Raw genomic sequence first — 56,940 nt, 5'->3', positions numbered from 1 at the left:
ACCGACGTGAAGCGCGTCGTCGACCACCAGGCGGTAGAAACACTGGTGCAGTACCGCTACGACCGATAACGGTCAGTTGATCGAAGTGATCAATCGCAACGGTGACTCGATACGGCGCTTCAGCTACGCCGAAGGCGTCATGGTCAGCCACAGCAATGCCCTGGGCCTGAGCTGCCATTACCGCTGGGACAGCATCGACGGCCAGCCCCGCGTGGTCGAGCACTGGACCAGCGATGGTGAACACTTTCATTTTCGCTATGACGTGAAGGCACGCACCACCCGGGTCACCGACGTGCTCGGGCGCGAAGCCGAGCTTCACTACAACGGCAATCATCGCGTCACCTCAAGCCGCGACTTCGGTGGCGAGCGCTACCGCATCGCCATCGACGACAGCGGCAACATGACCGGCCTGACGCTGCCCGACGGCAACGGGCTTGAGCTCAAGTACGACGAGTACTCGCGGCTGGTCGAAGAAACCGACCCGCTGGGGCGCAAGATCAAGTACCGGCATCACCACCTGACTACCCTGGCGACCCAGGTGGACTACCCCGACGGCAGCACCTGGAAAGCCCGCTACGACGCCAAGGGCAACCTCATCGCCGAGGTCGATGCCCTTGGTCATAAGACCGAATACCTCAACGGCGACGACGGCCTGCCACACACCATCATCGACGCCAATCACACGTCCAAATACCTGTGGTGGAACAGCCACGCCCAGGTCGAACGCTTCCAGGATTGCTCGGGCAAAAACACCACCTACCGCTTCGACGAGCGCCAGCACCTGATCGCCGTCACCGACGCGCTGGGCCAGGTCACCACACTGGAACGCAAACCCGATAGCGAAGTGCTGCGCATCCAGCACCCGGACGGCAGTGCCGAGTCGTTCACCTACAACGCCCTCGGTCAGGTCCTGACGCACACCGACGGCAAAGGCCAGACCACGCGCCTGCTGCCCGCCGACAAGCTGTCGCAGGCCCACAACCCCGGCATCAATACCACTGAACGGGATCGCGCCGGCCATTCTCGATGTCGCCGCGCACCTGAAGGGCGGTTATCACCCGCTCAAGCACCTGTTCGAGGTGCAAGCCCGTCGGCTGCCCGTTGCCGACCTTTTCAATGAGCTAACCTCAATTGGAACCACCAATGTCGGTCGCGCCCCGGGTCAATGAGCGGGGGCCGTCCTGCGTCGATCCGTTGTTTCATTTTTGCGCCGTGCGCACAGAGTCAGCCGATGCCGTTTCTGATGCAAAGTCATGGGTGCAGTGGCTGGAACGGTGAAATGGCCGGGCGTATTCGTGCGTTCGACTGGACCCTCACGGAACTGGGTAGCGTCGATACCTGGTCGACGAGCCTGTGCAGTTCGGTGCAGTTGCTGCTGGCCTCGCCTGTTCCCCTGGTGATGCTCTGGGGCAAGCCCGGCTACATGATCTACAACGATGCCTATTCGGTGTTTGCCGGTGGCCGGCATCCGTACCTGCTTGGTTCTCCGGTGGAGCTCGGCTGGCCTGAAGTCGCCGAGTTCAATCGCCAGGTGCTCGACACCTGCCTGGCCGGTGGCACGCTGTCCTTCCGCAATAAAGAGCTGGAACTGTTGCGCAACGGCCAGCCCGAAGCGGTGTTCATGGACCTCTATTACAGCCCGGTGGCCGATGACGACGGGCTGCCGGCCGGGGTGCTGGCGGTGGTCGTGGAGACCACGGCCCACATGGCGTCCGAGCGGTTGCGCGAGCAAACCGAAACGGCCTACCGCGCCGATAACGAACGAGTGCGCCTGGCGCTCAACGCCGGGGCCTTGCTGGGCTCCTTTGTCTGGGACATCAAGGCCGATCTGTTGTCCGGGGACGAGCGATTTGCCCGGACGTTTTCCTATCCCGCCGATCAATCGCTGGCGTTCCTGTCTCCCGAGGCCGCGAGCGAGAGAATCCATCCCGATGACCTGATCCAGCTCAGTCAGCAGGTCGAGCAGGCCTTGAAAAACGGTGGCCCGTTCAATGCCGAGTACCGCATCCGGCGGCCTGATGGTAGCTATGGATGGGTGTTGGCCAGTGGCTGCTGTGAGTTCAACGAACAAGGCCAGCCCTTTCGCTTTCCCGGTGTGCTGATCGACATCCACGAGCGGAAAATCGCCGAAGAGTCCTTGCTCAAGTTCACTCGCAATCTGGAGCAGCGCGTCGCCGATGAAGTCGAAGGGCGGCTGGCTGCCGAAGAACAGCTGCGCCAGTCACAGAAGCTTGAGGCCATTGGCGGGCTGACGGGAGGGGTGGCCCATGACTTCAATAACCTGTTGCAGGTCATCGCCGGCAATCTGCACCTGTTGGCACGCCACGAACCGGACAACGAGAACGTGCAGCGCCGGGTGAATGCCGCGATTGCGGCGGTGGAGCGCGGCGCGATGCTGTCGTCACAACTGCTAGCGTTCGCCCGTCGGCAACCCTTGTCGCCGGCGGTCTACAGCCTGCGGCAGATTTACGAAGGGCTGGGCGAATTGCTGCAGCGGGCGCTGGGAGAAACCATACAGATCGATGTGCAATTGCCGGAAGAGTCCTGGTGCATTCACGTCGACCGCAATCAGCTGGAAAACGCCTTGTTGAACCTGGCGCTCAATGCCCGCGATGCGATGCATGGCGAGGGCACCATTGCTATCAGTGGCAAGAACGTGGAGCTCGATCAGCGGTTTTGCGCGGGCAAGGGCATCAGCACCGGGGACTACGTGCGCCTGTCGGTGGTCGACACTGGCGACGGGATGGATGCGGCGACGCTGAAACAGGCGTTCGAGCCGTTTTTCACCACCAAGGCCGATGGCCAGGGCACGGGCCTGGGGTTGAGCATGGTGTTCGGTTTCGTCAAGCAGAGCGGGGGCCATATCGATATGACCAGCGAGGTGGGGCAGGGCACGCAGGTGCACCTGTACTTCCCCCGCAGCGCGCGCGCGCAGAGCCGCGAGTCGCCCATGCGCAGTGTCCAGCACAGAGGCGGCCACGAGACTATTCTGGTGGTTGAGGACAACGAAGAAGTGCGCAGTGCGACGGTCGAATTTTTGCAACAGTCGGGCTATCAGGTGCTGGTAGCCGCCAATGGCGACGGCGCGATGCAGATGTTGCTGGACGGTGTGGAGGTTGACCTGATCTTCACCGATGTGGTCATGCCCGGGTTGATCAAGAGCTCGGACCTGGCCGCCTGGGCCAAGGTCCAGACGCCTCCGGTGGCGGTACTGTTCACTTCGGGGCACACTCGGGACATCATCTCCAACAACCATCAGCTCAGCCCGGACACCCATTTGCTGAGCAAACCCTACAGTCCGGATGCGCTGATGACCATGATCCGCAGTGTGCTGGCCGGTTGACGACGGCTCCCAGGGCACTGGGCCGATCACCATCAATCGGATCATCGTTAACCGCTGGTCTGATTGACGGTCGACAGCCACCGTCGGGCAAGGCCATTCTGACAACTGGCGAGCGCGTATCATGGTGTTCGCCATCGATCATCCAACGGAGGTGTTCCATGCCGGTGAAACATGACCTGTATCAGGACTTGAGCTGCACTAGGGAAGTCGTTCAGCAAAAGCGCGCCAATGATCCACATTTGAATGCGTTGCTGGATAAATACTCGGTTATCGACGATCTGGTACTGAAGGCGGAGGCCTCGGCCCAGGGCGATGACGATGTGAGGAAGCTCAAGGAAAAACGCCTTTCGATCAAAGACGAAATATCCAAAAACCTGAACGGTTCTGCCAGAACGTGACCCGAGCACGGGGGGCGCAAACGGCCCCCCGTGTTGCAATGCTGTTCAGCCAAGGCCAGGGTCGCTCAATACCTCTTCCTGTGGCGAGGGAGCAAGCTCCCTCGCCACGGGTGCCTCACTCTCCAGAAACTTTCTGAACTGAACGGCATTACCCTCGTGCTGCACCTAATGAGAGGATTGCAGGGCCTTGGCCAGGGGCAAGCGCACCATGTGGCTGGACTTCAGCGAGCCGAAATACAGCCATTGGCCGTACTCGCGAACAGTGGTGATGGGGGCGTAATTACCGCTGCTGGCGTCCTGCAGATTGGCAATGATGTTGCCGTCCAGGTCCACACCCAATGCAAGCGCACGCCGCTCCACCGGCTTGGGCAGCACCGTGAGTGCCCGCACGATCATCTTGCGCACGAAGGGATACGCCGCCGTGCTGTCCAGCAGGGCATTGCGCGGCGCGTACAGCGCCACCCAGAAACGCTCATGACCATTGAAGCTGAGGTTGTCCGGCAAGCCTGGCAGGTTGTCGACGAACACCTCGTGCGAGCCGGCCTTGGGGCCACTGAGCCAATAGCGGGTGATGCGGTAGGCACCGGTCTCGTTGACCAGCACGAAGGCGTCATCGGGCCCGAGCGCGACGCCATTGGCGAATTCCAGGCGGTCCAGCAGCAGCTCGGTCTTGCCCGTCTGAAAGTCGTAGCGCAACAGGCGGCCGTCACCACCGTGCTCGATGATCGCCTCGCCATCATGGCCATAACCCCACCGGCTGGACGCGTCGCTGAAGTAGGCGTAGTGCCCGGTCCTGTCGATCGTGACATCGTCGGTGAAGCCGAACCGCACGCCACCGGCTTCGGTACTCAGGGGAATCAACTGGCCCAGCGAATCGAGGGCCAACAGTCCCTTGATGCCGTCGGCAATGATCAATCGGCCATCCGGGTGACGGGCCAGGCCCAGCGGTCGGCCACCGGTGTCGGTCAACACCGTGAGTGTCTTGCCGTCCAGGCTGGTGCGGATCACGCGGCCGTCGTGCAGGCCGGTGATCAGGTAGTCGTCCTCCAGCAGCAGGGCTTCGGGGCCGTTGATGTTCGCCGCGCCGATGTGCTCCACGCCCTTGAGTATCCGGTTCTCGGCAAATACCCCCGATTGCAGGGACGGCGCGGGCTGCGGTTTCCAGGCCACCGGTTGCACCTGGGTCGGTGCCAGCAGCAGGAACAGGCCGACCAGCACCAGCAGGACGATGAGAAACCCGCTAACGCTGACTCCACGGGGTACACGATTCATCAGGCGACTGCTCCGGTGCGGGTGGGGATACTCAGTTGCGCCTGGTCACGCAAGGCCAGCATCGACGCGGCGGACTCGTGCTCGATGCGCCGTTTGAGCAGCAACTGATTGGCCAGGCGCATCAGCAGGCCACTGAAGCGGTATTCCAGGGTCCGGACGAAGCGCGTGCCAGCGCCTTCGCTGACGCATTCATAGGTCAGCAGCAGTTCCAGGCCATGATCGCCCTGGGCCCGGGCGCACCAGCGGCGTCCCGGCAGGTACTCGTTGACTTCCCAGCTCAAATGCCCGGAGCGACCGCCGGCGTGAATGTCTTCTTCAAAAAGCGCACCCGCGTGCAGTGGCCCTTGCGGGCCCTCGACCTTCAATGACGAGGGGTGCCATTGCGGCCAGAGGGTCGGGCTGCCGGCATAGGCGAGCACATCGATCGGGTCGCGTTCGATGTCGATATGGTGTTGCAGTCGGGTCATGGGGCGGCTCGTGGAGTGATGGTGGGCGTGGTCCGGTTCGGCTTCCCAATACAGTGTGCCGAACAGGTAGTCCATCAGCGGAAAAACGATATTGAAATTGCGGGCCTGCATCAGCTCGCGACGGTGATGCAGTTCATGCAGGCGGCGCATCTGGCGAATCCATGGCAGGCGGGTGACAGGGTTGCCAGGTGGCAGATGCTCGCAGGCGTGGAACACTTCGTAGGTCAGGTAGCCAAGGATCATGCAGCCTGCGAACAGGCCTGCCACATTACCATTGAGCTGTTTGAGCAGCCACCAGGCGGGCAGGGTGATCACCAGGCTGTGCAGCACGATCAGCCAGGCGGGGAACAGGATCACCCGCCAGTCGCGCGCGGTGTCGTAGGTCATGTGGCCGGGCGCGAAAAAGCTGTGATGATCGCCGGCATGGCGGGCATAGAACAGCCGCGCAAAGGCCTTCTTGTGATGCCCCAGGTGACGGTGGACCCCGTAGACCGCGAAGTTGAAAAACAGCAGGGTCAACGGTACCGCCCACCACTCAAGCGGTTGCACCTGATGGACCGTGCTCCAGAACAGACCGATCGCTGTGATCCCGAACACCAGGACGAAACCTGCGTGCAGCCACGGGTTGTAGAGCCGATGAACATCCGCCCGGTAACGGGTACGAAACGCCTGCGTGGTTTGCCTCACTGCGGTCACCTTTTATCCTTGTTATTGATAGAAGATTAGTCGTGGCCAAATTATCCGGCCAATGGATGTTTGTGATAGCTGTTCATCAAGCCGCTGAATGGGCTGGGGGAGACTCCGGCGTGGTCCCTTCAGCATCCCGAGCAGGAGGCAAGCCGATGATCGAGTGCAAACGCGCTTATGCGCCCGCCAGTGAGAGCGACGGCTACCGGGTGCTGGTCGACCGACTGTGGCCCCGCAATTGCCGCAAGCAGCAGTTGCCGCTGAATGAATGGTTGCGTGAGGTGGCGCCCTCCACGGCGTTGCGACGGGCATTCAAGGCCGGCGAGCTGGATTTTTCAGCCTTCCGGGCGGGGTATCGTCAGGAACTGGCGGCCCGGCCTGGTCATTGGTGGAAACTCCTGGAAATCGCCGAACACGGCACGCTGACGCTGATCTATGGCGCGCGTGACGAGACGCAGAACAATGCGCAGGTGTTGGCCCAGTGGCTGGAGGAGGAGCTGGACCGGCGTGCCGATGCCAGTTCACCGGTGTGTTATGCCGAGGAGTTCAAGACGCCCTGATCGCGTGCGCCGCGGGTTCAGGTCAGCGGGTCCCAGCGCTGGGACCAGTCACTGTCGCTCTTGACCAGCTCGCGTAGCAGGTCGAACGCCTGCTGCAACGCGGCCGAATCGCGATCACGGGAGTACACCAGGTAGGTCGGGTAGCTGAATTCGGGGGCCTTGGGCACGCGTTCCAGCACGCCGCTGTCGAGGTAGGACTGGACCACCCGGGTGCGGAAGTACCCGGTGCCACCGTTTTGCAGGAGATACTGCAGCGCCAGCGGGCCGAGGTTGAAGCTCAGTGCGGCCCTGGCCTTGTCCGGCAACGCCGCGTCGTGCTGGCGGCGAAAATCCTGGCCCCAGTCGATGTACACGTAGGGTTCGGGCCGCGACGGCAGTCGCACCTGAATCAACTTCTCTTCCAGGAGTTGTTCGACTTGCAGCCGTGGCCAGTATTCGGGCTGGAACACCAGCGCTGCGTCCAGTACGCCCATTTCCAGTTGCCTGAGCAGGTTGTCGCCGTCGCGGATTTCCGTGCGCAGGGCATAGGTCGGGATATGTTCACGGATCTCACGGGTCCAACTGAGCATCAGCGGGTTGCACAGGCTGACCTCGCCACCGATGTGCAGCACATTGCGGTAACCGTCCGGCAGCGGCAGGTCGCGGCGGGCGGCTTCCCAGGTCTGCACCAGTTGATTGGCGTACACCACGAAGGCCTCGCCATCGGCCGTCAGGCGGGCACCGGCACGGTTACGCACGAACAAGGTGCTGGCCAGCTGGCTTTCGAGCTTCTGCACCCGCGCGGTGATCGCGGTCTGGGTCACGTGCAGTTTGTCCGCGGCGGCGGCGAGGCTGCCGCAACGAACGATTTCCAGGAAGGTACGGGCGAGGTCGATGTCCATGGCGGGTCGCTGATGGGGAGGGTCCGGCAGTGTAGAGCAAGGCGCCGGCAAAGGCTGCTCCGGGGGTAGAAACGACGAATCCCGCCACAAGGGCGGGATTCGTGTAGGGCAAGGCAGGGCTCCCCGTGGGGAAGCCGCTGTCTCAGGCCGGGAACAGCTCGGACAGTTTCATGGCCAGCATCATGTCGCCTTCAGCGCGCAGTTTGCCGCCCATGAACGCTTGCATGCCATCGGTTTCACCGCTGACGATGCCTTCCAGGGTTTCGCCGTCCATGACCAGGGTCACTTGAGCGTCCGGGTTCACGCCTTCTTGCAGTTCGCAAGTGCTGTCCTTGACGACCAGCGAGAAGTTCTTGTCTTCGTCGATACGGAAACCGAAAACCAGGTCCAGGCCGGCAGCAGCGGCTGGGTTGAACTTGGCTTTCATTGCTTGTACGGCGTCAGCTACGGAGGTCATGGTTCGATCCTTTTAGGTGTGTTACAGCAAGGGTCACAGTAATCCGGACTCAACGAAAAGTGATGAGGTCCGGGGCCTTCAGCAGTTGCAGGTGTGCATGACTGTTGAAGGAAGCCAGTGCCACCTCGCATCCACGGAACTTCAGGTGGTTGAGCGAGGTGTTGACGATTTGCCAGTTCAGCTCGAAGGCCTGCCTGGCCGGCATTTGAGTGATCAGGTGGAGCAGGGCGGTAATGGTGCCGCCGGACGTGAACACGGCGATTTTCTGGGTGTTGTCGGCCTGTTCGAGAATGCGTTGCAAGCCGGTCTGGACGCGCTCGACGAAGTCGAGCCAGCTTTCCAGGCCCGGAGGGTCGTAGGTGCCGGCCAGCCAGCGTTCGATGATCAGGGCGAAGATCCGCTGGAATTCACCCCGGTTCTGCGTCGCGTTACGCAAAATGTGCAGCGCTTCGGGTTCTTCGGGCAGCAGGTCCGGCAACAGGGCGCGAATGACGGCATCGGCATCGAATTCATTGAAGGCCGAATCGATTTCCACAGGCGGTACCGGCAGCCCGACCGCGCCAAATTGTGCGAGGGCGCTGTTGGCGGTGTGTTGCTGGCGGCGCAGGTCGCCCGACAGGCAGCGGTCGAAGCTCAAGCCCAGTTCGGCCAGGTGGCTGCCGAGGATTTCCGCCTGGCGCACGCCGATCGACGACAGCACGTCGTAGTCGTCTGCACCGAAGGAGGCCTGGCCATGTCGAATCAGATAGATGCTGCCCACGTCCGCGTCATCCCGGTACGTTGAAGGTTTTGCGAGGTTATGAGGATGCCGGTGAGCTGTCAATGAAAAAACATACGCTTGTTTGAAATGCTCGTTGGGGGCGGTAACAGAAGGTTTCACGGCTGGTCGCAACGCAGTCGCATGGGTATGCTGCAAGCATCCGCGCCCGCGTGTTGAGCGGGGCACAGTCGTTAAGGAGTCAATGTGGAGTTTTTGTCCGAGTACGCAAGTTTTCTGGCTAAAACCGTAACCCTGGTCGTCGCCATCCTGGTGGTGCTGGTCAGCTTCGCTTCGCTGCGCAGCAAAGGTCGGCGCAAGTCCGCGGGCCAGTTGCAGGTCAGCAAGCTCAATGATTTCTACAAGGGCCTGCGCGAGCGTCTGGAGCAGGCACTGCTCGACAAGGACCAGCTCAAGGCCTTGCGCAAGTCCGAGGCCAAGGCTGAGAAAAAACACAAGAAAAAGCCCGAGGCCAAACCCCGGGTGTTCGTGCTGGATTTCGACGGCGACATCAAGGCCTCGGCCACCGAGAGCCTGCGCCACGAAATCACCGCGCTGCTGTCCCTGGCCACGCCCAAGGATGAAGTGGTGCTGCGCCTTGAGAGTGGCGGCGGCATGGTGCACAGCTACGGCCTGGCCTCCTCGCAGCTGGCGCGTATTCGCCAGGCCGGCGTGCCGTTGACCGTGTGTATCGACAAGGTCGCGGCCAGTGGCGGCTACATGATGGCCTGCATCGGCGAGAAGATCATCAGCGCCCCTTTTGCCATCCTGGGCTCGATCGGGGTGGTGGCGCAGTTGCCCAACGTCAACCGCCTGCTGAAAAAACACGACATCGACTTTGAAGTGCTGACCGCCGGCGAGTACAAGCGCACCCTGACCGTGTTTGGCGAAAACACCGAGAAGGGCCGGGAGAAGTTCCAGGAAGACCTGGACGTGACCCACGCGCTGTTCAAGAACTTCGTTGCCCGCTATCGCCCGCAACTGGCCATCGACGAAGTGGCGACCGGTGAAGTCTGGCTGGGGATTGCAGCATTGGATAAACAACTGGTCGATGAGCTGAAAACCAGCGACGAATACCTCGCCGAACGGGCCAAGGGCGCAGAACTGTTCCACCTGCACTATGCCGAACGCAAGACCCTGCAGGAGCGTGTCGGCCTGGCAGCCAGCGGTTCGGTTGATCGCCTGCTGCTGACCTGGTGGAGTCGTTTGACGCAACAACGGTTCTGGTGACCCCTCGCGGTCGATCAGCGTTCGCTTTTGGAAGGAATAGCGGCGGTCAAGCATGAACATGCCGGGCTGAGTGAGTTGTTCTTGTAATGTGGCAGGGAACCGAGGCTGTGGAGACCTTGCCCGTTCGACAGTGTCCATCTCGCCCGGTACCTGCTTGAAGCCATTGGACTCCAGGGCTTCAAGCAGATCTTCGAGGCTCCTGAAATGAACACGGTCAATCTACGGCCAGTCCTCGTGCTCAATATAGACAGCCGTGTTCTCGGTCTTGATTGGGGGTATAGGCAATGTTGCCATCGGCATCACACTACACAATGGCAATGTAATTAAGCGTATCCACTGCAGGTGCATTTTTCCGACTTGTGCCATTGGCGTTTCGTGAGGTGCTGACGAGTTTTCCTGCGATGGTCAAGTGCTGAGTCCATTTAGGCTGACGCTTCTTCAACCAGCCGCAAAGGAATTGCACAATGATCGAGTCTCAAGAGCCCGAAGCCTCAGACACACACGCTGTCCCAATCACTCCCATGCGCGATGGGTTAAAGGCAGCGGTCGAAAAGGCTTTACCCCTGTCGCCGGAGCAGTTCGCCGGCCAACTCATTCAAACGAAATGGGGAGCAGACATTGCACCCCTGACCACGCAGTTGGTCACGCTCAACTACAACTATCACGGCCATCCTGCACAAAACGGGGTTCAGCAGGGTCGGGTAGCGAACGCCCAAAGCCTGGCTCAGGCGTTACTCTGCAACTATCAAACGGTGGGTGACGGACGTTTCGGGGAAACCGCGTTCGGCTTGTACACGCCTCCCGATATCGGCCCGCAGGTACGGTTGGTCGACCATGTCGATGAGTTTGCCTATGTGGGTAATGGCAACCATGACACCTATGAAGGCATCTATCGCCACACGGCCCCGCAAACCTATGGTCCCTTGACGCAGCTAAGGCTGCGACCCGCCGACTTCAAGAAGTGGGTATGGGAACTGGAGCTCAAGGACCAATACCGTGAGTATGTGGAGCGGGCCTGGCCCTCGGATGAGGTGATCGTTGCGCCTGGCGCCTGTGCACTGAGGACGTCGGTCAAGGCGGCCTTTGTCATGGCCGCGTACCTGCAACGGCAGGAAAACACCCTTACACGGCAGGGGTTCGAACTGGCTTTGCGGGCCGCGGGTTTGGCGCCGGATCAACCGTGGCAGCAACTGGCGATCGAGCCGTTGCAGGCGCTCATGCGCGCTCCCAGTCCGGTCGAAGTCGCACGACTGGTACTTTATCGTTACACCGCCAGCGATATATGGAGTTTCCGCCACCGCTCCAGTCCCAGGATAATTCTGTACATCCCGGGCAACTCCTCACCGATCCATGACTTCGTCGATGCCAGGGCCTTGCACCGCTGGATCGTGGAGCAGGGCCAGGATGGGGAGCGAAAGCGGGCGCTGGCGGCCCACTTTGCCGAGGACGACCGTCATGACGGTACCTTTCATGCCGGTGTGTCGACCGCACTGGATGGCATGGCGCTATACCCGCGCCAACACCACCTGAAACAGGGCCACGGATTCTTCAACGACGACGGGTACTGGGACCCGGCCGAGTATGTTCATCTTGAAGTGGTGTCTCCCGGCACCGATCCTTTCGCACAGCTAGCCCTGAGCATGAAGCAGGCGGCGAATGCCAGCATTGAAACCATTCGCGATGATGCGCAAGTCAATCGGGATAACCTGAGTGCGGTGGTCGAACCCATTGTGCAATGGATCAACAGGTTCGGACCTTTGGCCCTGTTTGTGCCGGGGGGTGAGGGCTTGTTGGTGTTGGCCGGGATCATCGATGCCGGGTATGGGCTGGACCAGGCAATGAATGGCAAGCAGCCGGATGATTCATCCGTGGGCGTGACCCGCGTGGTGTTTGGTTTGCTCAATGCACTGCCGCTGTTGGGCGCGGGTGCGGCACTCAAGGGCGAGGGGGCCGTGGAGACGCTGCCAGGGCCGGTGGAGACCCCGGGAGAACCTGTCATCAGGCCCGAGATGCCCGAGGTACAGCCTGTGGAAGCCACACCGTCAGGCACCACCACGCGCCTGGAGTTGATACGCGGCATCGGCGCGCCGGTGGCGTCATTCAGCGATGAGGTACTGCACCAGATCGGCAATGTCAGCGCGGTCGACAACGATATGCTGCGGTTGATGCAGGCGGGGCGCCGTCCGCCGACGCCGCTGTTGGCTGATACCATCAGCCGTTTCAGAATCGATCAGGATCTTCAGCGCGAAACCCTGCAGGCGATCCCCGGGGAACAGGCCACCACTGCCCTGGCGATGCGCTTTCAGGCTCGATATGACAGCTTCCAGCACTCTGACAATGAATGGGTCAGGCTGTTTCAACGTCAGTACCCAGGCTTGCCTAAAGGCGCTATAGAACAACTGCTCGACCGGTCAGGCGTGGATATTCAGGCGCCGCCGACAGTGGCCGAAAGCCGGCGCCTGCTCCGGCGGCTGGATGGCAAGGCCAGCCAGTATCGGCAACACGTTCGGCTCAATCGTGCCTATGAAGGGCTTTACCTTCAATCCATACAAAACCCGGAGACTGACGCACTGGCGCTGCACTCTCTGCAAGCGTTGCCCGGATGGCCGAAGTCGCTGCGTATCGAGGTGCGCGAGGGGTCAGCGGCGGGACGCCTCCTGGATCAGGTCGGGCCGTTCGCGTCCCATGACTGCAGGTACCTGATCAAAGTGGGTCGCCGATATAGCGGGCACGATGCGCAGGGTGTCTATCGGCCGGACGCCCACGATGTCTATCAAGCTGTTCTCGACCTGCTGTCAGAGTCCGAACGTGATGCGTTGCAGCTGCAACCGCTGGATGCCGCGCGCGGCCTGAGGCGGAAAATCAGCGAGCGAACACTGCCGCGTTCCGAACTCATCACCGGGCTTTCGCGAATGGACTCCGGGCTGCTTTTCGAGGCGCCGGGGCTGCGAGGCGGAGGTTATCCGGCGACCTCGCAGGGGGCGGCGTTGACTCGGGATATCGAGATCGTTCACATCAGGTCGATTTACACCGGTTTTACCCCGGCGCAGGCCGCTGAATTTCTGCAGAACCTGGGCGCCGGGGCGATGGAGCAACTGGCGCGGCTGGAAATGCAACTGAGCCAACTCGATCTCGATTTACGCCAATGGGTCGACCAGGTCCTGCAGGAAATCGACGAGATGGCTATCGATTTTCTGGTCGAGGGTGAAGAAGAGGCTCAGGGGATGGATGCGGCCCAGATTGAGCAGGAAAACGTGGAGCGTGCCGACGAGGCGTTTGACCTTGAGCGAGAGGCGCGGATTGAGCTGGTGTCCGAGTTGATGAGCTTCTGGCAAAAACGCGGGCATGTCGACACTCATGTCTATTCGGGCGCGCAACTGCTGGGCTACAAACTGGACCTGGACTTCGAGTACTTCCATTCACTGCCCTTTCTGGCTGCAAAATTCAATGACGTCGTCGAGTTGTCCATGAAAGGTTTCCAGCTGGCGCGACCAGAGGGGCTGGAAGGTTTCCTGGGGTGCTTTCCCAATCTGCGCACCTTGAACATGGAGAGCGTCGACCTGCGACAGGTCAATCCCCACGGAGTGCTTGAGGTGCGCTTGCCGCCTGCGATTACTCGCATGCCCCACCTCACCACACTGAACCTCAAGTCGACCTGGCTGGAACTGACCGAGCAATCGGCGGGGCAGTTGTCTCAGCTGGTGGGTTTGCAGGTGCTGGACTTGAGCGATAATCCGCTGGGCGTCCCGCCGCTGGTGTTTGGCATGACGGATTTGCGCAGGTTGAACCTCGGCGGTACCGGCATTACCCATTGTCCCGTTGGTATTCCTGAACAACCCTCCATGGAATTGCTGGACCTCAGTAACAACCGGATTTCCCGGTTTCCCCCTGCCGTCCTGGTCCAGGCCGTGGCCAGGGACCGGGTCCGCCTGTGGGGCAATCCACTGACGGACGAGGACAGCCTGCGGCGCATCGTTACCCATCGAGAACACACCGGCCTGAATCTTTGGTTGAGCGCCCCCGACCTGAGTGTCACTCAACCGGCGGTGTGGTTGCAGCGCCTGCCTGAGGCCCATGTCGAGCTGATGCGTTTGCTATGGCAGCGGCTGGTCGCCAGGCCCCGGGGAGCGCGTTTTTTGCGAACGATAGAGAGCCTGAGCCGCACCGCTGATTTTCGGGTGGCCTATCCAGTGATTCAGGCGAGAGTCTGGCATTTGTTGAGTGAGGCCGATGCCTCGGAGGAGTTGTGGGGGGTGTTGAGCAGGGATGTCGCGCTGTCGACGCTGGATGCCGAGAACCCCTTCGCCAGTTTCACGCGCCTGGAGAACAAGGTCAGGTTGTACAGGGACTGGGTCCACACGGGCAGACCGATTCCGATCGAGGATCTGCTGGGGGGCTGATGAAGACAGCAAGTCTTGAACCCCGGGGCGGGGTTCAAGGCCTTGGCCCGTTAGCGGCGACGGAACAGCGGCAGCGGTTCGTCGGTGGCGGCCTGGTAGGTCACCGAGAAGTCCTTGAGGCTTTCCAGGGCTTCATACGGGTCCTTGTCGGCGCGCAACGCGTAAGCGTCGAAACCGCAGCGACGCAGGTAGAACAGCTGGTCGCGCAGCACATCGCCGATCGCCCGCAGCTCACCCTTGAAGCCATAACGGTCACGCAACAGGCGTGCGTTGGAGTAGTTTCGCCCGTCGGTGAACGCCGGGAAGTTCAAGGCAATCACCTGGAACTGATCGACGTCATCACCGATTTCCTCGGCTTCTTCTTCGGCATCCAGCCACACACCCAGACCGCCATCGCGGGCCTTGAGGGCGTGAGCATGTTCACGCCACAGGGCCAGCGGGACGATCAGGTCGTCGCAATTGGAGATGCCGTCGAGGGTCGCGTCCTTGGGCAGCAAGTGCCAGGTTTCGTCGACGACCTCGTTGTTCTTAATGATTCGCTGCATAGACGCGTTCCTTGAAGAGGTCGATGCCGATACGTTGATAGGTGTCGATGAAGCGTTCGTCTTCGGTACGTTGTTCCACGTACACGTCGATCAGCTTCGAGATCACGTCCGGCATGTCGTTCTGGGCGAACGACGGGCCGAGGATCTTGCCCAGGCTGGCGTCGCGGCTGGCGCTGCCACCCAGGGACACCTGGTAGAACTCTTCACCTTTCTTGTCCACGCCCAGGATGCCGATGTGGCCGACGTGGTGGTGACCGCAGGCGTTCATGCAACCGGAGATGTTCAGGTCCAGTTCACCGATGTCGAACAGGTAGTCCAGGTCGTCGAAACGGCGCTGGATGGCTTCGGCAATCGGAATCGACTTGGCGTTGGCCAGGGAGCAGAAGTCACCGCCGGGGCAGCAGATGATGTCGGTCAACAGGCCGATGTTCGGGGTGGCAAAGCCTTGCTCGCGCAACTCGCCCCACAGGGTGAACAGTTGGCCCTGCTCAACGTCAGCCAGAATGATGTTCTGCTCGTGGGAGGTGCGCAGCTGGCCGAAGCTGTAGCGGTCGGCCAGGTCGGCAACGCCGTCGAGCTGCTTGTCGGTCAGGTCGCCCGGAGCAACGCCGGTCGGCTTGAGCGACAGGGTCACGGCCACATAGCCCGGCTTTTTGTGGGCCAGGGTGTTGCGGGTGCGCCAGCGAGCGAAGCCCGGGTGCTGCTTGTCGAGCTCGGCAAGCTCGGCGACCTGGTTGCTCAGGGCCTTGTAGTCCGGGTCGACAAAGTGTTTGGCGACGCGATGCACTTCGGCGTCGGTCAAGGTGGTCTGGCCACCGCGCAGGTGCTCCATTTCCGCGTCGACTTTCTGGGCGAAAACCTCGGGCGTCAGGGCCTTGACCAGGATCTTGATCCGCGCCTTGTACTTGTTGTCGCGACGGCCATAGCGGTTGTACACCCGCAGGATGGCGTCCAGGTAGCTCAACAGGTCTTGCCACGGCAGGAACTCATTGATGAACGCGCCGACCACCGGGGTACGGCCCAGGCCGCCACCGACCAGTACGCGGAAGCCCAGCTCACCGGCGGCGTTGTGCACCGGTTCAAGGCCGATGTCATGGACTTCAATCGCGGCGCGGTCGGAGGTCGACCCGTTGATTGCAATCTTGAACTTGCGCGGCAGGTAGGCGAATTCCGGGTGGAAGGTGGTCCACTGGCGCACGATCTCGCACCAGGGGCGCGGGTCGATCAACTCGTCGGCGGCGACACCGGCGAACTGGTCGGTGGTGACGTTGCGCAGGCAGTTGCCGCTGGTCTGGATGGCGTGCATCTGCACGGTGGCCAGCTCAGCCAGGATGTCCGGGATGTCTTCCAGTGCCGGCCAGTTGAACTGCACGTTCTGCCGGGTACTGATGTGGGCGTAGCCCTTGTCGTAGTCGCGAGCGATCCTGGCCATCATTCGCGTCTGGCGCGAAGTCAGTTGGCCGTAAGGCACGGCAACCCGCAGCATCGGGGCGAAGCGCTGGATATAAAGGCCATTTTGCAGGCGCAGGGGGCGGAATTCTTCTTCGCTCAGTTCGCCTGCCAGATAGCGTCGGGTCTGATCACGGAACTGCTTGACGCGGTCCTCGATGATCCGCTGATCGTACTTGTCGTATACGTACATATAAGTCCTGTTCTCAGGCTTGGGCTACTCGCAATCCGCTGCGTTTCTCGCTCGCTTGACTGTGAAAACGCCTTGGCAATTCTGCGCGCACGGCCGCGCACTCCCCACGGAGCCGGGGCAAGATATCAGTTTGCGTTTATGCGCAAAAGTGATGTTTTAGTATATATAAAGAACCAAATCGACTAATGAGACTGATTGCTATACGACCCTCAAGTTGTCGTGCGGGCAATCATCGACTTAACTGTGATCGAGTCTTTATGCAATCACCGATAAAACCGACAAGAGGCGATGCAATGAGCAACCCGACCAAAGCACAGAAGAGCGACAGCAGCGTCGATGCGTGGGCAATCCTGTTCCTGATCCTCCTGGTAGTGGGCACTGCGGTGTACTGGGTCAGCCATCAATAAGTCCGTCAAACCGGGCCCTGATCCGACGGTTGTCGGACAAAACGCCAATTAATCGCGATTTGCCAGCATTTCGCTGGCTATAATGCGCGGCTGGTGACCGGGCCCGGATGTTCAATGTTCAAGTTTCTTTATGGAATGGTGCTGACGGTTTGCGCGGTCTACGGACCCGGCGCGCAAGCCGAGTCGGTGCTATTCCTTAATCCCGGTAACTCCAGCGAAGTGTTCTGGGTCAGCTATACCCGGTTCATGGAGGCCGCCGCCCGGGACCTGGGCATTGACCTTGAGGTGCAATATTCCGAGCGCGTGGCCGAGACCACGATCAAGCAGGCGCGCGAGGCCTTGTTGGGGCCGCGGCGTCCGGACTATCTGGTGTTCGTCAACGAGCAGTACGTGGCACCGGAGATCCTGCGCCTGTCCCGGGGCAGCGGGGTGAAGCTGTTTATCGTCAATAACAGCCTGACCGACGACCAACTGGCGTTGTTGGGCGATCCTCGGGAAAAGTACCCCGAGTGGCTCGGTAGCCTGGTCACCAATGACGAGGAGGGTGGCTACCTGATGCTCAAGGAGTTGATCCGCTTGCATCCCGCCGCCCCTGGCCAGCAGCTCGAGCTGCTGGTGTTTTCCGGATTGAAGATCACCCCCGCTGCGCAGTTGCGCGAGAAAGGCATGAGGCGTGCGTTGCGCGAGCATCCCGAGGTCGTGCTGCGCCAGTTGGTGTACGGTGCCTGGAGTCGTGAGCGGGCCTACGAACAAGCGCAGCTGCTCTTCAAGCGCTACCCCAAGGTGTCGCTGATCTGGTCCGCCAACGACGAGATGGCGTTCGGTGCGATGCAGGCTTACGAAGAGTCCGGTGGCATACCGGGCGAGGGTGCAGTGTTCAGTGCGGTCAATACCTCACCGGCTGCTTTGCAGGCCCTGCTGGACCGGCGCCTGAGCGTGTTGCTGGGCGGGCACTTCAGCCTGGGCGGCTGGGCGCTGGTGCAATTGCATGACTATGAACAGGGCGTCCCGGTCGACCAATATGGCGGTCGTGATCGACAGGTTCCGTTGTTGCAGCTGATTGACCGGTCACAGGCCAGGCGCATGCTGGCGCAGCAAGACACCCAGGACTACGGGGTGAACTTTCGCAGCCTGTCGGCCAAGCATCGTCCGTTGAGCTATCGCTACCCGTTCAGCCTGCAAACCCTGATGCACTGAGACGCCGATCAAATTCCGGCCAGATGCACCACCAGTTTCACGATGCCGAACAGCGTCAACGCAAAGACGGCGGTGAACACAATTCCCAGCACCACGAAATGACTCGGCTTGCCGTGGGTGAAGTCGCGGGCGCGGTTTTTGCCGCTCTGCACGCCGAAGGCCGCCGCCAGGACGCTGTGCAGCATCTGCCAGAAACTGGGTGGCTTGTTGTCGACTGGATCGTCCATAAATCCCTCGTCACCGGTGGGTGTGAGGCAAGCATAGTCAAATCTGCGGGGGGGAGTGGGCCAGCACGCCGGTGCCCGCTACAGGGCTTCCATCGCCAGCAACCGTCGATCCACCGTGACAATGGCTTGCACCATCGCCTGTGCCGCCGGCGTCAGTGAATGGCCGGCGCGGCTGACCACGCCGTAATGCAACTGCAGGCCCGGGTCATCCCTGGGGATGTCGGTGAAGGTCAGCAAGCTGATCTCGCCCTTTCTGGCCAGTTCGCTCAAGGCCTCCATGGTGGCGATGCCGACGGCATCGGAACGCATCACCACGCGGCGGATCGCATCGAACTGGGCGCATTCCACGCGAGTCTCGAAGTCGGCTTCGCCCATCACATCGGCGAGGATCTTGCGGATCATCGGCGGAATGCGCGTACCCACCACCGGGTAGTCGAGCAAGGCGCGCAGTGGCAGGTTCCCGGCGCGGGCCAGCGGGTGTCCGGTCCGGCAGAAGAACCGTCCGCGCCGGGGGCTCAGCAGTTGCACCTGATACTGCGGGTCGCCCGTGAAGTAGCGCGCGTCGGCCACCAGGAATTCGATCTGTTGCTCCTTGAGCCAGACCGCCAGTTGCTCCCAGTCGCCCTGATCGAAGCGGGTGCGGATCGCCGGGTGGGCGCTGATGAATTCGGCCAGCGCTTCCGGCACCAGCAATTGCGCGGGGTAGGGGCCGCAGCCGAAATGCAGTTCGCCGCCGGTCAGGCCGTTGTATTGCATCAGTTCGTTGTGCAGGGCCTGGCTACCGGCCAACAACCGCCTTGCATGCTGCAGCACCAGTTGGCCCTGGCCCGTCAGGCGGAACTCGCGACTGCTGCGTTCCACCAGCGCGCAATCGAGGTCGCGCTCCAGGGTCTGGATACTGCGGCTGAAGGCCGGCTGGCTGAGATTGATCGCCTCGGCGGCCCGCACAAAACTGCGGTAGTCGGCCAGGGCAACCAGGTGGCGAAGCTGACGGAGGTCCACTATGCGTCTCCTGCATTTGATGGATACTTTTAATGCATTTGATCGATAGCACAGGGGCTGGCATAAGTACAATCCTCGTTTACCTTCAGCGGTCGCTCATGTCCGATCAAACCTTCGCTTCCAGCGCCTTCACCCGCACCATTCTCAGTCATGCCCGGCAGATCGGCCTGTGTGAGGAGGAGTTGTTGCAGCGTGCCGGCATCAGTCTGTCGTGGCTCGATGATCAACAGCAGCACATCCCGGCACGCTTGGTGGAACAGCTGTGGCGTGAATGCGAAATCGCCGGTGTCGGGCGCCACTTTGGCTGCGAGCTGGTCAACGGCATGGCCACCAGTTGCCTGCAAGGCATGAACATCCTGCTGGATTCGGCCGCGACCCTGCGGGTCAGCCTGGGCTGCTTTACCGACTACCTGCCACGGGTCACCAATCACGTGCTGGCCGAACTCGAAGAGGTGGACGGCGAGGCTCGCCTGCACCTGCGCCCGGCCCAGGCGCTGCCACATTTTTTTGGCCTGGACGCGGCCACGCTCAGCCTGGTGCGCAATATCTCCCGGCGGGTCGGTACCGCGCCAGGCGAGCTGTTCAGTCATGTCCGGCTGGCGCCCGGACAAGCCGCTGGAGACTGGCTCGGCGGGCAGGGGGTGCGTGTCGAAGCAGGCGAGCACCCGTGCCTGATCCTGCCGCTGCACGCCCTGGATTTGCCGCTACTCAGCGCCAATCCGTTCCTGCACCAGAGCATGCTGCGCCATTGGCAGGTGGCGGCCCCCAGCGACACCCGCAGCGACAGCCTGGAGCTGGCTCGGCACTGGCTGACGGCGGGCGACCAGCCCATCGAACGGATCGCCGAGCGCCTGGGGTATCGCCAGCCCAGCAACTTTATCCGTGCCTTTCGCAAGCAGTTCGGGATCACCCCCAAGCAGTTTCGTCTGGGGCATTTCCAGGCGTGCGGCGATCTGGCGTGATATCCGGATGATCATTTTTTGTCGCGCCGCGCTTGCGCCTATTGTTTGATTGTTGGGCATTTTGACCGGGCTGAGTAAATCTGACCGGAGCCTAATAATGATAAGAACATGCTCGGCCAATGCCTGCGTCCGTCCACGACGCGAACGGCCTGGCCACACCCGACCGCACCCTCTCGCACTGGCGATACTGGCCGTCATGGTCGCGCCCGCCCAGGCGACCACGCTGGACCTCAATGAAGACTGGAGCCTGTCGACCAAGACCACCCTGACCCTGGGGAGCAGTTGGTCCACCCAGAACCCTGAAAAGAGCATGATGACCCGCGCCAACGCCCTGCAGGCGCAAGGCAAGCAGGCCAACGGCAGCAGCGTCAGCGCCGACGACAACCGGCTAAACTTCGAGCGCGGCGACCCGATCTCGCAGAACTTCAAGGGCTTGACGGACTTCAGCCTCGACGGTCAGGGGCAGGGGGCCTTCGTCCGCTTCAAGTACTGGTACGACCATGCCTACGAAACCCGTGACGGCCGGTTCAAGGACTTCGATGACTCGGGCTGGGACGACCTGTCCAAGTTCAAGGGCTTCAAGGCCCTGGACACCTATGTCTGGAAAGACTTCGTGGTCGCCGACCGGCCGCTGAACGTCAAGGTCGGCAACCAGGTGTTGTCCTGGGGTGAGGCACTGCTGATCCAGAACGGCATCAACGTGATCAACCCGCTGGACATCTCGGCATTCAACCGCCCCGGCGTGGAAATCAAGGAAGGCCAGTTGCCGGTGGAGATGCTGTCCTTCAGCTTCGGCCTGACCGACAGCCTGAACCTGGAAGGCTTCTATCAATACAACTGGCGCGAGAGCGTGCTCGACGGTTGCGGCACCTTCTTCGCCAGCAGCGATGCGATCCAGAAGGGTTGCGGACCGCTGTACCTGAGCCAGGTGCAGACCGACCAGCAAATGCAGAATTCCGGCTTGTACGCCACTTCCCGGGGCAATGAATCGCCGTCCGACAATGGCCAGTTCGGCTTCGCCCTGCGCAACATGATCCCGGCGCTGAACGACGCGGAAGCGGCGATCTACTTCATCAACTATCACTCGCGCCTGCCGTACTTCACCCTGAATGCGCGGGATGTCAGCCAGCCCGGGACCTTCCCTGGCGGCGTGCAGAATCCGAGCTACGCCGCCGCGTTCCCGGAAGACATTCGCCTGTACGGTTTCAGCCTCAACGGTGTCGAGCCCAACTCGGGGATTTCCCTGGCGGGTGAAATCAGCTACCGGCCGAACATGCCGCTGGCGATCAACGCACCGGACATCAACGTGGCGGTGATTTCCGGTCCGGGCGGCAGTTCCTGGGTCGACCTGCCAGCGGGCTTCAGCACCACCCAGGGCGACCGTTATGACGGCTGGGTGCGCAAGGGGGTCTGGCAGATGACCGGGTCGGCGACCCAGGCCTACGACAACATCCTCGGCGCCACGCGCTTGAGCCTGTTCGGCGAACTCGGCGTGGTGCACATCGAGGACCTGGACGACGAACGCCTGGGGCGTAACGCCGCCTTCGGTCGCAGCCGCCCGAAAAACGGCATGCCGTGCAACACCGTGGCATCGGGCGTTACCAACCAGTACTGCACGGACGATGGCTTTGCCACCGACTGGTCCTGGGGTTATCGCCTGCGCGCCAGCCTCGAGTACAGCGACGTTTTACCGGGGGTCAACCTGATCCCGGCGGTCAACTGGCGCCATGACGTGTCGGGTTACTCCTATGACCCGCAAGGGCCGTTCCAGGAAGGCCAGCAGGCACTGGGGCTGAGCCTGACCACCAACTACCTCAACGATTACAGCGTGGAACTGGCCTACAACGCCTTCTTCGGTTCCAACGACTACAGCACCCTGGACGATCGCGATTTTGCCTCGGTCAGCTTCAAGGTCGACTTCTAAGGAGTATCAGTGATGCGTATGCAAATTTGTGTGCTGGCCCTGGCCTGCGCGGCGAGCCTGGCGCACGCCAAAGGTACCGATTCAGCCACCCTGGGTAAGACCCTGACGCCCATGGGCTCGGAAATCGCGGCCAATGCCGACGGCAGCATCCCGGCCTGGACCGGCGGCCTGACCCGTTCCGCCGGCAAGGTCGACAGCAAGGGCGGCTACAGCGACCCCTATGCCAATGAAAAGCCGCTGTTCACCATCACCGCGCAGAACGTGGCGCAGTACCAGAAGTTCCTCAGCCCCGGGCAGGTTGCGTTGTTCAAACGCTTTCCCGACACCTACAAGATGAACATCTACCCGACCCACCGCAGTGCCAACCTGCCTAAAACGGTGCTCGATCAGAGTCGTGAAAACGTCGCCAAGACCAGCATGGCCGACGGCGGCAACGGGCTGCATGACTATGCTCACGGCATTCCGTTCCCGCTGCCCACCGAAGGCCTCGAGGTGATGTGGAACCACATGACCCGCTATCGCGGCGGCAGCTACGAGCGCATCAGCAGCTCGGCGCTGGTCCGTGAAAACGGTGCCACCAGCTACGTGCGCAACCAGTCGCTGATCAACTTCGCCGATACCATCAGCGGCCTTGAACCGGCGTCCAACACCCTGTTCATGTTCAAGAGCCGCGTACTGGAGCCGGCGCGCCTGTCCGGTGAAGCGGTGCTGGTGCATGAGCCGATCGACCAGGTGGCCGAGCCGCGTTCGGCCTGGCAGTACCTGCCGGGGCAGCGTCGGGTGCGTCGTGCGCCGATGATCGCCTACGACAACAGCGCCCGTTACAGCAACGGCCTGATCACCGCCGACAACATCGATGGCTACAACGGTGCGCCGGACCGTTTCGACTGGAAACTGGTGGGCAAGCAAGAGCTGTACATCCCCTACAACAGCTACAAGATCGGCAGCCACGAGCTCAAGTACGACGCGGTGATCAAGCCCAACCACGTCAACCAGGACCTGGCCCGCTACGAGAAGCACCGGGTCTGGGTGGTGGAGGCGACGCTCAAGCCCAACGCCCGGCACATCTATGCCAAACGCCGCTTCTATGTGGATGAGGACAGCTGGCAGATCGCGCAAGCGGACCAGTACGACAGCCGCGGCGAACTGTGGCGCAGCGGTGAACTGCATGCGATCCAGCACTACGACCACGGCTTCACCTACAACGTGCTGGAAACGTCCTATGACCTGATCGCCGGGCGCTACTACGCCGGTGGCCTGGCCAACGAAGAGGTCGAGCCGATGCGTGTCGGCTTCGCCGCCAAGACCGACGACTACACCCCGTCGGACCTGCGGCGCTGGGCCAAGTAAGCCGTCCTGCGGGGCATCACAGCAAAAATGTAGGAGCGAGCTTGCTCGCGATGGACGTTAACGAAGACGCGTACTTTCTGAATAAACGCGTCGCTCTTGAGTTCATCGCGAGCTCGCTCGCTCCTACAGAGCAGTGGTGGGCGCCGCTTTCATTGCTGTCAGGAGAAATTGCCATGCGCCACTGGATGACCGCATTAGCCTTGGGGCTCGGCGCGAGCGCTGTACAGGCCGCCAGCCTCGATCAACAGCAGGCCCGGGCCCTGGCCCAGGAAGCCTATGTGTTTGCCTTCGCTACCGGCGAGCACAACAAAGTGCTCAGCGCCATCGCCGCCAGGCTGCCGTTCAATGTGTTGTACAGCGAGCCACGCTTGCTGGGGCCGCAGGACGACAAAGTGGTGTCGCCGAACAACGACACCTTCTATTCCCGCGCCTTGCTCGACCTGCGCGGCGAGCCGCAGGTGCTGCAAGTTCCCGAGGTCGAGGGGCGTTACTACAACTTCCAGTTGGTGGACCTGCGCACCGACAACCTCGACTACATCGGCACCCGCGCGACCGGCAGCAAGGCCGGGCGCTACCTGATCGCCGGCCCGGACTGGCAGGGTGAGGTACCGGCCGGTTTCAATGGGGTAATTCGCTCGCCGAGCCGCGTGGTGTTCCTGATCGGGCGCACTGAGGTCAAGGGCGCCGCCGACCTTGAGCAGGCCGCGCACGTGCTCAAGGGCTACGCCTTGCAGCCCCTGTCCAGAGTGCTGGGAACCCCAGCACCCGCGGCGCTGCCCACCCTGCAGTTGCCGGTCTATCAGGACAGCAAGCAGGGGCCAGCGGTGGCGTTGTTCGAGCGCTTCAACCACCTCGCCGCGCTGCACCAGTGGGCACCCGCCGAGCAGCAGAAACTGGCGCGCTATGCCGAAATCGGCCTCCAGCCAGGTGTCGGATTCGCGCCGCCGCAAGACCTCAAGGCCGCGGTGGCCGAAGGCGCAGAAGCCGGCCGCGAACAGGTGCGAGTTGCCTCCAGCAAGCTGTCCGTGGAGCAGCAAGGCTGGTTCCGCTCGCCGTCCAATGTCGGCAAGTTCGGTGACGATGACCTGACTCGCGCGGCCGTGGCCTGGCGATACATCTATGCCAACGATCCTGCCGAAGCGTTGTACCCCATGGCACTGCATGACGCCCAGGGCCAGTTGCTCGATGGCAATAAAACCTATCGCCTGCATTTCGCCGCCGGGCAGTTGCCACCGGTGGATGCCTTCTGGTCCCTGACCCTGTACGACGGCAAGCGCCAATTGCTGGTGGCCAACCCGCTGGCGCGTTACTCCCTGGGCGATCGCAGCCCCGACCTGCGATACGACGCCGATGGTGGCCTGACCCTGACCCTGGCGCACCCGACGCCGGCGCAGGACGCCCAGAGCAACTGGCTGCCGACGCCGCAAGGGCCGTTCAACCTGATGCTGCGGTTGTACCTGCCGCAACAGCGGGCACTGGATGGCCGCTACCCGTTACCGACCATCGAAGCCATCAAGGGCGAGGGCTGAACCATGAATGCTCCTTTTAGCCGTCGTCGTCTGCTCGCCGGCATGAGTGTGGCCGGTGCCGCACTGGCGTGCCCGGGTTGGTTGCTGGCCGCCAGCCAAGTCAACCCGACCCCGTCCGAGGATATCCAGGCCATCACCCGGGACGCGTGGATCTACGCCTACCCGATGCTGATGCACTACCAGACCCTGGAGAAGCAGGTGCTCGACCCCGGTACTGCCGAGTACGTCGGCGGCTTCAACCGCTTTCGCCACTACAGCAACCTGTACACGCCGAAGAACCGCGAAATTGTCACGCCGAACAATGACACACCGTACTCCTGGGCCTGGCTGGACCTGCGCAGCGAGCCCCAGGTCTTGAGCGTGCCGGCGGTGCCCGAGGACCGTTACTACGTGCACCAGTTGGTGGATCAATACACCCACAACTTTGCCTATGTCGGGGTGCTGAGCACCGGGCGCGAGGCGGGGGACTACCTGATCGCCGGGCCTGGCTGGACGGGCGCAACCCCGGCCGGGATCAAGGCCGTGCTGCGCAGTGAAACCGAGATTGTCATGGTGCTGGGTCGCACCGCGCTGAAGAACGCCGAGGACATGCCGGCGGTGCGTGCCTTGCAACAGCAGTATCGCCTGCGCTCGTTGCACGAGTACGTGGGCACCCCGGCACCCGCAGCGGCACCCGCCATCGCGTGGCAGGCGTGGGACAGCAAGACCGGGCTGGGGCCGGGGTTCATCAATCAGTTGAACCAGATCCTCACGCTGTGTCCGGTCCAACCGGGCGAGCAAGCGTTGCGTGAGCGGTTTGCGCGGATCGGCATCGTGCCGGGGCAGGCGTTCGACCTGGCGGCCATGTCCGCCGAACAGCGCCAGGCGTTGCTCGCCGGTATCCAGGAGGCTCAAGCGCAGATGCAGGCCGCCGGGGCCAAGGTGCGCACCACCCTGGGCCTGTTCGGGACGCGGGAGGTGTTACAGGGCAACTACCTCAACCGTGCGCTGGGCGCGGCCATGGGCATCTACGGCAACAGCGTCGAGGAGGCGTTCTACACCGGCGCCAGGCAGGACAGCCAGGGCCAACCCTTGATGGGGGGACGCGGCTACCGCCTGCGCTTCGCGCCCGGGCAATTGCCACCGGCCAGCGAGTTCTGGTCACTGACGCTGTACGACTTGCCGGACCGCCAACTGGTCGACAACCCCATCGACCGTTACTGCCTGAGCAGCCGCAACTGGCTGCCCGCTCCGCAACATGGTGCGTTCACCCTGATCCTGCGCCTGTACGGGCCCGAGCGGCAGGTGATCGAGCAGCGTTGGCAGATGCCGGCGGTGGAGGCGGTCTGAGTCCTTTTATGGTGTGGCGAGGGAGCTTGCTCCCGCTGGGGCACGCAGTGGCCCTGACAGGACGATTGCGGTCTTTTACAAAGGCCTCGGTGACCTTTTGGGGGTTGCTGCGCAACCCAGCGCGAGCAAGCTCGCTCGCCACGGGGCAGGTGCTCAGTGCCTTGTGCTGATAGAGTCGAAAACCTTGTTCAGGACGGGACATCAGCATCATAAACCGCCAGACCGAACCCGGCCTGGCGGCTTTTTTGCCCTCGATAATCAGGGTGTGACGACATTGAACTGCGGGCTGAAGGTGTCCAGGCTGCCCAGCAGTTGGCCCAGTTTCTTGCCGTCACCCTGCAATTTGACCAGGCCTTTCTGGATGGCCGTCGGGAAGTCCAGTTGCTTGAGGGCGATCTGCTCCAGCGTCGCCTTGTTCATGCTGATGCTCGCGTCGGCCTGGGGATTGCTGCCGCCGCGGTGGGTCAGCACACCGTTGCGCAAGGTCAGGTTGTAGGCCTGGTTCGGGTCGTCGAAGGTCCAGTTCAACGTCAGGTCATGGCCGACGGCTTTTTCGCTGTTCAGGCGAATGGCCAGGAAGTCGAAGAACATGTCCGGGGTCAGCGCCCGCACCATGTCCGCCGACACCGAACTGCCGGCGATCGGTGGCACACCGTTGCGCAGTTCCATGGCAGCGGTCAGGTACATGTTACGCCAGGTGGCGTTCTCGCTCTGGTAACCCAGTTGCTCCAGCGCCTGGGCCTGGGTTTCGCGGCCTTCGCTGTTGTCCGGCTCGGCGAACATCAACTGGTTGCCCAGTTGCGTGGCCCAGCGGTAATCGCCCTTGGTCATGGCCTCGCGCATCTTGCCGATCACGGCCTCGCCACCGCCGATGGCCTCGACATAATGCTTGGCGGTTTCCACCGGCGGCAGCGGGTTGAGGTTCGACGGGTTGCCGTCATAGAAGCCCATGTAGCGCTGGTATACCGCCCGCGAGTTGTGGCTCAGCGAGCCATAGTAGCTGCGGGTGTACCACTTGTTCTCCAGCTCCCCCGGGAGTTTCTGCATGTTCTGCGCGATCTCCATCGGCGTCAGGCCCTGGTTCAACAGGTGCAGGGTGCGGTCGTTGAGGAAGGCATACATGTCACGCTGATCGGCGAGGAAGGTACGGATGCGCTCGCCACCCCAGGTCGGCCAGTTGTGCTGGGCAAAGAGTACGTCGGACTTGTCGCCGTAACGCGCCAGGCTGCTGTCCAGGTATTGCGACCAGGCCTTGGCATCGCGCACCGGGGCGCCGCGCGGAGTGAGGATGTTGTGCATCATCTGCGTGGCGTTCTCCGCCATGCACAAGGCCCGCAGCTGCGGCAGGTACAGGTTCATCTCCGACGGTGCTTCGGTGCCCGGGGTCAGCTGGAACTGCACCTCGATGCCGGCGATGGTGCGGGTGTCCAGTTCCTGGCTGATCAGGTCGGTCGGCGGGATCAGGGTGATGGTGCCGCCCGATGGCGTGTTCTTGCCCATGCCGGCGTCCACCTGGCCCTTGTCGCCCCGTGGCAACAGGCTGCCGAACTGGAACTGGGCGCGGCGGCTCATGGCGTTGCCGGCGTACACGTTCTCGCTCATGACGTGTTCCATGAAGCCTGCCGGCGCGAACACCTTGACCTTGCCGGCCTTGACGTCGGCCTCGTCGATCACCCCGCGCACGCCGCCGAAGTGGTCGACGTGGGTATGGCTGTAGATCACCGCCACCACCGGTTTGTGCGGACGGTTGCGGTAGTACAGGTCCAGCGCCGCCTTGGCGGTTTCGGCCATGGTCAGCGGATCGATGATGATCAGCCCGTCGTCACCCTCGATGATGGTCATGTTGGCCAGGTCCAGGCCGCGCACCTGATAGAGCCGGGGGCTGACTTCGAACAAACCGGCGTGGGCGCTGAGCTGGGCCAGGCGCCACAGGCTCGGGTTGACGGTGTCGGGGGCCTGCTCCTTGTCGAGGAAGGCGTAGCTCTGCATGTCCCAGATCACCTTACCGTCGGCGGTCTTGATCGGGTCCGTGAAGGGGGCGATCAGGCCACGGCTGACCGACTCGTAGTCGGTGCGGTCACTGAAAGGCAGTTGCTTGAGCACCGCCGCATTGCTGGCGGCGGTCAAGGGGCTGGCGGCGACGGGAGCTTGGGCGGCGGCAACCGATTGCGCCAGGCAGGCGGTGATCAGGGCGGCCAGCAGGCCGCGATGGGACAGGGTGAATCGAGGCATGGAGTCTCCGTTTTTATCATTATGGCTAGACCAGCCTGGAGCCTAAACGCCGGGCCAGAGACCTCGACAATCGTCAAACGACAAAAACCATGCAGGGCGTGCAAGGCTGTCCGCTATGCTTGGATTCACTGTCTGTGTAGCGAGCGCTGCCCATGCTCGAGGTTCAAGGCGTCTTCAAACGCTACGCCACCGCGCAAGGTCCGCTGGCGGTGTTGCAGGGTGTCGACTTGCAGTTGGCACCCGGCAGCAGCCTGGCGCTGATGGGCGAGTCGGGCAGTGGCAAAAGCACCTTGCTGCACCTGATTGCCGGGCTGGACAAGGTCGACCAGGGCAGCATTCGCCTCGGCGAGCAGCGCCTGGAACACATGAGTGAAGGCCAACGGGCGCGCTGGCGGCGCACGGAGATCGGCCTGGTGTTCCAGCAGTTCAACCTGATCGGCAGTTTGCGGGTCGACGACAACCTGGCGTTTCAGGCGCGACTGGCCGGGCGCCATGACCCGGCCTGGCACGGGCAACTGGTGGAACGCCTGGGGCTTGGGGATGTGCTGGGGCGCTATCCGGAACAGTTGTCTGGCGGCCAGCAGCAACGGGTGGCGTTGGGGCGGGCGCTGGCGTCGCGGCCACGGTTGCTGTTGGCCGATGAACCCACCGGCAGTCTCGATGAACACACCAGCGAGCAGGTGTTGGACCTGTTGCTGGAGCTGCTTGAGGACAGTCCCACCAGTTTGTTGATGGTCACCCACAGCCCCAGGGTCGCCGCGCGCCTGGCGCGCAAGGTGCTGTTGCAGCATGGACGCCTGGTCGACGCCGGCGCGCCGCGATGAGCGTTTTAGCCCAGACCCTGCGCGCGCTGCTCAGCCATTGGCGCCAGCATCCGGTGCAGTTCTTCAGTGTGCTGACCGGGCTGTGGCTGGCCACCGGTTTGCTGACCGGGGTCCAGGCGTTGAACAGTCAGGCACGGGACAGCTACGCCCGCGCCAGTCAATTGATCGGTGGCGAACCCCAGCCCAGCCTCAGCGCTCCCAATGGAGCGCCCTTCGCCCAAGCCCTGTTTGTCGAGCTGCGCCTGGCCGGCTGGCCGGTGTCGCCAGTGGTGCAGGGGCGGGTGATGCTCAAGGGGCAGGAAGCGCAGCGCCTGCAGCTGATGGGCATCGAGCCCTTGTCACTGCCGACGGGCACGGCCCTGGCCGGACAGACCCTGGACCTGGCACGGATGGCCGAGTTCGTCAGCCCGCCGGGCCGCACCTGGATTGCCCCGCAAACCCTGGAGGCGCTGGGATTGCGTGAGGGTGATCGAGCACAGACCACGACGGGGGCCAGCTTGCCGCCGATGCATGCCCAGGCCGACATGGCGCCCGGTGTGCTGTTGATGGACATCGGCGTCGCCCAGCAGGTGCTGGGTCTGGCGCAGCAGCTGTCACGCTTGCTGGTGCCACAGGCGTTCGTCGCCACACACCCTCGGCTGCCCGCCGACCTGGCCGGTCAGTTGCAACTGCAACCCGGCGGTGAAGAGAACACCCTGGCGCGGCTCACCGAGAGCTTCCATCTGAACCTCGACGCCCTGGGATTTCTGTCATTCGTCGTCGGCTTGTTCATTGTCCACGCGGCGATTGGCCTGGCACTGGAGCAGCGCCGCGGCCTGTTCAGAACCCTGCGCGCCTGCGGGGTCAGCGCCCGGATGCTGATCCTGGGCCTGAGCGTTGAACTGGGTGGGTTGGCCCTGCTCGGCGGGGTGGTCGGGGTGGTCAGCGGCTACCTGCTGGCCAGTGTCCTGCTGCCGGACGTTGCCGCCAGCCTGCGGGGGTTGTACGGTGCCGAAGTGGCGGGGCAGTTGAGCCTCAGCCCCGGGTGGTGGTTGAGCGGCATCGGCCTGAGCCTGTTGGGTGCCGGGCTGGCTGGCGTCAACAGCTTGTTGCGAGCGGCACGCCTGCCGTTGCTGGCACTGGCGACCCCGCAAGCCTGGCATCAGGCTTATGGGCGCTGGCTGCGGCGCCAAGGATGGGTGGCCGTTGTCATGGCACTGATCGGCGTGCTCGCGTGGGCGTGGGGGGACAGCCTGGGCAGTGGTTTTGTGCTGATGGCGGCCTTATTGCTGGGGGCCGCATTGAGTTTGCCGGTACTGCTCGATGGGGCGTTGAATCTGGCCTTGGGTCGCAGCCATTCGGTGCTCGGCCAATGGTTTGTTGCCGATTGCCGTCAGCAGTTGCCGGCGCTGAGCCTGGCCTTGATGGCCCTGCTGCTGGCGCTGGCCGCCAATATCGGGGCCGGCAGCATGACCGCCGGTTTTCGCCAGACCTTCAGCGACTGGCTGGGGCAACGGTTGATCGCCGAGCTGTACATCACCCCTCGCAATCCAGCGCAGGCCCGCGAACTGCAGCCGTGGCTGATGCAGCAGAATCTCGCTGCGGTGTTGCCGAGCTGGCAGGTCGCGGTGACCTTGCAGGGCTGGCCGGCGGACCTTCATGGGGTGATCGATCACGCGACCTATCGCCAGCACTGGCCGTTGCTCGCGGCCCGGGGCGATACCCCCTGGGAGCAGTTGGCGAGCCACGACACGGTGATGATCAGCGAGCAACTGGCGCGCCGACTCAAGCTTCAGTTGGGCGACCGATTGAGCATCCCCACCCCGCAGGGCGCCTGGGCGCCGCAGCTGATCGGGATTTATGCCGACTATGGCAATCCCAAAGGGCATCTGCTGGTCAACGCCCGGCACCTGTTGCACTTCTGGCCACAGTTGACGCCGAGTCGTTTCAACCTGCGCATCGAGCCTGCGCGGATTCCAGCCTTGATCACGGCGCTGCAAGCGCGCTTTGCCCTGGACGACAGTCGCATCGTCGATCAGGCCCGGCTCAAGGGCTGGTCGGAGCAGGTGTTCGAGCGCACCTTCGCGGCGACGGCCGCCCTCAACAGCCTGACCCTGGGGGTGGCCGGGGTGGCGTTGTTCATCAGCTTGCTGACGCAAAGCCAGAGCCGTCTCGGGCAACTGGCGCCGTTGTGGGCGCTGGGGGTGACCCGCCGGCAATTGATGCTGCTCAACCTCGGACAGACCTGGCTGCTGGCGTTGCTCACCCTGGTGTTGGCGCTGCCGTTGGGCATTGCCCTGGCCTGGTGCCTGGACACGGTGATCAACGTGCAGGCGTTCGGCTGGCGCCTGCCACTGCGGGTCTTCCCGTGGCAATTGGCGCAGTTGATGGGTCTGGCGCTGTTGGCCACCTTGCTGGCCTCGGCCTGGCCGCTCTTCACGCTCTACCGCACGCAACCCGCGGACTTGCTCAGGTGGTTTGCCCATGAGGATTGAACGGGCGTTTGCGCTGGTGTTGCTGGTACTGGCCGGTTGCGACGATGCCCCCGAGCGCCAGGAGGGGTTCGCCGGGCTGGGCGTTGACGCTGCCGCGTTCCAGCAGGTGACGCCGGGCCGGGTCTTCGAATTTCCGGCCGATCACGCGGCCCACGATGGTTTTCGTGTGGAGTGGTGGTACCTCACCGCCAACCTCAAGGACCCGCAGGGCCGGGCATTCGGTGTGCAATGGACGCTGTTTCGCAATGCCCTGCAAGCCGGCACGGAGCAGCCCGGATGGGCCAGCCAGGTGATCTGGCTGGGCCACGCGGCGGTGACGTCGGCGACCGTGCACCACGCCGCCGAGCGTTATGCCCGGGGTGGCGTGGGGCAGGCCGGGGTGCACCAGCCACCGTTTGCCGCCTGGATCGATGACTGGCGCCTGGAGTCGCAGGCCGACCGCGAAAACCCGTTGACCGACATGCGGCTGCAGGCCAGCGGTAACGGTTTCAGCTATCAATTGCGCCTGACCTCCAGCCGGCCAGTGGTGCTGCACGGGGAGCAGGGTTTCAGTCGCAAGTCCGAGCAGGGCCAGGCGTCGTATTACTACAGCCAGCCGTTCTTTGCGGCCAGCGGCAGCCTGGAGATCGACGGCACCACCTATCAGGTCAGCGGCCCGGCCTGGCTGGACCGGGAGTGGAGCAGCCAGCCATTGATGGCCGGGCAGAGCGGCTGGGACTGGTTCTCCCTGCACCTGGACGGTGGTGCGCAGTTGATGCTGTTCCGGGTTCGGCAACAGGTGGGCGCTCCTTACGTCACCGGCACCTGGATCAACCCGGACGGCAGCACCCACACGTTGTCCCGGGAGGACATCATCCTTACGCCGCTGGAGAGTTCCGAGGTGGCGGGGCGCAGCCTGCCGACACGCTGGTCGGTCAAGGTGGCGGGCCAGGGGCTGGACATCACCGTCGCGGCGCTCAACCCCAAGGCCTGGATGGACTTGCGCATTACCTATTGGGAAGGGCCGGTGCAGGTCAGTGGCAGTGATACGGGGGTGGGGTACCTGGAAATGACCGGCTATTGAGAGGCTCATCGCAGTCCTGGGCATCGTGCGGCAAAGTTTTAGTAAAACCGCTGATCTATGTCTATGCTCACTCGGCGCGCAGGCTTCAGACTGCTGTTGAAAGCCTTTGCTTGCACTCTTTACTCTCTCAGGGAACGTACCGCTATGAAGCTTCATACACTGACCAAAGCCATTACGCTTGCAACGCTGCTGTCTGCCGGTAGCCTCAGTGCCTACGCCGCCGATATCCCGTTGTCGGCCGTGGTTGAAGCGAACCAGGTGGTGACCGAGGTTATTTCCGTCGATGCGGCCAAGCGCCTGGTCGTGCTCAAGGGCGCCGACGGCCAGCCGGTCCAGATCCAGATGACCGAAAAGGCCAAGGACCTGGGCAACCTCAAGGCCGGCGACAAGGTGCAGATCGACGTCATCCGTTCGGTTGCCGCCTCGCTCGACACTGATATCGACAAGGGCCTGCCGGGCACCGTTGAACGCGTTGGGGAAATGCGCGCCAGCGAGAACAACCCGAACCCGGGCGGCGAAGCTTATCGCCAGGTCAAGGTCGAGCTGAAAATCACCGCGATCGACGTCAAGAAAAACGAAGTGACGCTGCAGAATCCAGCGGGCCTGACCAAGACCATCAAGGTCGAAAAACCGGAAGTCCAGGCCAAGCTCAAAGACCTCAAGGTCGGCCAGAGTGTGGTGGTGGTCTACACCGACGTGCTGAAAGTCACGACCCAGCGCTAAGCTTCAACGCGACACCTGAAAGCGACACTCGACGCTGGTGCGCCCTGATACGGGGCGCAACCTGAAACGGCGGGTTTCGCTTTTTTTCGTTTGTGCCGTTGAAATATTGTGTCCAGATTTATTCAGAATTTCTCACCGGACAGATCGGATCCAATGTATTAAAATCGCCCCAGTTCGCCCAGTGTCAGGGCTCTTTACCAGTGCACGGATTGCCAGGCCATAGCACTGGGCGAACGTCTTCCAGACCGTTCGACAAACAACATTCAGCGGTACATCGCCTCTGAATGCCCGCGCTTGATGTCCCCCGGACACTCTCCGTATTACCCGCTGCCTGCTCAGCCGGCCAACCCTTGCAGATTCAGCACACGGCCACATTCGTCAATCGAACGCTGCTGCGTTTGCGCGTACAACGCCAGCTCATCAATGGTTGAACGTCCCAGCGCGGCTTCAAACGCTTGCCGGTTCGAATGCGCGTCGTAGCGGGTCTGTGCGGCATCGCCCAGGTTCGACTGGAAAATCCCCGCGGCGCTGACCGGCAGGAAGTCCTCGTACACCAGCGGTTCTGCGCGCACATAACCTGCTTTGAGCAACCCGGCCAGGGTCATGCCCGTGAGTGCGTCGCGCTCGGCGGCCAGGCCCTTGTCGCTGACGAAATAGCGGAAGTAGGCCAGGCCTTGTTCACGCATGTCGGCGTAGGAATCCGGGAATTCCTGGAAATGTTGCGTCATCAGGCGGTCGTAGCGCGCTGCGTTGGCTTCGCTGGGGAAGTCCTTGAGCTCATCGCGGGCAGCGTTGAGCAAGCGGTCGTAGAGCGCCCGCCCTTGAGGAGTCAACGCAGCGCCACGCTGCTCGATTTCACCAAAGCGGGCGCTGTGGCTGCCGGTGGCCTGCTGTTGGTCGGTGAACGCAATGGGTTCGTCCAGCGCCTTGAAGCTGGTCTGGCGCAGGAGGATCGGGCACTGGCGGCGCGGCGGTCCCTCGATCACTGCCTTGGGGGTGATGCCGTGGCCGGGCATGCTGGCCTGCACGATGTCGATGTCCAGGGTGCGCGGGGTCAGGTGATTGATGTGCGGGCCCTTGAAGGCCACCACGTCGGCGATCAGCCGGTGCTGGGCGCTCAACTGTCGGTACTGCGCGGCGGTGACGGTGGCGCTGTGGTGCCAGCGAAACGTCTCCAGCGCCTGCTCGACAAAAACCTCGGCCTGCTGTTCATCAAGGCCACCGTTGTGTTCGGCGTGGGCGATCAGTTCCAGGGCCCTGGCGGTGAAAATCGAACGCCGGGCCAGCACCGATTCGGCAAAGGCGCGCAGCTCGGGGTTGTCGATCAGTTCCAGGCGCAGCAGCGAGGTGAACACGCGGAATGGGCTGACCTGCAGGGACGCTTCATGCACGGCGCGAAAGGCCGTGGAGTGCACCGGCACGCCGGCGGGTGTCAGGTCGTAGTAGCCGACCGGTTCCATGCCCATCACCGCGAACAGGCGACACAGCGTCGCCAGTTCCTCGGCGGTGCCGACGCGAATCGCGCCGTGGCGCTCCAGGTCCAGGCGCTGGATTTCGCCGGTAGCGCGCAACTGCGAGGCCATCGCCGGGTCGCTGGCCAACACATGGGCATTGGTGCTCGCCACCAGTTCCATCAAGGCGCCGTACAACGGCACTTCTTCGCGGTACATGTCCGACATCGCCCGCGAGAAGCGTTGGCGGATCAGGTCAGGGCTGACGACGTTGTGGTTGTTCATAAACTCGAATCCCGGCGCAGTGACAGTGGAGTAGGCCGATTCTGTTCGGCGCCGGCATGACTGACAAACGAAGTTTCTTCCGAACTTCATTCTGCAAACGACTGCTGTGTTCAGTGCTACGCCTGGTTCACCCGCTAGAACCGCCATACAAGGCACTGTCTGCCACAGGAGGAGGTGGAAGCCAAGGCAGGTCAGTCGCTCTTCGACTGCTATGACGCGTCATGCCCGTGTGTTTTGCCACAAGGACTGACGCCATTCATTGCGGCCTATCCAGGAACTGGCGGTACAACGTCGCGGTTTTCGCCGGCTGTTCCACCATCGGCATATGGCCGACACCGTCCCAGATTTTCACGCGCATTCCGGGAATGCCCTTGGCCCAGATCTGCGCGCTGCTGACGTGAATCAGGCGGTCTTCGCGACCCCACAGCAACAGGGCTGGGGCCTGGATGTCGTGCAACCTGGCGCCGACGGGCTGGCTGGTGTGAAAGTCCTCGAAAATTTCCGCCAGCTCGTCGCGCCGGGCTTGATAACGCTCGGCCAGCGCCGCCCGCACCACCCCCGGTACCCAGGGTGGGGAGGCCATGGTCATGGCGTAGAACTGATTGAAGTCGGCCCGCGAGTGGATCAGGAACGGGTTGCTGCCCTGGGCCAGCAATCGCTCCATGTCGCTGGGCTCGGGTGAGCTGAGGCCGGCCGGATCGATCAGCATCAGCGACGCGACTCGCCCTGGGTGGACGGCGGCCAGCCAGGCAGCGACGTAGCCGCCCATGGAGTTGCCGATCACGTGGACCTTGCCGATCCCGCAGGCATCGATCAACTGGATCATCCGTTCGGCCTGGGTCGGGATGTCATAGCCGCCGCCGGCCTTGAACCCGGTTTCGCCGTGGCCGGCCTGGTCGGGAATGATCACTCGGCAATCGTCGGTAAAATACTTGGCGAAGCGCAGCCAGATGGTTTTGTCGGCGCTGTAGCCGTGCAGCATCAGGATGGTGCGTTCCGGCGTCTCCGGTCCGCCCTGGTAGGTGACCATCTCCATCTCGGCAATCGGTACCGCGACTTTTTGCAGGCCATACAACCGTGCTTCCAGCGCCATGCTGGCGTCGTACAGCACGTGACCGATGCGCGGCCAGGTGCGCCAGGTCCAGATGATCAACAACCCGAGAACAATCCATACAACAAACATCGCGCACTCCCCAAAACAGGTCAGGACAGAATGTGGTCCGCGGTTTTCAGTCGTCGCGTCAGTTGGTGATAGCTGAAGCTGAAGCCGGGAAACATGGCGATCACATGACCGCTCTTGCTTTGATACCAACTGTGGCAACCTCCGGACTGCCACACAGTGCGTTGCATTTCACGGTGAATCATTTGGGTATAGGCGTTTTCGGCTTCCTTGCGCACTTCAATGCTGCGCAGTCCCTGGTCCTTGAGGGTACGAATGCAGTCGAGGATGTAGTTCATCTGCGATTCGATGATGAACAGCGCCGAGGTATGGCCGATGCCGGTGTTGGGGCCGGTGACGATAAACAGGTTGGGGAAGTCCGGCAGGCTGGTGCCCAGGTAGGCTCGCGGGTACTGGGCCCAGAACGCGCTCAAGGACGTGCCGTTCCTGCCGTGCACGGGGTAGGCAATCACCCCGTCGGTGGCGTCGTAGCCGGTGGCCCAGACGATCAGGTCCAGGTCGATGTGCTGGCCATCCTGGGTAAGAATGCCGCGTTCATCCAGTGCGCCGATGCCTTGTTCGCGTCCGTGCAGGGTCACGTTGGGGCGGCACAGTGCCGGGTACAGGGTGCTGGACAGAATCACCCGTTTGCAGCCGATGGTGTAGTCCGGGGTGAGTTGGCGCCGCAGTTCGGCGTCCGGCACCTGTCGCTCGAGGTGCTTGAGTGCCTGCTGCTGCACCAGGCGCAGCGCGGTCCTTGAGTACTTGAAGGCAATCACCCGGGTTTCGAATTGCCAGTAAATCAACCAGCGCAGCAGTTTGTAGGCTGGCTTGAAGCCCAGCAGCCAGCGCTGGAAACGACCGAAGCTGCGGTCGGCGCGGGGCAGTACCCAATGGGGCGTGCGCTGGAACACGTGCAAGTGTTCGACGTCCGGCGCGAGGGTGGGAATGATCTGCGCCGCGCTGGCGCCGCTGCCGACGATGGCGACCCGTTTGTGGCGATAGTCGTAGGCATGATCCCAGGCATTGCTGTGAAAACTCTTGCCCGCAAAGCGCTGCAGACCCTCGAACGGCGGAATCACCGGCTGGCTCAATGGCCCGGATGCGTTGATCAGGAACTGTGCGCCGAACGTGCCTTTTTCCCGGGTATGCACCTGCCACTGACGGGCCGTTTCGTCCCATCGGACCCGATCGACATCGGCCTGCAGTTCGACCCTGTCGCGTAACTGGTAGTAGTCGACAACGTACTGGGTGTAACGATGCAGCTCTGGCTGTTCGGCGAACATTTGCGTCCAGCGCCAGGAAGCGAACGACAATGAGTACAGCGGGGAGGGCACGTCGACGGCGGCACCGGGGTAGGTATTCTGGCACCAGGTGCCGCCAAAAAAATCACGGCGTTCCAGCAGGCGAAAATCCGTGATGCCCGCCTTGAGCAGGTTGATGGCTGCACACTGGCCGCCGAAACCGCTACCGATGATCAGCACCTGATAGGTCTGCATGGGCCTCCTCTCTGAATGGGGTGCAGGTTCAGACGTCGACTGAAGTCCCTCTCATATATAGTCAATCTTTCGACACCGGGTGCTCCAGAGCGTTTTTTTCTGGTCGCCAGGCGGTGATGGCGATTTGCCGTCGCCCTGTTAGACTCCAGGCATTCCCGTCTGGCTTTTTTTGCTGTCTGCAGTGGCGATCAGCCGTAAAGAGGAGCTTTGGCCCCTATGCAACCAATTGGAGGAAAGGGACTTTCACTGGCCAGGAGGCTCTACACATCACGCACCCTGGGGCTGGCGTTGGGGCTGTTGTGCGTGGCACCGGCGGTCCAGCCACTGGAGCCGCCTGCGTGGTTGTTGCTGTTGATGCTGTTCAATGGTGTGCTATGGCCGCACCTGGCGTACCAATGGGCGCGTCGTTCGCCATTGCCCTATCGTGCTGAACACCGCAACTTGCTGATCGACTCGTTGACCGGTGGTTTCTGGGTCGTGGCCATGCACTTCAATCCGTTACCCAGCGCGGTGACGCTGTCGATGATGGCCATGAACAATGTGGCAATCGGTGGCGTGCGCTTTCTGCTGACGGGCATCGCGGCCCAGGTGTTGGGCATGGGGATTGGCTGGTTGCTGTTTGTCCCCGTGCTGATCCCCCAGACCAGTCAGTTGCAGATGTACGCCTGCTTGCCGTTGCTGACCTTGTACCCGTTGGCGTTGGGCTGGATCTGCTTTCGGCAGACCTTCGCCCTGGGCAAGAGCAAGCGCGAACTGTTGGCCCTGAGCCGCACCGACAGTCTCACCGGGCTGCTGAACCACGGCGCCTGGAAGGACGCCCTGGAAGTCGAGTTCCAGCGGTGCCAGCGCCAGCAGCGCGGCGGGGCCATCGCGCTGATCGACATCGACCACTTCAAGGCCATCAATGACACCTACGGCCATGTGGCCGGCGATATCGTCCTGCGGCAACTGAGCAAGATCCTCAAGCAGAACCTGCGTGCCAGCGACGTGGCCGGGCGTTATGGCGGTGACGAGTTCTGCGTGATCCTGCCCGATGTCCCGCTGGCACGTGCCGTGCAGGCGATGGACGCGTTGCGTGATCGCTTTTCCGGGCTGGGCTACGAGCAGAACCCGGCCCTTGAAGTCAGCCTGAGTATCGGCCTGGCGGCGTTCAACCCGATGCACGCCGACGCCACGCAATGGCTCAACGATGCGGACCTGGCGCTGTACGCCGCCAAGACCACCGGCCGCAACCGGGTGATCTGCCATGCCGACGGCCTGGTGCAGCGGGTGGCGCTGGGCTCGGCGTGAGGTTTGGCGGTGTGGCCTGGTGTCAGCCCGGCGTGGCTCACTCGCGCAACACCTGCTTGGTCATCTTCATGTACAGCTGCTTGAGTGATAGGCGGTGAACAGGTGCGGGGGCCTGCGTCTTGAATCTAGCGGTAAATCCATGGACTTGGATACTGCCTGGATGGAGTTGCCGGACGACATCGGCGGTGGTCGGCAGCCGTTTGTCTTCTATATACAGCCGCTGGATTGAATTTCTTGCTATAAACGCACTCCGATAACGGCCCAAAGCTTGCCAGAGAGCAATTTAAGGGCTTTGTAAGACAAATTCCCTGTCTTTTCAGTTGCTGAGGCTTCAAGTCGGCCTTAGACTGCCGCCCCTCGTAAATTGAGTGCCGGGTGGCGCTTGGAATGTATGGCGCCTTTCCGAGACCTTGCAGGTCGACCGGAACGCTCCCTGATTCGCCTTAATGCACGTATTTTTTATAGAGAAATCAATGACAAAGGAAAAGTTGCTGGCCATGCCGGCGGATGACTACATGAATGCCGAGCAACAGGCTTATTTCACTGAGCTGCTGCAAGCCATGAAAGTGGAAACCCACGAGCGCATCGAGCAGAACCGAATCGCCATTGAAAGCCTGGACACCCCGGCTGACCCGGCTGATGCGGCATCGGTCGAAGAAGAGCGCACCTGGCTGGTGAACGCCATTGATCGTGATCAGCGCATGCTGCCTCAGCTGGAACGCGCGCTGGAACGCATCGGCGACGACACCTTCGGCTGGTGTGACGACAGCGGCGAGCCTATTGGCCTCAAGCGCCTGCTGATCAGCCCGACCACCAAGTACTGCATCGAAGCTCAAGAGCGTCACGAGCAGATCGACAAGCACCAGCGTCAGGCCTGATTCGGTGTGACCGCCCGGCCCACGGGCGGTCCTTGAAAGATCGCAGCCTGCACAACGCTTATGGGGACACCCCTTGACGTTGTCGCAGGCTGCGATCTTTGCATTTGTGTGCCCGAACGGTCAGCGCGTCTTCAACGCAATCGATGATTGTTACCGTTTGCGCAAGTCAATAGTGCAGGCACTTGGCTATTTCCCGCGCCGGGAATTCATTAATCTACCTACATTGTTAGGAAGCTAATGAAGCGCTCGAGGTGCTCTCATGCAATGCAAGGTCGATGTCGCGGTAATGATCGGCAGTGGTGTCCCTGCCGGATTACGGGCGATGGGGCAGCGCGTGTGCTGGGTGGTCCTGCTCAATGGTGAGCAACGGGGCACCGCATTTTCCAGCCGAAGCGAAGCGCAGGAGTGCCAGGCCGCCTGGCTGGCACAGTTGGGCGTGAGTAACGTCGATCACGTGCATTGAACGGGTTGGGTCGCAGTGCTGGATGTCACGACAGGTTGATCAGGCCTTCAAGGCGCCTTGATCGACGGCAAGCTTCAATGCCCTGGCCGACTCCATGGCCGCCACTGCCGCACTGTCGGAGGTTTTGAACCAGCGGTCCTTTTCGACCTGGTGGCAGGTCACGGTGGTCAGCGGCGGTTTGGCGCGCATCACAATGACCGCCTGGAATTCACCGTCGACTTCTCTGGCTTCGCCCCGGATAAAAAATTCGCCGATATCAAATTCCGTCACGTACGCCTTCCCTTGTTCATTTTTGTGTCGTGTTCAACGCAGTCCGCTGGAGGGCCTGGGTTTCAATGGGCGGGCAGTATGGCAGTTGTTGCGGGGAGGGGCGCAGTTATGTCATCGGTGTGACGAAATGACTGCGCCTGTCACACAGGGTGCATTTCTCAGTGACTGACCTCGAGGTTGCGTGCAAGGGCGCAGGCATCGTTGTGATTGATACGGAAACCTCTTACACGACCAGTTGCAGTTTCCGTAATATGGAAGAAACTATTCCCAGCGAGAACCACCTGATAACGAAGGTGTATATGCTGTTCAAAACCTGCACTCATCTCTGCGCAGGTCCCGGAATGTGCGGCGTGCAGGTTATAAACGCGGCTTTTGGTGTTCATGGATGAAGGAGAATGCGTGCTCATAAGAATTCCTTTTCTCGGGTTTGCAAGCGGTTGTGCGTCGCTTTGGCTAGTCTAGCAGCGCATCGCTGCTCTAGAATTGCCTTCACTGGCGGAAGGCAGGTGCTCATCTAAAGCAATTTTCTTTGGGCAATATGTCGGAAAAATGCTTTTTTCAAAGGGTTTTCTCCCTAAAGTTGATAGTCCAGTAGCCTCTGGTTGTTAGAAGGGATTTTTCCCTCAGCCTCTGACGACTGACAGGCAAGACGGTGGGCGCGGCGATCCAGTAGTCTGCTCCCGCCATGCGATGAAGCGCTTTTCTGCTGACTTCACGGCCTCAGCCAGGCCCCTTGTTGCAATATTTTCGGTAGGGCTATTTTTTTGCTGTCCTTTTTTCGGGCAGTGTCATTTTCAGATGTGGGGATGTTTCCTTGGCAGTAAGTAATCTCGATATGCATGCGTTGTTTGTCTTGGGTGATCTGCGTGCAAAGCTGGTCAAGCAGTTTCAATCACGTTTCGTCTACATCACCGAACAGACGCCTGAAGGTATATACGTCGCCGAGATCGATACCGAGTCGACCATGGTCGTGGACGACAAACCGCGTCTTGAACTCAAGGTCGGCGATCATTTTCGCGCCGCTGTGTTACCCAGTCGTGAAGGCGGCAAGTTTGAAATCAGGTTTCGCGAGATCAAGCTGACGGTCTACGGCCTGGGCGATTACGCGTTCGTGACCACGACAGAAGGTCATGCCATCGTGCTCAAGGAAGGTCACAACGTGCTGACGGTATTCGCCGTCCATGAGCAGCTGCAGGAAGGCCTGACCAAAACCCTGAAGGCCGTGACCGGCAAAGTGGCCAAATGGCGTAAAGGCGAACTCGTGACATTCAAGGCCAGTGAGTAATGAGCCTGTCCCGCGCCGAGTTTCATGAACAGCACCTGTTCAGCGCGCAAACCGAGGCGCAGCAGTTGTTTGCCCAGAAGGCCGTCCGGCAGGGCGACTGGCTGAGTTGGGTGGCTTCGCAGATTTACCAGATGCGCCCGGCGGAGTACGCCAGCATGGTGCGCAGAGAGTTGCAGCGCTTGCAGGAGGCTGCCGAACACTGAACCTCGTCCCTTCAAAGGCAGGAACCTCTACTACAGTCTATGGACCGAGTGACCAGAGGCTTGCCGCTTACGCGCGCATGGCCGCCCCGTCCCGCTATTGCTGAACAGTACGAGGTGCAAGGCATGAAAGGATTTCGCTTGTTGCTGGCGAGTGCATTGACCACCATCGGTTTGCTGGCATCTCCCCCTGCCGCAACGGCGGCCGAGACGCCCATCCACTTCGCTGACCTGAACTGGGAAAGCGGTAGCCTGATCACCGACATCTTGCGCATCATCGTCGAGAAGGGCTACGGCCTGCCGACGGATACCTTGCCGGGCACCACCATCACCCTGGAAACCGCGCTGGCCAACAATGACATTCAGGTCATCGGTGAGGAGTGGGCCGGGCGCAGTCCGGTGTGGGTCAAGGCCGAGGCCGAAGGCAAGGTGGTGAGCCTGGGCGACACGGTCAAGGGCGCCACCGAAGGCTGGTGGGTGCCTGAGTACGTGATCAAGGGCGATCCTGCCCGGGGCATCAAGCCCATGGCACCGGGGCTGCGCAGTGTCTCGGACCTGCCACGCTACAAGGACGTCTTCCGCGATCCGGAAACCCCGGGCAAGGGGCGTTTTCTCAATAGCCCGATTGGCTGGACCTCGGAAGTGGTCAACCAGCAGAAGCTCAAGGCCTACGGCCTGACCGACAGCTATGTGAATTTCCGCAGCGGCTCGGGTGCTGCACTGGACGCGGAAATCAGCTCATCGATTCGTCGCGGTAAACCTGTGCTGTTTTACTACTGGTCGCCGACGCCGCTACTTGGACGCTTCAAGCTGGTTCAACTGGAAGAGCCGCCGTTTGATGCGCAGGCCTGGAAAACCCTGACCGATGCCACTCATCCCGATCCACAGCCGACGCGCTCGCTGCCGTCGAAACTGTCGATCGGCGTGTCCGCGCCCTTCCAGAAGCAGTACCCCCAGCTGGTGGCGTTCTTCAGCAAAGTCGATTTTCCCATCGAGCCGTTGAACCAGGCCCTGGCGCGGATGAGCGAGCAACACAGTTCCCCGCGCCAGGCCGCCGAAGCCTTCATGAAGGACCATCCGCAGGTCTGGAAGGCCTGGTTGCCCAGCGACGTGGCCGACAAGGTCGCCGCCGGCCTGTAGCGAAGACGGTCGCCGGCCATTTCCGTGTGCGGGGATGGCCGTTTATCGCTGAATTGGCCGTACAGCCTGTTGATCCTGCCTTGCATTGATAAAACGCAATACGCTGACAAAAACACTGGTCTAGTCTGTTTCCCTGTCACTGAATTCAGGAATCTCGATCATGACGTTTGTGCTAGCCCAGTGGATCGCCACCGCCTTGGTGTCGATCAGCCTGATCCATGTGTATTGGGCGCTCGGCGGCCAATGGGCCAGCGATGCCGTCGTGCCGCTGGTGCAAGGGGAGCAGGGGCCACGGCCAGCGTTCAAGCCTTCCGCCCTGGTCACCCTGGTCGTGGCGGCCGGCCTCCTGCTGATTGCCTTGATGGTGAGCCTGCGGGTTGGCCTGATTACCCCGGCCATCGATCATTGGTCGCTGCAGTGGCTGATCAGCGCGATAGCCTTGATGATGTTCGCCCGGGCCATCGGCGATTCGGAGTCGATGGGGTTTTTCAAGGAGCACGCCGAGTCGAAGTTTGCGCTTCTCGACACCTGGGCCTTTTCACCCTTGTGCGTGGTGCTGGGGGCAGGGCTGTTGGCGGTCGCCTGGGCCTGAACCTGCGAACACGTCGTACTCAGGCACAGAGCCTCGACCTGCCGCCTCAGCTCCCGCTTTCATTGCGTCGGCTGCTGACCTCGGCAGGTACATCGTCCCCGGCCATCCGCTTGCGGAACAAGGCCGCCCGGGCCAGTAGCAAGGTGGTCACCGGCATGGTGATCGCCAGCAGCACCGGAATCAGCCAGGCGTGCAGCACCGGGCGGGATGTGAGCACGGAGAAGTACAGGATCGACGCCAGCGCCACGCACCAGGCACCCAGTGTCGAGGCCAGCGCTGGCGGGTGCATGCGCTGGAAGTAATCCTTGAGCCGCACCAGGCCGATAGCGCCGATCAAGGTGCACAGGCTGCTGACCAGCAGCAGAACGGCCACCAGAATCTCGACCCACAGCGGCAGTTGGTCCATCCCGTTCATTCGATCACCTCGCCACGCAGCAGGAATTTCGCCAGGGCAAACGAGCCGACGAAGCCGAACAGCGCGATCAGCAGCGCTGCTTCGAAATAAGTGTCGCTGGCGTAGCGGATACCCAGCACCAGCATCATCAGCATGGCAATGACGTACAGGTAGTCCAGGGCCAGTACCCGGTCCTGGGCCGACGGACCCTTGAACAGGCGGACCAGGGTCAGCACCATCGCCAGCGAGAACAGGAACAGGCTGAACACAATCGCGTTCGAGAGCAGGGCACTCATTCGAAAATCTCCATCAAGGGGCGCTCGTAAGTCGCCTTGAAGTGCTGGATGAAGTGCGCTTCGTCATCCAGATCGAACACATGCAGCAGCAGAATGCTGCGATCCAGCGCCAGTTCCGACCAGACCGTACCGGGCACCACTGTGGTGATCATCGACAGCGCCGCCAGGCCGTTGGCATCGCGCAAGTCCAGCGGTACCTTGATGAACGCCGAGCGCGGCGCCCGCCGGCCGGCGTTCAGGACGCCCCAGGCCACGGCCAGGTTGGACGCCAGCACGTCACGGCCCACCAACAGGAACAGGCGCAGGATCACCCCGGGGCGGCGGATACGGATCGGCAGCGGACGCAGCTTGCGCATCATCAGCGGCGCGCAGAACCCCAGCAACGCGCCGAGCAACAGGTTGCCGGGGCTGACGGACAGGTTCAGCACCAGCCACAGCACCCACAGTGCCAGCGACAACCAGGGGGCAGGAAACAGGCGCTTCATGGTTGTACCTCCTGGAGCGTCGCAGGGGTTGCGGGGCCTGGAACAGCGCGGGTGCCGAGGACCGCCATCACGTATTGCTGCGGGTCATTCAACGTGTCGGCTGCCGCCTGGGTGAAGCGCATCAGCGGTTCGGCCTTGAAGGTCAGCGCAATGCTCAACGCCAGCAGGGCGAAGATCGGCACGCATTCCAGCCGGCGCAGGACCGGTGACGGGCGTTCTTCCGGGGTCCAGAAGCGCTGGATGCCCAGGCGCGCAAAGGCGATCAGCGAGGCCAGCCCGGACAGAATCAGCAGGGCCAGCAGGCTCCAGGCCGCAGTCGATACCGGGTGTCCGGCAGACGCGCCGAGACCCAGCGGGTTGAGCAGGGCGCTGAGCAGGCTGAGCTTGCCAATGAACCCGGAGAGCGGCGGCATGCCGATGATCAGCAGGGCGCAAGCGATGAAGCTCAAGCCAAGGAAGGCCATGGTCCAGGGAATCACCTGGCCGACCACGGCTTGCTGGTCGTCGTCGAGGTTGATGCCCTTGGTCGGCTGGCTGGACTCCAGTGGGCGCGGCAAGGCTTCGATTTCATCGTCCAGCGGGACTTCGACGGCGGTGCGTGAGCGCTCGATCAGTTCGGCCAGCAGGAACAGGGCGCTCAGGGCCAGTGTGGAGCTGACCAGATAGAACAGCGCCGCCGCCACCAGGTTGGGTTGGCCGAAGCCGATGGCTGACAGCAGGATCCCCGCCGACACCAGGATGCTCAGGCTGGCCATGCGTTCCAGGCGCTGCGCGGAAAGGATTGCCAGCGCGGCGCAGACGATGGTCGCCATGCCGCCGTACACCAGCCAGTCGCCGCCAAAATACGCCGATGCGCCGGCCTGCCCCGAGAACAGCAGCGTCCACAGGCGCAGCAGGGTATAGACGCCGACCTTGGTCATGATCGCGAACATGGCCGCCACCGGGGCGCTGGCCGCGGAATAGGCCGGTACCAGCCAGAAGTTCAGTGGCCACATCCCGGCCTTGGCCAGGAACGCCACTGCCAGAATGCCCGCGCCGGCGTGCAGCAAGCCGCGATCGGCTTCCGGGATCAGCGGGATCTTCTGTGCCAGGTCGGCCATGTTCAGGGTGCCGGTGACGCCGTAGATCAATGCCGCCCCGATCAGGAACAGCGACGAGGCCAGCAGGTTGATCGAGATGTAGTGCAGCCCCGATGACACCCGCGCCCGGCCGGAACCGTGGAGCATCAAGCCATAGGAGGCGGCCAGCAGCACTTCGAAGAACACGAACAGGTTGAACAGGTCGGCCGTCAGGAAGGCCCCGTAGAGGCCCATCAGCTGGATCTGGAACAGCGCATGGAAGCTGGCGCCGGCACCGTCCCAGCGGGCCATGGCGAACAGCAGGGCGCTGACGCCGATGATCCCGGTCAGGACCAGCATCAGCGCCGACAAGCGATCGACCACCAGCACGATGCCGAACGGCACTTGCCAGTTGGCCGGCAGGTACACGCCGATGGAGCCCGGCTCGCCCTGTTGCTGGGTCCACAGCAACAACATCACCGAAATGCCCAGGCCGATCAGGCTGGAGAACAGGTTGAGCCGAGCCTTGAGCGGGCGATGTTTTTCGCCCAGCAGCAGCATCAGCGCGGCGGTCAGCAGCGGTAGCAGAATGGGCGCGGCGATCAGATGTTGCATCCAGTTCATTCTTTAGGCTCCCGGCCATCGACATGGTCGGTGCCGGTCAGGCCCCGTGACGCCAGCAACACCACCAGGAACAGCGCGGTCATGGCGAAGCTGATGACGATCGCCGTGAGCACCAGTGCCTGGGGCAGCGGGTCGGTGTAGTTCAACAAGTCCTGGGGTACGCCGTCCTTGATGATCGGCTCCTTGCCGATGAACAGGCTGCCCATGCTGAAGATGAACAGGTTGACCCCGTAGGACAGCAGGCACAGGCCCATCACCACCTGGAAGGTTCGAGGGCGCAGGACCAGCCAGACCCCGGAGGCCGCCAGTACGCCGATGGCAATTGCGATGACTTCTTCCATCAGGCCGCTCCTGGCTTGGCAATGGGTTTGGCTTGAGCGCCGGGCTTGTGTCCCCGCACCGACTGGTGCGCCAGGGCGGTCAGGATCAGCAAGGTCGAACCGACGACGACGGCGTACACGCCGATGTCGAAGAACAGCGCGCTGGCGATGTGAATGTCGCCCAGCAGCGGCAGCGAGAAATGCCAGGTGTGGGTGGTCAGGAACGGATAGCCCGCGGCCATTGCCCCCAGGCCGGTGACGGTGGCGAACAGCAACCCGGTGCCCATCCAGCGCACCGGTCGCAGGCTCATCTGCGCCTCGACCCACTGGGTGCCGGCCACCATGTATTGCAGGATGAACGCCACCGACATCACCAGCCCCGCGACGAAGCCGCCACCGGGCAGGTTGTGCCCGCGCATGAACAGGTAGAACGACACCACCAGGGCGATCGGCAGCAACAGGCGTACCAGCACCGCCGGCACCATCATGAAGCCCAGGGCGGTATCGCTGGCCTGGCGCGGGTTGACCAGGTCGGTGACCACGTCCGGTGCCAGCAGGCGCTGTTGCGCCGGCAGTTGCATGCTTTCCTTGGGCGGGCGGAAGCGTCGCAGCAGGGCGAAGACCGCCAGTGCCACCGCCGCCAGCACGGTGATTTCGCCGAGGGTGTCAAAGCCCCTGAAGTCCACCAGCATCACGTTCACCACGTTGCTGCCACCGCCTTCGGGCAGGGCGCGGCTGAGGTAGAACGAGGAGATGTCGTTGGGCGTCTGGCGGGTCAGCATGGCATAGGAGAGCAGGGCCATGCCCGCGCCCACCGCGATCGACAACAGCAGGTCGCGCAGACGACGAACCCGGGCCTTCGACACGCTACCGGGCAGCGGCGAGACGTCTTCGATCCGTCGCGGCAACCAGCGCAGGCCCAACAGGATCAACACCGTGGTCACCACCTCGACCACCAATTGGGTCAAGGCCAGGTCCGGCGCCGAGAACCAGACGAAGGTGACGCAGGTCATCAGGCCGCAGACGCTGACCATGGTCAGGGCGGCGAGTCGGTGATACTTGGCTTGCCAGGCGGCGCCCAGGGCGCAGACGATTGCCAGCAGCCACAGGGTGACGAAGACGATCGAGCCCGGGATTTTCGGCCGATCGCCCCAGCTGATGCCGCTGTACAGCATGGGGATCAGGCCGGCCAGCACCGCCGCCAGTACCAGCAGGAACAACTGGGTCTGCAGGCGTTTGGTGCTGATCTGCCGTTCCAGCCGGCGCGCCAGGCGCATCATGATCACCAGGCTGCGTTCGAACAGGCGCTTGCCGTTGAGCCGGCCAATCAGCGGCGGGTACTTGAAGCGCCCGTGCTTGAATTGATTGCGCAGCAGCAGGTACAGCACGATGCCGCAGGACATGGCGATCAGGCTCATGATCATCGGCGCGTTCAAGCCGTGCCAGATCGCCAGGCTGTACTCGGGCAGCGTCCCGCCGACCACTGGCAGGGCGGCGGCGGCGAGCAGTGGTCCGACCACCTGGGCCGGGAAGATCCCCACTACCAGGCAGGTAAAGACCAGCAGCTCGACCGGCGCACGCATCCAGCGCGGCGGCTCGTGAGGCGTGTGGGGCAGGTCGGTGGCCGTCGGGCCGAAGAACACGTCCACGGTAAAGCGCAGGGAGTAGGCGACGCTGAAGGTGCCAGCGATGGTGGCGATGATCGGCAGGCTGGTCTCGATCCAGGCGGTCGCATTGATGAACACGGTTTCGGCGAAGAACATTTCCTTGGACAGGAAGCCGTTGAGCAGCGGCACGCCGGCCATCGAGGCACTGGCCACCATCGCCAGGGTGGCGGTGAACGGGATCAGGCGGATCAGGCCATTGAGCTTGCGGATGTCGCGGGTGCCACTTTCGTGGTCGATGATCCCGGCGGCCATGAACAACGACGCCTTGAAAGTGGCGTGGTTGAGGATATGGAACACCGCCGCGACCGCGGCCAGGGGGCTGTTCAGGCCCAGCAGCAGGGTAATCAGGCCCAGGTGGCTGATGGTCGAATAGGCCAGCAGGCCCTTGAGGTCGTTCTGGAACATCGCGCAGTAGGCGCCCAGCAGCAACGTACAGGCGCCGGCCCCGCTGACGATGTAGAACCATTCTTCGCTGCCGGACAGGGATGGCCACAGGCGAGCCAGGAGAAACACCCCGGCCTTGACCATGGTGGCCGAGTGCAGATAGGCCGAGACCGGTGTCGGTGCGGCCATGGCGTGGGGGAGCCAGAAGTGGAAGGGGAACTGGGCGCTTTTGCTCAAGGCGCCGATCAGGATCAGGGGAAGCAGGATGGGGTACAGCGCATGGGCACGAATCAGGTCGCCGGCGGCCAGGACCTTGTCCAGGTCATAGCTGCCGACGACATGGCCGAGGAGCATGACCCCCGCCAGCAGGCACAAACCGCCGGCACCGGTCACCATCAGGGCCATGTAGGCACCCCGACGGGCATCGGCGCGGTGGTGCCAGTAGCCGATCAGCAGGAACGAAAAGAGGCTGGTCAGCTCCCAGAAAAACACCATTTGAATCAGGTTGCCGGAGATCACCAGCCCGAGCATGGCGCCCATGAATGCCAGGAAAAAGGCAAAAAAGCGCGGCACCGGGTCTTCCGGCGACATGTAGTAACGCGCATAGAGCGATACCAGGGTGCCGATGCCCAGCACCAGCAGGGAGAACAGCCAGGCGAAACCGTCCAGGCGCAGGACGAAGTTCAAGCCCAGGCTGGGCAGCCAGAAGTACTCTTCGCGTATCACACCGCCGTCGGCGATCTGCGGGTACAACAAGGCCACCTGGAGGGTGCCGACCAAGGCGATCAATCCGGAGAGAATCGATTCAGCATTACGTGCGTTGTGTGGCAGCAATGCCGCCAGACAGCTGCCAATAAATGGCAGAAGCAGTAGAACTATCAGGGACATAGGCTTCTAATCTGCGGAAGTTTGTGAAGGATCATACGTGCCGTGCCCGGGATCACCAACTGCCAAGCTGTGGCAGGATCCTACAAGGTAGGCAGAAAAAGCCTGATTCACATTGTTTTGAAGTGCTTGATCGACCGGCCGGACGCTATCGCGAGCAAGCGCAGCGCCGCCCGGTTCTCTCTCACGCTGGGCGTCGGTTGTGCCGTGATCGCGTGCCTGCATCCGGACCCTGTGAGCGCGAGCTTGCTCGCGATGGCTATTGTTCAGGCGCCGCCGCGTTCACGTCTTGACCTTGTGTTTCCTGTTCAGGTTCTGCTTCAGGCACGACAGCCTTACCTTTGGTTTTCAGTTCACTGACGATCACCGCCGCGACAATCAATGCCGCGCCGAACAGCGCCAGCCCCGGCAACCGCTCACCGGCCAGCCGCCCGGCAATCCCGGCCCAGACCGGCTCGCCGGCATAGATCAACGTCGCGCGGGTGGGGGACACGCTTTTCTGCGCCCAGTTCATCGCCACCTGGATCGCGGCACTGGCGGCGCCCAGGCCCAGGGCGCTGGCCAGCAGGAGCCAGGAAAACGACGGAAGCGCTTCCCGGGTCGGTGCAATCATCAGCAGCGCCAGCACCGAGGTGACCGCCAGTTGCACCACCGTGACCCGTCGCACATCGACCCTGCCGGCGTAGCTGCTGATCAGGATGATCTCCGCGGCAATCGCTACCGCACTGATCAGGGTGGCGATCTCACCGGCACTGAAGTCCAACGTGGCCCCGGCGGGCCCCGAAAGCAGCATCAGCCCGGCGAAGGCCAGCATGATGCCGATGCTCGGCATCAAGCCCGGGCGACGGCCGAGTACCAGCCATTGCAACAACGGCACGAACGGTACGTACAACGCGGTGATAAACGCCGACTGGCTGCTCAGGATGGTTTGCAAACCGTAGGTCTGCAGGCCATAGCCCAGCATGATCGCCACGCCGATAAAGGCGCCGGCCTTGAACTCGAACCAGGTCAACTGGCCCAGGCTACGCCAGGAGAACAGGGCGACGATGCAGGCGGCGGCGGCAAAGCGCAGGCCGACGAAGAACATCGGGCCACTGACGGTCATGGCGTGTTGCACCAGCAGGAAGGTGCCCCCCCAGATCATGGTGATCAGCACCAGTACACATTCGGCCTTGCTCAGCCGAAACAAGCTGGAGGTGGGTGTGGAAGAGTTCGCTGACGTCATGGCCTTGCGCGCTACCTGAGTGGGACGCACAATGCGCCAGAAGTTGGGCAGTATACTGCGCAACACCCTCAAGTGAGCAATATAGTGCACAAAGAAAACGGCCAGCGGGCTTCCGTCCTGCAACACGTCAGCCAGAATGTCCGGCGTCTGCGGCATGCCGCCGAACTGAGCCAGACCGCGCTGGCGGAAAAGTCCGGGGTCAGCCGGCGGATGCTGGTGGCCATTGAAGCGGGTGAGAAAAACGTCAGCCTGACCACCCTTGACCGGGTGGCCGAAGCGCTGGACGTGGCCTTCAGTGACTTGATTTCCGCCCCCGATGCCCGGGATCCGAGCCGCATCAACGAAGTGGCATGGGCGGGCGTCATCCCCGGCAGCAAGGCCGTGTTGCTGGCCAAGGCCGATGCGCGCCGTGAAGTGGAACTCTGGGAGTGGCGCCTGGAACCGGGCGAGCTGTACCTGTCAGAGGCCGATGCCGATGGCTGGAGCGAACAGGTGTATGTGTTCGAAGGCAGCCTGACCCTGGTGTTGGGCGATGAAGAGCGCAGGCTGGCAACCGGCGATTTCGTCAGTTTCGCCAGTAACCGCACCCACGCCTATCGCAATGACGGTGCTGTGGCCGTGAGGTTCGTGCGTAACGTGGTGATCTGAACGAATCCTGGTTGATCCATTTTCTACAAAGTTTTCATAAGGCCATGATTTTAAAATAATTTAATCTCTAAAAGGCGCCGAAGTCCCATGAGTGAAGTTTCCCTCGGGCAAGCACAGCAGGTGATTCGCAGTGCCGACATCCTGATCGTCGGCGGTGGCTTGAGCGGCGCGTTGCTCGCCGCCCAGTTGATGCGTTTGCCCGGCCAGCGCCAGGTGCTGGTGGTCGAGCCACGCGCCGAACTGGGACGCGGTGAGGCCTATAGCGCGGTGGAACTGGGGCACACGCTCAACGGCAATGCCGCGCGCATGAGCGTCGATCCGGACAATGCCGACGACCTGACGCAATGGTTGACGGCCTTCATTGCCGGCGGCGGCTGGCCACAATCGCGCGAGCAGACGGTGCCGGTTGCCGAACTGTTCCCGCCCCGGGGCCTATTCGGCCTGTATGCGCAGCAACGCCTGGCCGAGGCGCGAGTGCAGGGGGCGGGCCAGGGTTCGAGTGTCGAGCATGTGCGCGCCGAAGGGGTCGACCTGCAGATCGACGAGCAGGGGACACTGCTGACATTGAATGACGGCACCCGGTTGCGTGGCACGGTGGCGGTCCTGGCCACCGGCATGTTCCCGGCGGCCAGGACCCCGCAGACCGAATCCAGCGGCCTGAATGCGGCCGCGCTGGACCCTTGGGACGTGGCGGCGATGGCGCGACTCGATCCGCTCGCCAGGGTGATGATCATCGGTTCCGGCCTGACCATGGTCGATGCCGTCGTGTCGCTGGAGCAGGCCGGGCATCGCGGGCCGATCGACGTGTTCTCCCGCCACGGCCTGCTGCCCCATGTACGGCGTCAGCCACCGGCGTGGGTGGATTTTCTGGCGCTGGACCCCGGCATTGGCAGCCCACGGCAACTGATGCATGAACTGCGTCGCCAATGCCGCGCGGCGGCGGTCGAAGGGATCGACTGGCAAGCACCGCTGGACACCGTGCGGGCTCATATCGGGCGACTCTGGAGCCAGGCCACGGATGTGCAGCGCCGTCAGTTCGTACGCCATGTGCGCCCCTGGTGGGAAAGTCACCATCACCGCTCGCCGCCCTTGAGTGCCGAGCTGGTGGCCCGATTACACGCCGAGGGACGGTTGCGGATCCAGGCGGCCTCATTCAAGGGCCTGGCGCCCTCGACCGATGGCCGGGTCAACATCCGCGTACGCCGTCGCGGGGAGGCGGGGACGACCCTGGTCGGTGGCGATGCCCTGATCAACTCCAGCGGTATCGAGTACGACTGGCGCCGGGTCGCCCGAGCGTTGCCGCAGCAGCTGCTGGCCCGTGGCCTGGTTCAGCCCGGGCCATTGGCCCTGGGGATTGCTGCGCAGCCGGACGGCGCCGTGCTCGACGCCCAAGGGCAGGCCGCCCGGCGGTTGTTCGCCATGGGCCCGCCCTTGCGGGGCATGTGGTGGGAAAGTACCGCCGTCACCGATGTGGCGAGCCAGGCCAAGGCGCTGGCGCTGCGGTTGGTCAGTGGACCGCACTCCTTGTAGATACCGTCTCAACCTTCACCGGGCAATGCAGGCGGTGCCCATGTAGGAGCGAGCTTGCTCGCGAAGACCGTGAGCGCGACATGGGGTGTCAGGCAGCACGCGTTATCGTTGGCGACCCTCGCGAGCGACGCTCGCTCCTACAGGGCAATGTAGGCAGAGCCCACAAAAAAACGGTTTGGATCAGGACAGGAAGCCACCGTCCACATTCAGTGAGATCCCGGTGGTGTAGCTGGACGCATCGCTGGCCAGGTACAGCACGGCACCGGCCATTTCGCTGGGCGCGGCCACGCGCTTGAGGGGGATCTGCTGCAGCGCGGTGTTGAGGATCGCGTCGTTCTTGACCAGGGCCGAGGCGAACTTGGTGTCGGTCAGGCCGGGTAGCAGGGCGTTGCAGCGGATGCCGAACGGCGCGCATTCCTTGGCGAAGACCTTGGTCATGTTGATCACGGCGGCCTTGGTCACCGAGTAGATGCCCTGGAAGATTCCCGGCGAGACGCCGTTGATCGACGCCACGTTGATGATGCTGCCGCCACCGTTCTCGCGCATTAGCTTGCCGGCTTCCACCGACATGAAGAAGTAGCCGCGAATGTTCACGTCCACGGTTTTCTGGAAGGCGCCGAGGTCGGTGTCCAGCACATTGCAGAACTGCGGGTTGGTCGCGGCGTTGTTGACCAGGATGTCCAGGCGCCCGAATTGTTCGCGAATGCTGGCGAAAACCTGGTTGATCTGCTCCATTTCACCGATGTGGCACGCGATGGCGGTGGCTTTTCCGCCATCCTTGATGATCGCGTCGGCCACGTGCTGGCAGCCGTCGAGCTTGCGGCTCGAGACGATCACGTGGGCACCTTGCTGGGCCAGCAGTTTGGCGATGGCCTCACCGATGCCACGGCTGGCGCCGGAGACGAAAGCGATTTTGCCGTCGAGGTCGAACAACTGAGTCTTGGACATGGTTTTTCCTTGTTGTGGGCCGCTGGGGTGCAATAGGAACCGTGATCAGAGGCAGGATTTCGAAATGACCTGCAGGCTCATCTGCTCCAGCAGTTTGTTCATGTGAATGAACTGTGCGAAGCGTTTGTCCTGGGTCTGGCCATGGAAGAAACGGTAGTAGATCTGCTGCACGATACCGGCCAGGCGGAACAGCCCGTAGGTGTAGTAGAAGTCGAAGTTGTCGATCCGGATGCCCGAACGTTCGGCGTAGTAGTCGACGAACTCACGACGGGTCAGCATGCCCGGTGCGTGGCTGGGCTGGCGGCGCATCAGTTGCACCGGTGCCGGGTCCGCGGCCTCGATCCAGTAGGCGAGGGTGTTGCCCAGGTCCATCAACGGGTCTCCCAGGGTGGTCAGCTCCCAGTCCAGCACGCCGATGATCTGCATCGGGTTGTCCGGGTCCAGGATCACATTGTCGAAGCGGTAGTCGTTGTGCACGATGCTCGACGTCGGGTGGTCGGCGGGCATCTTGTCGTTGAGCCAGGCCTTGACCGCTTGCCATTGCGGCGCGTCCGGGGTCAGGGCTTTTTCGTAACGGTCGCTCCAGCCCTTGATCTGCCGGGCGACATAGCCTTCAGGCTTGCCCAGGTCGGCCAGGCCGCAGGCCGTGTAGTCGACACGGTGCAGTTCAACCAGCTTGTCGATGAAACTCTTGCACAGTACCCGGGTGTTGCTCGCGTCCAGGCCCAGTTCCGCCGGCAGCTCGGAGCGCAGGATGATCCCCTTGACCCGCTCCATCACGTAGAACTCGGCGCCGATCACCGACTCGTCGGTGCAGTGCACGTAGGCCTTGGGGCAGTAGGGGAAACCGTCCTTGAGCTGGTTGAGAATGCGGAACTCACGGCCCATGTCGTGGGCGGACTTGGCCTTGTGGCCAAACGGCGGCCGGCGCAGCACGAACTCCTGCCCGGGGTACTCGAGCAAGTACGTCAGGTTCGAAGCGCCACCGGGAAACTGGCTGATCCGTGGCAACCCGCTCAGGCCCGGAATATGCGCCTTGAGGTACGGGTCGATCAGGCTGGCATCGAGTTCTTCGCCGGAGCGAATACGGGTGGACTGGTCATTCAGCGCCATGCTTATCCCTTCTGCTTATTCTGGAGGCCAGAGACTATTGGCTAATCTAATGCGCACACCCGGCCCCCCACAACCTCGGCGGTCCTTTATAGGTGAGCGTGTTGCCGGTCAATCAGTGTGTTTGATACAGGTGTTTGAAAATACCGCTCGTTGAGCGGCGTGTCGATCAATGAGGGGGAGGAGGGGCGCAAGGCTCCCTGTCCCTGGATCGACCTGCCCGCGACAGTCTAGCCCGCCAGATACAGTCGTGTGCGCGGTAGGACATTTCCTGATTTTTGTCACCCTCTTGAGGGGGTAAAGCGGACAGACCTAAAGTCGCAGTCTCCTGCGGATTGAGCATTTCTTTCGTACACGTGGACACCTCCCACTCAGTACGTACTCGTTTCGCTGGATGCCTCTCTCAAATTACCCAACGGAGCCGCTGAGCCATGAGCGAAGACCTGACCGAGGCGTTCGAGCGCATCGCCCGACTCACCTACAGCGAAGAAGGCCCTAGCGCCTGTGTCACCTGCAAACGCAGCGTCTCGATACTGCCGTTGCGTTATGCCGTGATCGGCACGCCGCCGGCCGGTGAGCCAGCCTTACCGGTGCCCGACCTGCCGAACACGCTGGCCCCCGGTAACCTGGCACTGAGCACCGCGCACTACACCGTCAGGCCGCTGCGCGAGGGCTACCTGTATGTGTTCGTCCAGCGCCATGCATCCGACTGGGTCTGTGAGGGCGCCTACCAGACCTACGACAGCGGCTTGTGCCGACCGTTGTGGCCGGCTGACGGCGACGGCATGAGTTATGGCACGCCGATGCCGAATTTCGGTGAGCGGACGATCCAGATCGCCGACCCCGAAGCCGTCGACGCAGCGCGCCTGCTGTTCACCCCGGACCTGCTGACCCCCCGGATGCTGGCCGAGATCCGCAGCCAGAAACGCCTGCGCGACACCCTGCGGCAACTGGACATCCGCCAACTGATCC

At 62.4% G+C, this 56,940-nt stretch carries 49 protein-coding genes and 1 pseudogene (1 of these 50 only partly in view); 26 read left to right on the top strand and 24 right to left on the bottom strand.

All coding sequences use genetic code 11. The annotated features are described in order from the left end of the window. The 3 genes and pseudogenes from CKW25_RS24240 to CKW25_RS24230 form a co-directional block, all read left to right on the top strand. A pseudogene (locus CKW25_RS24240) lies at nucleotides 1-952 on the top strand (type IV secretion protein Rhs) (its annotated part extends 174 nt beyond the left edge of the window); the annotation flags it as partial. 279 nt (nucleotides 953-1,231) lie between these two features. Next, nucleotides 1,232-3,343 (top strand): PAS domain-containing sensor histidine kinase, encoded by a 2,112-nt coding sequence (locus tag CKW25_RS24235; protein ID WP_095083287.1) that lies wholly within the window; start codon nucleotides 1,232-1,234, stop codon nucleotides 3,341-3,343. Between the two features lie 158 nt (nucleotides 3,344-3,501). Beyond that, complete coding sequence (locus CKW25_RS24230; protein WP_095083285.1) at nucleotides 3,502-3,741, top strand: DUF465 domain-containing protein; 240 nt, start codon at nucleotides 3,502-3,504, stop codon at nucleotides 3,739-3,741. A gap of 165 nt (nucleotides 3,742-3,906) precedes the next feature. Here CKW25_RS24230 and CKW25_RS24225 read toward each other — a convergent pair whose 3' ends face one another. Next, complete coding sequence (locus tag CKW25_RS24225; protein WP_095083283.1) at nucleotides 3,907-5,013, bottom strand: SMP-30/gluconolactonase/LRE family protein; 1,107 nt, start codon at nucleotides 5,011-5,013, stop codon at nucleotides 3,907-3,909. Then, entirely contained in the window at nucleotides 5,013-6,167 is a 1,155-nt protein-coding gene (locus tag CKW25_RS24220) for an SRPBCC family protein (protein ID WP_095083292.1), read from the bottom strand. Before CKW25_RS24220 ends, CKW25_RS24225 begins: the two co-directional genes overlap by 1 nt. Nucleotides 6,168-6,322: 155 nt before the next feature. Here CKW25_RS24220 and CKW25_RS24215 point away from each other — a divergent pair, with 155 nt between their 5' ends. Continuing rightward, the gene (locus CKW25_RS24215; protein ID WP_095083281.1) at nucleotides 6,323-6,727 is read left to right on the top strand and encodes a DUF488 domain-containing protein; all 405 of its coding nucleotides are present in this window, start codon (nucleotides 6,323-6,325) and stop codon (nucleotides 6,725-6,727) included. 17 nt (nucleotides 6,728-6,744) lie between these two features. Here the strand turns inward: CKW25_RS24215 and CKW25_RS24210 are convergent, their stop codons facing one another. From CKW25_RS24210 to CKW25_RS24200, 3 genes are all read right to left on the bottom strand, one after another. Continuing rightward, nucleotides 6,745-7,608: a LysR family transcriptional regulator gene (locus CKW25_RS24210; protein WP_095083279.1), complete on the bottom strand. Its 864-nt coding sequence runs from the start codon at nucleotides 7,606-7,608 to the stop codon at nucleotides 6,745-6,747. A 142-nt stretch (nucleotides 7,609-7,750) separates the two neighbouring features. Continuing rightward, the gene (locus CKW25_RS24205; RefSeq protein ID WP_095083277.1) at nucleotides 7,751-8,065 is read right to left on the bottom strand and encodes an SCP2 sterol-binding domain-containing protein; all 315 of its coding nucleotides are present in this window, start codon (nucleotides 8,063-8,065) and stop codon (nucleotides 7,751-7,753) included. Between the two features lie 49 nt (nucleotides 8,066-8,114). Continuing rightward, nucleotides 8,115-8,825, bottom strand: a complete 711-nt coding sequence (locus CKW25_RS24200; protein WP_095083275.1) for a histidine phosphatase family protein — start codon at nucleotides 8,823-8,825, stop codon at nucleotides 8,115-8,117. A 204-nt stretch (nucleotides 8,826-9,029) separates the two neighbouring features. On the opposite strand from CKW25_RS24200, the gene sohB reads away from it, so the two are divergent. Both sohB and CKW25_RS24190 read left to right on the top strand, forming a co-directional pair. Next, complete coding sequence (gene sohB, locus CKW25_RS24195; RefSeq protein ID WP_095083273.1) at nucleotides 9,030-10,052, top strand: protease SohB; 1,023 nt, start codon at nucleotides 9,030-9,032, stop codon at nucleotides 10,050-10,052. 521 nt (nucleotides 10,053-10,573) lie between these two features. Beyond that, complete coding sequence (locus CKW25_RS24190; RefSeq protein WP_256578017.1) at nucleotides 10,574-14,452, top strand: dermonecrotic toxin domain-containing protein; 3,879 nt, start codon at nucleotides 10,574-10,576, stop codon at nucleotides 14,450-14,452. Nucleotides 14,453-14,502: 50 nt separating this feature from the next. Here the strand turns inward: CKW25_RS24190 and CKW25_RS24185 are convergent, their stop codons facing one another. Together CKW25_RS24185 and CKW25_RS24180 are read right to left on the bottom strand one after the other, a co-directional pair. Further along, the gene (locus tag CKW25_RS24185; RefSeq protein WP_095083269.1) at nucleotides 14,503-14,997 is read right to left on the bottom strand and encodes a DUF934 domain-containing protein; all 495 of its coding nucleotides are present in this window, start codon (nucleotides 14,995-14,997) and stop codon (nucleotides 14,503-14,505) included. After that, entirely contained in the window at nucleotides 14,981-16,639 is a 1,659-nt protein-coding gene (locus CKW25_RS24180) for a nitrite/sulfite reductase (protein WP_095083267.1), read from the bottom strand. Before CKW25_RS24180 ends, CKW25_RS24185 begins: the two co-directional genes overlap by 17 nt. Nucleotides 16,640-17,160: 521 nt before the next feature. Between CKW25_RS24180 and CKW25_RS24175 the strand changes: the two genes are divergently transcribed. Beyond that, entirely contained in the window at nucleotides 17,161-18,243 is a 1,083-nt protein-coding gene (locus CKW25_RS24175; RefSeq protein ID WP_095083265.1) for an ABC transporter substrate-binding protein, read from the top strand. Between the two features lie 8 nt (nucleotides 18,244-18,251). Here the strand turns inward: CKW25_RS24175 and CKW25_RS24170 are convergent, their stop codons facing one another. Together CKW25_RS24170 and CKW25_RS24165 are read right to left on the bottom strand one after the other, a co-directional pair. Beyond that, nucleotides 18,252-18,470, bottom strand: coding sequence for a DUF2970 domain-containing protein (locus tag CKW25_RS24170; protein WP_095083263.1), 219 nt, complete (start codon nucleotides 18,468-18,470; stop codon nucleotides 18,252-18,254). A 78-nt stretch (nucleotides 18,471-18,548) separates the two neighbouring features. After that, nucleotides 18,549-19,472 carry a LysR family transcriptional regulator gene (locus tag CKW25_RS24165; RefSeq protein ID WP_095083261.1) on the bottom strand — a complete coding sequence of 308 codons (924 nt, stop codon included), beginning with the start codon at nucleotides 19,470-19,472 and terminating at the stop codon, nucleotides 18,549-18,551. 98 nt (nucleotides 19,473-19,570) lie between these two features. Here CKW25_RS24165 and CKW25_RS24160 point away from each other — a divergent pair, with 98 nt between their 5' ends. The 5 genes from CKW25_RS24160 to CKW25_RS24140 all read left to right on the top strand — a co-directional run bounded on the left by CKW25_RS24160 (nucleotide 19,571) and on the right by CKW25_RS24140 (nucleotide 26,566). Then, nucleotides 19,571-20,434, top strand: coding sequence for an AraC family transcriptional regulator (locus tag CKW25_RS24160; RefSeq protein WP_095083259.1), 864 nt, complete (start codon nucleotides 19,571-19,573; stop codon nucleotides 20,432-20,434). 97 nt (nucleotides 20,435-20,531) lie between these two features. Next, a complete protein-coding gene (locus CKW25_RS24155; RefSeq protein ID WP_095083258.1) occupies nucleotides 20,532-22,358 on the top strand; it encodes a DUF1302 domain-containing protein in 1,827 nt (608 codons plus the stop codon). A gap of 12 nt (nucleotides 22,359-22,370) precedes the next feature. Further along, entirely contained in the window at nucleotides 22,371-23,708 is a 1,338-nt protein-coding gene (locus CKW25_RS24150; RefSeq protein ID WP_095083256.1) for a DUF1329 domain-containing protein, read from the top strand. A 173-nt stretch (nucleotides 23,709-23,881) separates the two neighbouring features. Next, entirely contained in the window at nucleotides 23,882-25,237 is a 1,356-nt protein-coding gene (locus CKW25_RS24145; protein WP_095083254.1) for a DUF1254 domain-containing protein, read from the top strand. Nucleotides 25,238-25,240: 3 nt separating this feature from the next. Then, complete coding sequence (locus tag CKW25_RS24140; RefSeq protein WP_095083252.1) at nucleotides 25,241-26,566, top strand: DUF1254 domain-containing protein; 1,326 nt, start codon at nucleotides 25,241-25,243, stop codon at nucleotides 26,564-26,566. A gap of 258 nt (nucleotides 26,567-26,824) precedes the next feature. Here CKW25_RS24140 and CKW25_RS24135 read toward each other — a convergent pair whose 3' ends face one another. Then, entirely contained in the window at nucleotides 26,825-28,798 is a 1,974-nt protein-coding gene (locus tag CKW25_RS24135) for an alkyl/aryl-sulfatase (protein ID WP_095083251.1), read from the bottom strand. 152 nt (nucleotides 28,799-28,950) lie between these two features. Here CKW25_RS24135 and CKW25_RS24130 point away from each other — a divergent pair, with 152 nt between their 5' ends. From CKW25_RS24130 to CKW25_RS24115, 4 genes are all read left to right on the top strand, one after another. Beyond that, nucleotides 28,951-29,622, top strand: a complete 672-nt coding sequence (locus CKW25_RS24130) for an ABC transporter ATP-binding protein (RefSeq protein WP_095083249.1) — start codon at nucleotides 28,951-28,953, stop codon at nucleotides 29,620-29,622. Then, the gene (locus tag CKW25_RS24125) at nucleotides 29,619-32,096 is read left to right on the top strand and encodes an ABC transporter permease (protein WP_095083247.1); all 2,478 of its coding nucleotides are present in this window, start codon (nucleotides 29,619-29,621) and stop codon (nucleotides 32,094-32,096) included. The genes CKW25_RS24130 and CKW25_RS24125 overlap by 4 nt, the downstream gene beginning before the upstream one ends. Continuing rightward, nucleotides 32,086-33,159, top strand: coding sequence for a lipocalin-like domain-containing protein (locus CKW25_RS24120; protein ID WP_095083245.1), 1,074 nt, complete (start codon nucleotides 32,086-32,088; stop codon nucleotides 33,157-33,159). The genes CKW25_RS24125 and CKW25_RS24120 overlap by 11 nt, the downstream gene beginning before the upstream one ends. Nucleotides 33,160-33,303: 144 nt before the next feature. Further along, on the top strand, nucleotides 33,304-33,882 hold the full coding sequence (locus tag CKW25_RS24115; RefSeq protein ID WP_095083243.1) for a hypothetical protein: 579 nt from the start codon (nucleotides 33,304-33,306) through the stop codon (nucleotides 33,880-33,882). A 335-nt stretch (nucleotides 33,883-34,217) separates the two neighbouring features. Here the strand turns inward: CKW25_RS24115 and CKW25_RS24110 are convergent, their stop codons facing one another. From CKW25_RS24110 to CKW25_RS24100, 3 genes are all read right to left on the bottom strand, one after another. Next, a complete protein-coding gene (locus CKW25_RS24110; protein WP_095083241.1) occupies nucleotides 34,218-35,618 on the bottom strand; it encodes a VOC family protein in 1,401 nt (466 codons plus the stop codon). Nucleotides 35,619-35,874: 256 nt separating this feature from the next. Next, a complete protein-coding gene (locus CKW25_RS24105; protein ID WP_095083239.1) occupies nucleotides 35,875-36,801 on the bottom strand; it encodes an alpha/beta fold hydrolase in 927 nt (308 codons plus the stop codon). 20 nt (nucleotides 36,802-36,821) lie between these two features. Continuing rightward, entirely contained in the window at nucleotides 36,822-38,276 is a 1,455-nt protein-coding gene (locus CKW25_RS24100; RefSeq protein WP_095083237.1) for an NAD(P)/FAD-dependent oxidoreductase, read from the bottom strand. Between the two features lie 216 nt (nucleotides 38,277-38,492). Between CKW25_RS24100 and CKW25_RS24095 the strand changes: the two genes are divergently transcribed. From CKW25_RS24095 to CKW25_RS24085, 3 genes are all read left to right on the top strand, one after another. Next, on the top strand, nucleotides 38,493-39,566 hold the full coding sequence (locus CKW25_RS24095; RefSeq protein ID WP_095083235.1) for a diguanylate cyclase: 1,074 nt from the start codon (nucleotides 38,493-38,495) through the stop codon (nucleotides 39,564-39,566). A 473-nt stretch (nucleotides 39,567-40,039) separates the two neighbouring features. After that, entirely contained in the window at nucleotides 40,040-40,444 is a 405-nt protein-coding gene (locus CKW25_RS24090; RefSeq protein WP_095083233.1) for a TraR/DksA C4-type zinc finger protein, read from the top strand. Nucleotides 40,445-40,703: 259 nt separating this feature from the next. Continuing rightward, complete coding sequence (locus tag CKW25_RS24085) at nucleotides 40,704-40,907, top strand: hypothetical protein (protein WP_095083231.1); 204 nt, start codon at nucleotides 40,704-40,706, stop codon at nucleotides 40,905-40,907. 39 nt (nucleotides 40,908-40,946) lie between these two features. Here the strand turns inward: CKW25_RS24085 and CKW25_RS24080 are convergent, their stop codons facing one another. Further along, the gene (locus CKW25_RS24080; protein ID WP_095083229.1) at nucleotides 40,947-41,177 is read right to left on the bottom strand and encodes a hypothetical protein; all 231 of its coding nucleotides are present in this window, start codon (nucleotides 41,175-41,177) and stop codon (nucleotides 40,947-40,949) included. A gap of 158 nt (nucleotides 41,178-41,335) precedes the next feature. After that, nucleotides 41,336-41,584, bottom strand: a complete 249-nt coding sequence (locus CKW25_RS24075) for a hypothetical protein (RefSeq protein WP_143497472.1) — start codon at nucleotides 41,582-41,584, stop codon at nucleotides 41,336-41,338. A gap of 428 nt (nucleotides 41,585-42,012) precedes the next feature. Between CKW25_RS24075 and CKW25_RS24070 the strand changes: the two genes are divergently transcribed. The 4 genes from CKW25_RS24070 (at nucleotide 42,013) to CKW25_RS24055 (ending at nucleotide 44,394) form a co-directional block, all read left to right on the top strand. Then, on the top strand, nucleotides 42,013-42,462 hold the full coding sequence (locus tag CKW25_RS24070; protein ID WP_095083225.1) for a hypothetical protein: 450 nt from the start codon (nucleotides 42,013-42,015) through the stop codon (nucleotides 42,460-42,462). After that, complete coding sequence (locus tag CKW25_RS24065) at nucleotides 42,462-42,665, top strand: hypothetical protein (RefSeq protein WP_095083223.1); 204 nt, start codon at nucleotides 42,462-42,464, stop codon at nucleotides 42,663-42,665. The genes CKW25_RS24070 and CKW25_RS24065 overlap by 1 nt, the downstream gene beginning before the upstream one ends. Before the next feature lie 123 nt (nucleotides 42,666-42,788). Next, complete coding sequence (locus CKW25_RS24060) at nucleotides 42,789-43,802, top strand: ABC transporter substrate-binding protein (protein ID WP_095083222.1); 1,014 nt, start codon at nucleotides 42,789-42,791, stop codon at nucleotides 43,800-43,802. 160 nt (nucleotides 43,803-43,962) lie between these two features. After that, complete coding sequence (locus CKW25_RS24055) at nucleotides 43,963-44,394, top strand: DUF3995 domain-containing protein (RefSeq protein ID WP_095083221.1); 432 nt, start codon at nucleotides 43,963-43,965, stop codon at nucleotides 44,392-44,394. A 46-nt stretch (nucleotides 44,395-44,440) separates the two neighbouring features. On the opposite strand, the gene CKW25_RS24050 is transcribed toward CKW25_RS24055, so the two are convergent. From CKW25_RS24050 to CKW25_RS24020, 7 genes are all read right to left on the bottom strand, one after another. Continuing rightward, a complete protein-coding gene (locus tag CKW25_RS24050) occupies nucleotides 44,441-44,809 on the bottom strand; it encodes a Na+/H+ antiporter subunit G (RefSeq protein WP_095083220.1) in 369 nt (122 codons plus the stop codon). Beyond that, nucleotides 44,806-45,084, bottom strand: a complete 279-nt coding sequence (locus CKW25_RS24045; protein ID WP_095083219.1) for a K+/H+ antiporter subunit F — start codon at nucleotides 45,082-45,084, stop codon at nucleotides 44,806-44,808. Before CKW25_RS24045 ends, CKW25_RS24050 begins: the two co-directional genes overlap by 4 nt. Next, nucleotides 45,081-45,569, bottom strand: coding sequence for a Na+/H+ antiporter subunit E (locus tag CKW25_RS24040; RefSeq protein WP_095083217.1), 489 nt, complete (start codon nucleotides 45,567-45,569; stop codon nucleotides 45,081-45,083). Before CKW25_RS24040 ends, CKW25_RS24045 begins: the two co-directional genes overlap by 4 nt. Beyond that, entirely contained in the window at nucleotides 45,566-47,251 is a 1,686-nt protein-coding gene (locus CKW25_RS24035) for a monovalent cation/H+ antiporter subunit D (protein ID WP_095083216.1), read from the bottom strand. Before CKW25_RS24035 ends, CKW25_RS24040 begins: the two co-directional genes overlap by 4 nt. Continuing rightward, nucleotides 47,248-47,592: a Na+/H+ antiporter subunit C gene (locus CKW25_RS24030; RefSeq protein WP_005789164.1), complete on the bottom strand. Its 345-nt coding sequence runs from the start codon at nucleotides 47,590-47,592 to the stop codon at nucleotides 47,248-47,250. The genes CKW25_RS24035 and CKW25_RS24030 overlap by 4 nt, the downstream gene beginning before the upstream one ends. Then, nucleotides 47,592-50,510, bottom strand: coding sequence for a monovalent cation/H+ antiporter subunit A (locus tag CKW25_RS24025; RefSeq protein WP_095083215.1), 2,919 nt, complete (start codon nucleotides 50,508-50,510; stop codon nucleotides 47,592-47,594). The genes CKW25_RS24030 and CKW25_RS24025 overlap by 1 nt, the downstream gene beginning before the upstream one ends. A 256-nt stretch (nucleotides 50,511-50,766) precedes the next feature. Beyond that, on the bottom strand, nucleotides 50,767-51,822 hold the full coding sequence (locus tag CKW25_RS24020; RefSeq protein WP_173919077.1) for a DMT family transporter: 1,056 nt from the start codon (nucleotides 51,820-51,822) through the stop codon (nucleotides 50,767-50,769). On the opposite strand from CKW25_RS24020, the gene CKW25_RS24015 reads away from it, so the two are divergent. Together CKW25_RS24015 and CKW25_RS24010 are read left to right on the top strand one after the other, a co-directional pair. Then, nucleotides 51,817-52,380 carry a helix-turn-helix domain-containing protein gene (locus tag CKW25_RS24015; RefSeq protein ID WP_095083212.1) on the top strand — a complete coding sequence of 188 codons (564 nt, stop codon included), beginning with the start codon at nucleotides 51,817-51,819 and terminating at the stop codon, nucleotides 52,378-52,380. The genes CKW25_RS24020 and CKW25_RS24015 overlap by 6 nt on opposite strands. Nucleotides 52,381-52,467: 87 nt before the next feature. Beyond that, nucleotides 52,468-53,910, top strand: a complete 1,443-nt coding sequence (locus CKW25_RS24010; protein WP_095083211.1) for an FAD/NAD(P)-binding protein — start codon at nucleotides 52,468-52,470, stop codon at nucleotides 53,908-53,910. A 180-nt stretch (nucleotides 53,911-54,090) separates the two neighbouring features. Here CKW25_RS24010 and CKW25_RS24005 read toward each other — a convergent pair whose 3' ends face one another. Beyond that, on the bottom strand, nucleotides 54,091-54,858 hold the full coding sequence (locus CKW25_RS24005; RefSeq protein WP_095083209.1) for an SDR family oxidoreductase: 768 nt from the start codon (nucleotides 54,856-54,858) through the stop codon (nucleotides 54,091-54,093). 45 nt (nucleotides 54,859-54,903) lie between these two features. Next, on the bottom strand, nucleotides 54,904-55,971 hold the full coding sequence (locus CKW25_RS24000; protein WP_095083207.1) for a phosphotransferase family protein: 1,068 nt from the start codon (nucleotides 55,969-55,971) through the stop codon (nucleotides 54,904-54,906). Nucleotides 55,972-56,399: 428 nt separating this feature from the next. On the opposite strand from CKW25_RS24000, the gene CKW25_RS23995 reads away from it, so the two are divergent. Then, on the top strand, nucleotides 56,400-56,940 hold a 541-nt coding region (locus CKW25_RS23995; protein WP_371855201.1), incomplete at its 3' end, for a toxin VasX.

The organism is Pseudomonas sp. Irchel s3h17 (genome assembly GCF_900187505.1).
GTDB lineage: Bacteria > Pseudomonadota > Gammaproteobacteria > Pseudomonadales > Pseudomonadaceae > Aquipseudomonas.
The sequence above is the reverse complement of the archived record's forward strand: the minus strand, read 5'-3'. Positions and strand labels throughout refer to the sequence as shown.

What these genes read in the sequence shown, in the direction of transcription:
- CKW25_RS24235 (WP_095083287.1), top strand. Translation starts at nt 1,232, where the DNA reads ATGCCGTTTCTGATGCAAAGTCATGGGTGCAGTGGCTGGAACGGTGAA.
- CKW25_RS24230 (WP_095083285.1), top strand. Translation starts at nt 3,502, where the DNA reads ATGCCGGTGAAACATGACCTGTATCAGGACTTGAGCTGCACTAGGGAA.
- CKW25_RS24225 (WP_095083283.1), bottom strand. Translation starts at nt 5,013, where the DNA reads ATGAATCGTGTACCCCGTGGAGTCAGCGTTAGCGGGTTTCTCATCGTC.
- CKW25_RS24215 (WP_095083281.1), top strand. Translation starts at nt 6,323, where the DNA reads ATGATCGAGTGCAAACGCGCTTATGCGCCCGCCAGTGAGAGCGACGGC.
- CKW25_RS24210 (WP_095083279.1), bottom strand. Translation starts at nt 7,608, where the DNA reads ATGGACATCGACCTCGCCCGTACCTTCCTGGAAATCGTTCGTTGCGGC.
- CKW25_RS24205 (WP_095083277.1), bottom strand. Translation starts at nt 8,065, where the DNA reads ATGACCTCCGTAGCTGACGCCGTACAAGCAATGAAAGCCAAGTTCAAC.
- CKW25_RS24190 (WP_256578017.1), top strand. Translation starts at nt 10,574, where the DNA reads ATGCGCGATGGGTTAAAGGCAGCGGTCGAAAAGGCTTTACCCCTGTCG.
- CKW25_RS24185 (WP_095083269.1), bottom strand. Translation starts at nt 14,997, where the DNA reads ATGCAGCGAATCATTAAGAACAACGAGGTCGTCGACGAAACCTGGCAC.
- CKW25_RS24180 (WP_095083267.1), bottom strand. Translation starts at nt 16,639, where the DNA reads ATGTACGTATACGACAAGTACGATCAGCGGATCATCGAGGACCGCGTC.
- CKW25_RS24175 (WP_095083265.1), top strand. Translation starts at nt 17,161, where the DNA reads ATGTTCAAGTTTCTTTATGGAATGGTGCTGACGGTTTGCGCGGTCTAC.
- CKW25_RS24170 (WP_095083263.1), bottom strand. Translation starts at nt 18,470, where the DNA reads ATGGACGATCCAGTCGACAACAAGCCACCCAGTTTCTGGCAGATGCTG.
- CKW25_RS24160 (WP_095083259.1), top strand. Translation starts at nt 19,571, where the DNA reads ATGTCCGATCAAACCTTCGCTTCCAGCGCCTTCACCCGCACCATTCTC.
- CKW25_RS24155 (WP_095083258.1), top strand. Translation starts at nt 20,532, where the DNA reads ATGATAAGAACATGCTCGGCCAATGCCTGCGTCCGTCCACGACGCGAA.
- CKW25_RS24150 (WP_095083256.1), top strand. Translation starts at nt 22,371, where the DNA reads ATGCGTATGCAAATTTGTGTGCTGGCCCTGGCCTGCGCGGCGAGCCTG.
- CKW25_RS24145 (WP_095083254.1), top strand. Translation starts at nt 23,882, where the DNA reads ATGCGCCACTGGATGACCGCATTAGCCTTGGGGCTCGGCGCGAGCGCT.
- CKW25_RS24140 (WP_095083252.1), top strand. Translation starts at nt 25,241, where the DNA reads ATGAATGCTCCTTTTAGCCGTCGTCGTCTGCTCGCCGGCATGAGTGTG.
- CKW25_RS24135 (WP_095083251.1), bottom strand. Translation starts at nt 28,798, where the DNA reads ATGCCTCGATTCACCCTGTCCCATCGCGGCCTGCTGGCCGCCCTGATC.
- CKW25_RS24130 (WP_095083249.1), top strand. Translation starts at nt 28,951, where the DNA reads ATGCTCGAGGTTCAAGGCGTCTTCAAACGCTACGCCACCGCGCAAGGT.
- CKW25_RS24125 (WP_095083247.1), top strand. Translation starts at nt 29,619, where the DNA reads ATGAGCGTTTTAGCCCAGACCCTGCGCGCGCTGCTCAGCCATTGGCGC.
- CKW25_RS24120 (WP_095083245.1), top strand. Translation starts at nt 32,086, where the DNA reads ATGAGGATTGAACGGGCGTTTGCGCTGGTGTTGCTGGTACTGGCCGGT.
- CKW25_RS24115 (WP_095083243.1), top strand. Translation starts at nt 33,304, where the DNA reads ATGAAGCTTCATACACTGACCAAAGCCATTACGCTTGCAACGCTGCTG.
- CKW25_RS24110 (WP_095083241.1), bottom strand. Translation starts at nt 35,618, where the DNA reads ATGAACAACCACAACGTCGTCAGCCCTGACCTGATCCGCCAACGCTTC.
- CKW25_RS24105 (WP_095083239.1), bottom strand. Translation starts at nt 36,801, where the DNA reads ATGTTTGTTGTATGGATTGTTCTCGGGTTGTTGATCATCTGGACCTGG.
- CKW25_RS24100 (WP_095083237.1), bottom strand. Translation starts at nt 38,276, where the DNA reads ATGCAGACCTATCAGGTGCTGATCATCGGTAGCGGTTTCGGCGGCCAG.
- CKW25_RS24095 (WP_095083235.1), top strand. Translation starts at nt 38,493, where the DNA reads ATGCAACCAATTGGAGGAAAGGGACTTTCACTGGCCAGGAGGCTCTAC.
- CKW25_RS24090 (WP_095083233.1), top strand. Translation starts at nt 40,040, where the DNA reads ATGACAAAGGAAAAGTTGCTGGCCATGCCGGCGGATGACTACATGAAT.
- CKW25_RS24085 (WP_095083231.1), top strand. Translation starts at nt 40,704, where the DNA reads ATGCAATGCAAGGTCGATGTCGCGGTAATGATCGGCAGTGGTGTCCCT.
- CKW25_RS24075 (WP_143497472.1), bottom strand. Translation starts at nt 41,584, where the DNA reads ATGAGCACGCATTCTCCTTCATCCATGAACACCAAAAGCCGCGTTTAT.
- CKW25_RS24070 (WP_095083225.1), top strand. Translation starts at nt 42,013, where the DNA reads ATGCATGCGTTGTTTGTCTTGGGTGATCTGCGTGCAAAGCTGGTCAAG.
- CKW25_RS24065 (WP_095083223.1), top strand. Translation starts at nt 42,462, where the DNA reads ATGAGCCTGTCCCGCGCCGAGTTTCATGAACAGCACCTGTTCAGCGCG.
- CKW25_RS24060 (WP_095083222.1), top strand. Translation starts at nt 42,789, where the DNA reads ATGAAAGGATTTCGCTTGTTGCTGGCGAGTGCATTGACCACCATCGGT.
- CKW25_RS24055 (WP_095083221.1), top strand. Translation starts at nt 43,963, where the DNA reads ATGACGTTTGTGCTAGCCCAGTGGATCGCCACCGCCTTGGTGTCGATC.
- CKW25_RS24050 (WP_095083220.1), bottom strand. Translation starts at nt 44,809, where the DNA reads ATGAACGGGATGGACCAACTGCCGCTGTGGGTCGAGATTCTGGTGGCC.
- CKW25_RS24045 (WP_095083219.1), bottom strand. Translation starts at nt 45,084, where the DNA reads ATGAGTGCCCTGCTCTCGAACGCGATTGTGTTCAGCCTGTTCCTGTTC.
- CKW25_RS24040 (WP_095083217.1), bottom strand. Translation starts at nt 45,569, where the DNA reads ATGAAGCGCCTGTTTCCTGCCCCCTGGTTGTCGCTGGCACTGTGGGTG.
- CKW25_RS24035 (WP_095083216.1), bottom strand. Translation starts at nt 47,251, where the DNA reads ATGAACTGGATGCAACATCTGATCGCCGCGCCCATTCTGCTACCGCTG.
- CKW25_RS24030 (WP_005789164.1), bottom strand. Translation starts at nt 47,592, where the DNA reads ATGGAAGAAGTCATCGCAATTGCCATCGGCGTACTGGCGGCCTCCGGG.
- CKW25_RS24025 (WP_095083215.1), bottom strand. Translation starts at nt 50,510, where the DNA reads ATGTCCCTGATAGTTCTACTGCTTCTGCCATTTATTGGCAGCTGTCTG.
- CKW25_RS24010 (WP_095083211.1), top strand. Translation starts at nt 52,468, where the DNA reads ATGAGTGAAGTTTCCCTCGGGCAAGCACAGCAGGTGATTCGCAGTGCC.
- CKW25_RS24005 (WP_095083209.1), bottom strand. Translation starts at nt 54,858, where the DNA reads ATGTCCAAGACTCAGTTGTTCGACCTCGACGGCAAAATCGCTTTCGTC.
- CKW25_RS24000 (WP_095083207.1), bottom strand. Translation starts at nt 55,971, where the DNA reads ATGGCGCTGAATGACCAGTCCACCCGTATTCGCTCCGGCGAAGAACTC.